We start from the raw sequence: 42917 nt of genomic DNA on the forward strand, positions 1-42917 counted from the left end.
CGACCTGGTGGAGGACGACGCGCAAGGCGTGCGCTGGCGCACGGCGGCGGAGACGAAGCGCCTGCTCTCCATGATGACGCCCCGCCATCTCGCCCGGATCGAGGCGGCGAAGGCCGAGGCCGCCCGCGCCGGGCGCGCCCAGGCCGGCACGCTTTATCGCCGCACCCGACCCGATGGCGCGGGGGGCACGGTGCAGCGGGCGGAAGTGCGCTTCGACCTCGCGGGCTGCCTGCGCACGCCGGCGGGCGGGTCGTCGCGCCAGACGCTGGTGCTGGTCGAGCCTTCGGGACGGGTGCGGATGCGGCTGATCTCGGCGCGCGAGGCGGCGCGGCTGATGGGGCTGCCCGACAGCTACGCTCTGCCCAAGGGCTATACCGACGCCTACAAGCTGGCCGGCGACGGCGTGGCGGTTCCGGTGGCGCGCTGGATCGCCTCGCAGCTGGTGGAGCCGCTGCTCGACGCGATGGACGCGGCCGAAGCGGCATCCGACGTCAGGATCCGGGCGGCCGCGCGCCCCTGAGGTCAGGCGGCGGCGCGCCGCTAAACCCGCGCGCGGCCCCGGCCGAAGCCGGGCCGCGGCCGGCTTCTGACCAGCGCGTCGGGCGCGAAGACGGTGAAGGTGGCGTGGGCCCTGTCGGTCCCGCCCTGCCCGTCAGAGATGCCTTGGGCGAACGAGGTCTGCCGGCTCGCCCCCGACGCGAAGCGGTCGAAATCGCCGTCGCCCACCAGATCGACGAATCTGGGGGAGAGGCCCAAGTCCGACGACACCCGCGAACGGGTCGGCCGCGCCGGTCGGCGCCAGGACTCCCACCTCCGTGCCGGTTCATCAGCTCCAGGCCGGAGGCGTCGGTGACCTCGGTCACCGGATTGCGGTTCGCGGTCGGCGCGTCGCTGGCGGCGACGTTGACGGCGATGGTCAGCGCACCGCCTGGCGAGATCGTCGTCAGGGTCGGTGACGGACATGTCGGCGTCCAGCGGCTGCGGCGCGGCGTCGACCAGGTTTTCGCCGAAGACGACGCGCGGTCCGAAGCCGGTGAACCTGCCTCGCCACGATCAGCGATGACGCGAGCTTCCGGCCGCTCTGGCGCCCCCCCTTCGTCACCGCGCAGGCCGGCGAGGATGGTTTCCTCCTCAACGGCTTGGCGATGGCGACGCCCGCGCGGCCTGTGTCAGCCTGGTGGCGCGGTCCGACATGCCCCGCGGCTGGCGCGACCACCGCGGCGACGACGGCATGGTGCTGAACGTGGCCTCGGCGAGCCGGCGCCGACGGGCCTGTCGAAGCCGCATCCGCCGCGGCTTCATGACAGGCGACCGTGGGTGCTGCATCCGGGCCGGGGCGCGCTCTGCATCCTCGCCCCCCGCACCGGCGCCGCGACCGACGTCGCGCCCTGCCAGGGCCACGCCCGCGGTCCGGGCTTCGTCGGCCGCCACGCCGCCGCCGTCACGCCGGCCATGTGCGGCCTGCAGATCGTGGACATCGACAGCGGCCGGACCCTGCACCGGCTGTGCTGGAAGCGCACCCTCCGCGAGCGCGACGACGTCGCCATCCTGCCCGGGATCCGCCAGGCCGAAACGATCAGCTTTCTCGGCGCGGACATCGAACGCCACGTCACCATGGCGTCGGCCTGAAGTCTCCAGGCGCGATGCCGGCGGGGCCGATCTCGGTTCGCCGCGAGGGGACGTTCCAGATCCGCAGCGCCGGATCGGAAGGGGCGGCGAGCGCGCGCAATGGGAACCGGATCCTGAGGCCGGCACTGCACGCCGAAGGCAACAGCCGGGGTCGGAAGGGCGAGGTGGCGGGCCGAGGCTCGCAGGACCAGAATCCACAGGGCCGGAGCGGGGAACCGGCGTCGGTCGTCGCGATAGCGGAGAGAGACAGCTGGACCCAGGCGAGGAAGACCTCGCCTGGCATCGGGCCGCAGGTCGGCAGCGGCGCGTTCAGGCCCGACAGGCGCAGCGCGGGACGAAGGTCGTCGTCCGCCAATGATCTGGAGGTATGCCCATGCGCGGCGATCGCCGCGCAGGCGGGCCGTCTTCGTATCAGGCCCGGTCTCGTCGAGGAAGATCAGCCGCGCGGGGTGGAGGTCTGGCCGGCCCTCGAACCAGACCGGCCGGACGGCTCCCACGTCTTCGCGGTCCTGTCCGGCGGCATGGCCGTCCTTTTCGAACGCCAGGCCGTGGCGGGCGAAGCCGCGTCCGCGGCGTCCCGGCGGGACGCTCCGGCCTCCATCGGCCTGATCGCCCGGCCCCGAAGGTGATCCGAACAGGCTCGTCCCATCCAGGCCGGCCGTTCTCCTCCCGCGCGCAGGATGAATCGCAAGCCCGATGGGCGGGGAATCCCCTTTCGAGTCAGAGGCATGGGAGAACGCTCTAGGCGGTGTTGACGAAGTGGAGCGCAAAATCGGCCGACCGGCGCCGCGGCACACGAAGATGGCCTTCCGGCGCGCCCTGCCCCCCGGATCGAGCGCCTGCGCACGGGCGTCCCCCCGGCGGAATCGGCGGACCATGATCCTGGCCGCCGGACTGCGTCTGGTGGAAGTGGACGCGTCGAACCCGACCTGCGGCCCGATGACTGACGAGGGCTTCCGCGCCTATGCAGACCGGGTCCTGGTCCCGCCTCCCGGCGATGCGGTGATCCTGGACAAACCTCTCCCGCCGCAACGACGCCGAGGCCGCAGACGCTCGATGCCTTCAGGCCATGCGGATGCGCCAGTCCCTTCGCGGCCGCTCGTCATGAGCCGGAACGGTCGCAAAACCCTCCCGCAGCCGGCATCGCGCCCCAGGTCAGCTCGCCGCCCGCAGGCGGGCCGCCGCGTTGTCGAACGCGAAGAAACCGGTCGACTCGTCGAGACGTCTCACCTGGCCGCCGAGATCATGCGCGGCGGAGGCGCTCTTGTCGGCCAGCGACGAATTCTGCTGCGTGATCTGATCCATCGAGGCGATCGCGGAGGCGATCTCATCGACGCCCGAGGACTGCTCCCGACTGGCGGCAGAGATTTCGGTGATCGTGTTCGAAACGCTGCTGATCGCCTCGACGATATCCTTGAGCGCATCCCCGGTCTCGGTGACCAGCCGCACGCCGTCTTCGACGCTCGCGGCGCTGGACTTGATCAGGTTCTTGATATCGTGCGCCGCGTCGGCGGAACGCTGCGCCAGCATCCGCACCTCCGACGCGACGACGGCGAAGCCCTTGCCGGCCTCGCCGGCGCGCGCCGCCTCCACCGCCGCGTTCAGGGCCAGCAGATTGGTCTGGAAGGCGATGCCGTCGATTACGGTGACGATTTCCGTGATCTTGCTCGATCCCGCCTTGATCTGCCCCATCGCGTTCACCGCCGTGGCGACCACGGCCCCGCCACGGTCGGCGCGCTTGCGCGCGTCGACGGAAAGACTGGCCGCGTCGCTCGCATTCTCCGCGGACCGCTTCACGGTCGCAGCCATCTCCTCCATGGTCGCCGCGATCTCCTCCAGACTCGCGGCCTGGCTCTCGGCGCGCGACGACAGATCCACGGCGCCGTCGGCGATCTCTTCGGTGGCGGATCCGATGGCCGTCGAGGCGGCCTTGATGTCCTGCACGGTCTCGCCCAGACGTTCGATCGTGGCGTTCACGTTCGATTGCAGGTCGGCGAAGGCGCCCCGGTAGGCGCCTGTCATCCGGGCGTTCAGATCGCCGCGCGCCAGCGCCGCCATCACCGTCACCGTCTCGCCCACGCCCTTCGACACGGTCTCCATCAGGCCGTTCATCTGGCGGGCGAACAGGTTGAGCCCGTCATCCTCGAACCGGGGATCCACACGGGCCGAGAAATCGCCCGCATCAGCAGCCGACACGATCCGGGAGACGTCGACCTGCAGCGCCGCGCGCTCCGCCGCGTCGCGCTCGCGCGTCTCCGCCTCCCTGGCCGCGTCGTCGAGGCGCGCCTTCTCGATCGCGTTGAGTTTGAACACCTGCAGCGCCTGCGCCATCCGGCCGACCTCGTCGCGCCGGGACCGGCCGACGACGGCCACGTCGTGATCGCCCTCCGCCAGCCGGCGCATCGCATCGGTGATCCCGAGGATCGGCGAGGCGATCCCGTTCCCCACCCGCCAGGCGGCGCCCAGGCCGAGCGCGATCGCGACGATCATCCCACCGAGGACCAGCAGGTAAGTCTGCGACGCCGTCGAGTCGTTCGCCGCAGTGCGCTGGACGATCAGGGCCTGCTCTTCGGCATGGAAGGCGGCCAAAATCGCGCGGAAACGGTCGAAATATTGTTTGCCTCGGGCTTCGGCGACCATGTCGCGCATGTCGTCCATGCTCTTCGCGCCGACGATGCCGGTCCGCAGCTCGATCATCGGCTGGGCGACCTCGCCGAGCCAGCCGTCGATGATCTGCGCCGCCGCGCCGATCCGGGCGACCTGGGCGGGATTGTCGCCGACCGTCGTCGCGAGCGCCGCGACGAGCTCGGCGAAGCGGGCGCGCCCGGCTTCGAAGGGCTCGAGAAACGCCTCGTCGCCGGCCAGCAGATAGCCGCGCAGACCGGTCTCCATGTCGATCGCCGCGGTCAGGACATCCTTCGCCGCGCCGATGACCGCGTAGGTATGGGTCACCCAATCCATGGCCGCGCGCGTCTGGTCCGGGGTGGACACGCCGCCGTCAAGCTGCGCGTCGAGTTCGGCGCTTCGGTCCGACAACAGCGCGCGTTCGATCTCGATGAATTCGGCGATCTGGGTTCGGAAGCGGTCGAAGAAGACCTTGCCGCGCGCTTCGCCCACGATCCGGGCGACGTCATTCATCGAGGGCGCATCGCCGATCGCGCGGCGCAGGTCGATCTGGACCTCGGCGACCTGAGACTGCCATTCGCGCAGCACTTTCTCGGCTTCCGCCAGTCGGGCGACCTGCGGGGGATTGTCCGAAACCGTCTTCCGAAGATCCGTGATCGCAGCGTAGGCGGCCTTTTCGCCGGCGCGGTAGGGCTCGAGGAACGAGTCCGCGCCGGCGAGGAGGAAGCCGCGCATCCCGGTCTCCATGTTCACGGCCGAGGCGACGATGCTCTCCGCCTCCGACAGCACGACGCGCGTGTGGTCGACCCAGCCGCTGGTGCGCACCAGCTTGTCGACGTTGAACAGCGAGATCAGGCCGAGCCCGACCAGGAGCGCCAGCGTCGGCAGGACGCCCAGCAGGATCTTGGTGCTGGTCTTGAGATTGGCGAACCAGGTGGCGGGCGGCTCGGACGTGGCTTGCGTGTCGGCGACGGTCATCGCTGGGTCGAGGCCCCTGTCTTATCGGCGCGAGGCGGTCGATGACCTCGGCATGGCTGGCGGGCGACCGCCCGGACCGGTCCGAGCGAGTCCGCTCGTCGATCAGAGGGGGTTTTCCAGCAAGAACGTTCACAATGCGTTATCGGCGCGGCGCCGATCCGAACGGGTCACGTCACGCCCCCGCGAAGGAGGCGACCGCCGGCCGGCGGCGGACCGCATGTAGCTGACCAGTTTCGATCCACGCCCCCGCGAAGGGGGGGGACCGCCCAACACTTAACCTTTGGCGCAGGCGCTGAAAATACCGCGCGCTTCGCGAACCCGCAGGTCCGCCCCAGGCGAAGCGAACGGTTTTCGGCACGGTCTTCGCCCAGGACAGGCTTTTCAGGGAGTTGCGTCGCGTGCGAACCTGCCGGGGCGCGTCGGCGCCCTTGGGGTTCGCAGGCGTCACAGGATCAGCGGGCCGTTCAGGTCCAGGCTCGGCTTCGCGCCCACATGCTCGACCCGACGGGTCCAGTTCGATCCGAGGTGATAGTATCGCAGACTATCCACCTCAGGGCGGATGATCGCTTCCAGCCGCGCCTTCAGCCGGGTCCAGCGGGCGGGATCGACCTCGATCTCGAAGACCGAGAACTGGACGCGCTGGCCATGATCCTCGCAGGCGCGCGCCACCTGGCGCAACCGCTTCCTGCCGCTCTCGTCCTGGGAGCTCACATCGTAGGTCACCAGCACCATCATCGCTCAGCTCCAGAACCAGGGCGGATAGCCATCGAGGTCGCCGCGCAGATGGCGGGCGAGCAGCTGCGCCCGCAGATGAGCGACCAGTCCGAAGGGCGCCTTCTCCTGCAGGAACGGGCGCCGGCGCTCCTCCTTCTTCCGCTCCTGCCAGGCGGTCAGGACGGTGCGGCGGGCTTCGTCGGACAGGAGCGTCGCGCCGCCGTCCATCCGGCGGAAATCGCCGACGCGCAGCTGGCGGCGGTTGATCAGGGACAGGGCGAGCCGGTCGGCGAGCGGGGCGCGAAGCTCCTCCATCAGATCCAGCGCCAGACTCGGTCTTCCAGGGCGATCGCGGTGGAGAAAGCCCACGGCCGGGTCCAGGCCCACGCCTTCGCAGGCTGATCTGCAGTCGTGAACCAGAAGCGTGTAGAGAAACGAGAGCAGCGCGTTGACCGGGTCAAGAGGCGGACGCCGCGATCGGCCGATCCAGGCGAACTCGGGATCGGGCGAGCGGACCAGATGGCCGAAGACGGCGAAGTACCGGTTCGCCGCCTCGCCTTCGGAGCCGCGAAGCGTTTCGACGGAGGCGTCGGTGAGCTGCACCCGACGCAGAATGGCGGCCAGACGTGCGGTCGCATCTTCGAGCGCAACGCGCGCGCCATCTTCCATCTCTTGGCCATGGTCGCGCGAGGCGCGGCGCAGCACGGCGCGCTGGTTCGCGATCTTGCCCATCACGAAGGAGCGCACGATCTCCACGCCTGCGCTTTCGTCCGCGGCGCGATACTGGGCGCGGCGCAGCAGGACATTGCCGGTCGCAGGCCCCTCGATGCGGACCTTCTCGGCGCCCTCGATCTCGGCGACCAGGGTCTCGCCATCCTTCCTCAGGACAGCGCCTTCGGTCGTGACGTAGACGGTGTTGAGCAGCTTCTTCACGGCGCGTCGTCCTCGGCGAGCGCGCGGGTCACCATCCGGTCGCGCCAGGCTTGAACGGGGCGGGCGACGACACCGGGCCGGCAAAGGTCGACCAGCGAGCAGGCCCGGCAACGTGAACGGTGGGGCGTGGGCGGCGGCGTCACCCCGCCGGCGAGTATCCCCGCGAGCTCTGTGGCGGCCGCTTCGGTCAGGCTGCGGAGCGCGGCGTCGAAGGGCACGCGCAAGCGCCGCTTCGTCTGGGCATAGTAAAGCGCCCCCTCGGCGACGACGGCGCCCGTCATCTCCTCCAGGCACAGCGCCTGGGCGCAGAGCTGCACCTCGTCCGCGCGGTGCAGCTTGGGTTTGCCGCGCTTGTATTCCACCGGCAGCGGCGACTCGCGACCGTCAGGGTTCGCGGCGAACTCCACCAGATCCGCGATGCCCGCGAGGTTCAGCCGCGCCCTGCCCCGCGGCTCGCCCCCTTGTCCGCCACCGCGTGCAGCACGTCGCCTTCGGCGGTGAAGCGGTTGTCGGCCCAGAGCCGCTCGACATGGATCAACGCCGCCTGCCGCGCGCAATAGACCACATGCTGGAGGGCCGAGATCGGCATCGGCTCCTCCTGCGGATCCTGCGCCGCGGCGGAAGGCATCAGATCATCTCGAGGATCTCGACGCCCGGCGGGAGATCAGCGCGATCAATTTCGACGGCATAGTCGGAAAAACGGCGCGCGGGCGGCAGGTTGTCGAGCCGCGCATCGATTTCGCGGAAGGCTCCGTCCACCTTCCGCCCGATGCGAACCCGCTCGAAGAGCCTGTGCGAAGGGGCGTTCCCCAAGGCGGACTCATGGCGGAACACGATCAGGCCGCGCGTCGTCATTTCCCCGCGCGCGGCCGAACGGTCATGTTCGAACATGTTGGTCAGCGCCTCGAACAGCAATGCGAGGTCGGCGTCGGAGAATCCGGTTCTCTCCGCGAACTTCGCTGACACGAAGCCATGCGCTGCGTAGAGCCCGTAAGGCACGATGTGCTTGCGGCCCATGGTGCGGTTGTCGACCCGGGAGTCGCCATCGTCGCCTTCGGCACGCTGCTTCTTCTCCGCCTCGTTGGTCGCGGCCATGCGCGTGATCGAGATCTCGGCAGGCATGATCGGCTCGATAGAGCTCGCGAAAGTCATTTGCACCGGGCCCTTCACCTGCCCGCAGTTCACGCCGGTGGACATCACGGCGCCGAAGGTGCGCACATCGAAGAAGTTCTTGCACATGAAGTCGCGAAGCTGCTTCGCCTCCGCATCGTCCTTGGGATTGAGCTTGGCCTTCGGGTCCTCGATCTTCGCATCGTCCGGTCGCAGGGCGCGATAGGCCTGGCGATGCTTGTCGTTCAGGATCGCGCCTTCCTCGACATAAATATGGCAGCCATCCTCTCCGTGAGGCGCGAGGTCCACGTAATTGCGGATCTTCCGCTTGAGGCTCACGTCGGTGACGAGGCCCTGGTTCGTCTCGGGATCGAGGCGAGGCAGGTTGCCCGCGTCGGGATCGCCGTTCGGATTGCCGTTGGTCACGTCGAAAAGCAGCACGAAGTCGTGCCGGCGGGCGAGAACGGTCATGCCACGGTCTCCTCAGGCTCGAGCTCGGAGCCGGTTTCGGGGCGCTTGCGGAAGAAGTCGCTGCGCTGGTGGTAGTAACCGAGGCCGAACAGCGCCTGTTCGGCCATGGGAAGCGAGACGGGATAGGGATCCGCGCCGGGGGACATCCGATCCGCGATGGACCCCAGCAGCTTCTCCAGATTCACCGCCCGGCCCGGACTGAGCTTGCGCAGTTTCTGAAGGTGATTGGCCGAGCCGCGGTCGAGCAGGCTGAACACCCTGCGCGGCGTGGCCGACGCGGAACCATAGAACTTGTCCCGGATCGTCGCGTTCACCCGGCCGCCGAGGGCCGAGCGCTGGATCTCCTCGTAAACCGCGAAGAGCCTTCCCAGCATATAGCCCCTGTCTTCGAATTCCGGATCGAGCGCCACGGGGACCTCCCTGTTGAAGTTGCGGACCAGAACCGAGCGCATCATCGCAGCGCGCAGGGCGTCGAGGCGGCCGTCGGCCCGGATGCGGACGAGCGCGAGCGACAGCAGCGTCAGCGGATAGGGCGTGCCGGCGAGGATCGCGCGCGCGTAGTCGCCGGCAAGGTTGGGCGGCACGTTCTCACGCTTGCCCTGCACAGCCAGCTCCGCAAGCCAGCGCCAGAGCGGCGGGAAGCCGTCGCGAGGAGGCGGGTCGATCCGCGTGTCCGCGAGGAACCGTTGGTAGTTGGCGGTCAGCCGGCCGAAATCGCCTTCCCAATGGAAGCGGATCGACAGGCGGGCCGCATTCGGCGCGAAGCCGATCACATGAAAACGCACGCCTTCGAGGTCCGGCGCGACCTGCGTCAGGCGCTGACCCTGGCGGATGCGCTCGAGCTGGACGCCGATCCGCTTCGTCGCCGCGGCATCATCGGCCGCGGGATCGAGAAAGGCCGCGAACAGGGCTTCCGCCTCCTCCGCCGCCCCGGCCTCCGAGGCGTCGGCCCAGAACACGGTCGACGCGTCGCCGATCTGGATGCGGTGGCCGCTGTCGCGGTCGAGAAAGCGGTTCAGGGCGAAGCCGTAGGCGAAGGCGGCGGATTCGCCGACCGGAGCGTTGTCGCCCTGATCGTGGCCGTAAGAGGTGAAAGCGTCGAGGTTGAAGGAGACGAGGCTCGCGCCCGAGGACTGCGCGCCCCAGACGCCCTTCACCGTGGGGTGCAGGCGCGCGACCGGCCCCGCCTCGCCGGTCACCAGGCAGACGAGAGGGGCGGAGGCGCTTTCATCTTTCAGGCGACGCCAGAGGGCTTGGGCGGTGGGGCGATCGTGAAGGAAGCGGTCCCGACGCTCGTCGGCGAGGGCGAAGACGAGGTTCTGGTCCAGCATTTCCGGCGACCAGAGGGGCGGAACGAAGCGCTCCGGCGTCCAGTCGGCGAGGAACCGCAGCAGGGCCAGCAGGCCTTCGTCCTGCGTCTCCGCCAGCCGCTCCTCGTGGCGCCGGCGGAAATCCGCGTGCTCATCGGCCGTCCGCTTGCCCACGCCGGCCGTCACGCCCAGGACATAGGCGGACTTGTCCCACAGAAAATTGGACGCGATGCCGACCGTGCAGTTGACCGCCTGCGGGACCAGCATCGCCCGCGGGCTTCCAGTGGATCGCCTCGAGGATGCCGCGGGCGGCGGACGGAGTCATCACGTCGTAGCTGACGCGTTCCACCTTCATCTCGGGCCGGGTGAAAAGGGCGTGGCGTCCGTGGACGTCCAGGCGAATCCCGTAGGTCATCTGAAATTCCCTTGTCCCAAAGAACGCTCGAGGATGAACGGGCGCAAGCGAAATTATCTCAAATAAACAAATACCCGGATCGATTTTACATGCTGCGCCGCTGCATGGTTCATATCAGGGATTGATCCACCGCCAGATACTCAGCATCCTCCCATTGCAGCCCGCTGTCCGCCCGGTAGAGCGACTGCGCGCGCAAGACGCAGAACTGGTCGCCGCGCAGCCCGGGCGCCTCGAACGCCGCATGGCCGCAGGCCACAAGCCGCGCCCGGGCGAGGGCCGGGACCTGCACCACATGGCGCTGAAGCGCGCGCGCCAGGGCGCCCGAGGGGATGGTCTTCACGCCCAGTTTCTCCACCGTCGCCTCGGCCGCCGTCCCCCAGGGCGTGACGACCGGGACCATGGTGGTCTCGATCATGCGGAACAGCTCCGCGACCTCGCGGAATGCGAAGTCCGGACCCTGGCGGGAAAGCGTGAACCGTCCCAGAATCCCGTGGCGATCCAGAAGCCTGTCCTTGCGCCAGTAGACCTCCTCGAACCAGTCGCGGATCGCGTCGAGCGACAGCAGGTCCTCGTGCCGGCGCGCCACGCTCATCGTCGCCTCGGCCAGCGCGCGGATTTCGGCGGGGCCGGGATGCTCCGGCGCTGCGAAGACCGTGACGAGGCTGTCCTCCGCGGGCCGGCGACCTTCCCGATTGCAGCGGCCCGCCGCCTGCACGATGCCGTCAAGGCCGGTCTCCGCCCGCCACACAAGCGGAAAGTCCAGGTCGACGCCGGCCTCGACCAGGCTCGTCGCGATCACCCGGCAGGGCGCGCCCGCGCGAAGGCGCTCCCGCACCTCCGCCAGGATCTCCTGCCGATGCGCGGCGCACTGGCGGGTGGTGAGGTGAACCAGCCCCTCGAGCCCTGCCCCGCCCGCCGACCGGAACAGGTCCAGCGCATGAGCGCGCGTGTTCACGATCGCCAGCCCCTGATCGGTCGCGGCCAGAGCCTGGATCAGTTCCCCGTCTTCCATCGGCCCCGCCAGGCGCACTCGGGTGCGACGCAGACGGTTCGCGAGGCCCGCCGGATCAGGCGCCAGCTCCCGCCCCGCCAGGTCGAGCCCGCCGACCAGGCGCCGGCTGTCGAAGGCGGGTTGGGTCGCCGTGCAGAGCACGACGGTGCAGCCGTAGTGGCGCGCCAGCACGTCGATCATTTGCAGGGACGGCGCCAGAAGATCCCGCGGAAGCGCCTGCGCCTCGTCCAGAATGATCACCGAGCCGGCGATGTTGTGAAGCTTCCGCACCCGCGACGGACGGGCGGCGAACAGGCTCTCGAAGAGCTGGACATTGGTGGTGACCACGATCGGCGCGGCCCAGTCCTCCATGGCCAGGCGCAGCTTCTCGCGCCCTTCCCGCGCGCCGTGGTCTTCGTCGATTGCGGGACGACGCTTGCGCTCCTCGCGCGCGTAAGGCTCCTCGTCGATGGCGGAATGATGCTCGAGGACCGTCTCGTCGCCGAACATGCCGCGGAAGATCGCGGCGGTCTGGTCGATGATCGACGTGAACGGGATCGCGTAGATGATCCGGCGAAGGCCGTGCGTCCGGGCGTGCTCGAGCGCGAAGCCCAGGGAGGCCAGCGTCTTGCCGCCGCCCGTGGGCACGGTGAGGGTGAAGAGCCCCGGCGCCCGGCCCGCCGCGCCGCGCACATGGGCCAGAACCTCCCGACGAAGCGCATTGACCTCGCGCTCGCCCGAAAGGCTCGCGATCTTTGCGTCGAAGGCGGTGATGAGCCGAGGCGCCAGCGCCTGCAACGTCGGCCAGTCACGTTCGGGCGCCCGCCCCTCCAGGCCGTCGTAAAACGCCTCGGTATCGCGGAAATCGGCGTCGACCAGGCATGAGAACACCATGCGCGACGCGACGGACAGCGCGAAGCCCGCGTGCGGTCCGGGCACGGCCTTCGCCGCCAGTTCGGCCGAGACGCCGGCGAAGTCGACGGCGATCTCGGTCCGCCAGGCCGGGTCGAGCGCGTCGACGAAGCGTTCCAGCCGCCGGTCGAAACAGGCCCCCGTGGCGTCCACGCGGTTGGGGAGGCCCGCATGATGGCCAAGAATGCCGTAGGCCAGCATATCGGCGGCACAGCATTCTTTCCGTCCTGCGATTTCGCGAAGCATCGCCGCGCCGGCCGTCGAGTGGTCGACTTGGACGGCCTCGCCCCTCAGACGTCGGTCGAAGTCGGGAGCGTATTTTCCCAGATCGTGCAGCAGTCCCGCAGCCCTTGCGGCGGCCTCCAGCTTCAGCGGACGCCCGCGCTCCGCCGCCAGCGTGGCGGTCTGCTGCAGGTGATCGGCAAGCGGCTGCCAGTCGCTTCGGTCCGCCATGGCGCCGGAATGTGCAAAACGCATGGTTTCCCCTCCGGAACAGGCCGCCTCGAACCATGAATGGAAAAGAAATAGATTCAAGAGTTCGAGATTCGGTGGGAGCTTCCCACGCGTCTCCGCCGTGCTTCGACACCCTTCGAGCGGCCTCCAGCCGTCGCGCAGGCCCGCTCACGCCGAAGGCGGCCGCCCAGCCCGTTCAGCCCCCGGGGTCCGGGCGGGCGCCATCCCCGGAGCGGCGGCGCGCTTGATCGGGAAGGCGGTCAGCTTGCGCAGACCGATTTCGGGGCCGCGGCCTTGGAGCGCCGCGCCGATATCGGCCGCGCCGTCAGGCGCGATCGCCGGGAACCGACTGGTTCGCACCGACGGCGGCTGAGCCAAGCCCACGCCGCGAAAGACCGCGCACGGGAATACCCGGGGGACAGCCTGAGCGCAGGCTGTTCCTCGAGTTATTCTCGCAAGTCATTGGGAATTATGGTGCACCGGGAGCGATTCGAACGCCCGACCCCCAGATTCGTAGTCTGGTGCTCTATCCAGCTGAGCTACCGGTGCAGTGCTTCGCGGTGTTTTCCGCGTCGCTGGCGGTGTGTAGCGAGCGGGCGGAGGGGTTGCAAGGGGGTAATTTTCACTTGCCTCGCCACGCCACCTCCGCCCCCCGACCCCCACCCTCCCTTACCCAAGGTCGCGCCAGGCGGGGCGCTCGCCGGGGGCGGAAGTCGCCTCGTAGGCCGCACGGGCGACGGCGCGCGCCACGCAGTCGGCCGCCGCCGCCCCCAAGGCCGCCAGCGCGCGCAGGCGGGCACGGCCCTCGCCCAACGGTCGCCGGCCCGTGGCCAGCGCAAAGACCGTGTCGCCGTCCATCGGCGAATGCGACGGACGGATGGCGCGGGCGTAGCCGTCCTGGCCCATCATCGCGAGGCGCAGGCACTCGGCCGTCGTCAGGTCCGCATCGGTCGCCACCACGCCGATGGCGGTCGCCCCGCCCGACGGCGGCGGCGGGCCGGCGAAGCGGCTCTCGACAGGGAACGGCTCGGCGGTGGGGCGCCAGTCGGGGCCGGGGCGCAGGCCGCCGAATTCGGGGCGCCCCTCGAACTCCTGCTCGAACGGCCAGGCCCAGAAGGCGCGCGAGCCCGGCATGGTGACGGCGCCGACCGGGTTGGCGGCGACCAGGGCCGCGACGGCGACCGGCCCGCCATCGGAAGCGAAACCCGGCAGCGCCAGCGAGGCCGAGCCGAGCCCCCCCTTCATCGCCCCGGCATTGGCCCCCCTGCCCGCGCCGACGGAGCCGAGCGCGAAGCGGGACCCGGCGGCGGCCAGCGCCGCGCGGGCGAGGCGGGGATGCGGCGGGCCGCCCTCGGCCGCGAAGGCGGCGGCGGAATGGGGCCCGAGGTCGTAGAGGATCGCGGCGGGCACGATCGGCACGGGCGGATGATCGGGGTGAACCGCAAGCCCCCGGCCCGAAGCCGACAGCGCCGCGGCCACCGCATCCGCCGCGCCGAGGCCCAGCGCCGACCCGCCGGCGAGCACGATGGCATGGACGCCGCCGACCTGATTTTCGGGAGACAGCGCCTCGGTCTCACGGGTGCCGGGCCCGCCGCCGCGCACGTCGACCGCGGCGCGGGCGAAGGCGTCGGGCAGGATGAGTGTGACGCCGGTTCGGGCGGCCGGGTCGTCGGCGTTGCCGACCGAGAGGCCGGCGACGTCGGTGAGCAGATTGAGCGGGCCGGGCGCGGGGCGGGCGGTCATGCGGGATCTCCGGGTCGGGTTGCATTCGGATGGGCGGGAAGGAGGGACGCGGGCGCCCGACGGCCTGGAACTGGCGGCGCGAGGACGACCCCGGGGCGCGCCATTCGGTCGCAAGCGGACCGAGGGCGGCGCGTTTCGCGCGGTGGCGCGAGGCGCGCACGGGGGTCGCATGCCATCGCCTGGGATGCGTGTCGGACCCGGCTTTCGGCCCGGCGCCCGGGCGATACGGACCGGCAACGGAAGGCAGGCGGCGCGGCGCGTTGCGGGCGGGGATCGCGCGGCAAGGGATCGACGGCGATCGGTCGCCGCCCTGCCCGGCCCGGCGGAGCGGACGGGGCGATCCCGGCCCGGAATCGACTCGCGACGCAGGACCGGGAGGCCGGGGATCGAGGGGCGGTCACGGGAAAACGGGAGGACGACGGGCGGGGCTCGGCGCCGCGGATCACGTTTCGTCCTGCGGCCCGGGGCGCGGCGCGGACGCCGGGCGGCGCACGAAGGCGCGGATCACGCCGCGGGCGGACTCGACTTCCGCGCCCTCGGCCTCGGTCGTCGGCGCGGGAGCGGCGCGGGGCGGCGGCGCCCCGGACGACGTGGCCTCGCCGGCGGGAAGGGTCACGCGGAACCAGGCACCCTCGGTGGTCGAGCCCGCCAGTTCCACCGTGCCGCCATGGCTGCGCGCGAGTTCGGCCGCGATGGCGAGGCCGAGGCCCGCGCCGCCCCGCGTCGCCCCCCCCTTGAACGGGGTGAACAGATGTGCGCGCGCGCGCTCGGGCAGCCCCGGTCCCTGGTCGGTGACGTCGATCGCCACCCGCCCCCCGTCGCGGCGCGCGGCGATGCGGACCTCGCCGCCCCGGCCGGCGCTCTCCATCGCCTGACGGGCGTTGCGCGCGAGATTGCCGAGGATCCGGTGCAGCTGGTCGGGGTCGGCGGGGGCGAGCAGCCCCTCGGGCGCGTCGTTCACGAAACGCACTTCGCCCGCCCCCCCGGCGCCGGGATGGTCGCGGTCGGGGAAGACGCTTTCGCCCACCTCCTCGACCAGCGCGCGCAGAGCGACGAGGCGGATCACCGGGGCCGGCTCCTCGGCCTTGCCGTAGTCGAGCGTCGAGGTGCAGAGCGTCGCCGCCCGGTCCAGCGCCCGGATGATCTTGGGCCCGACCCGCGCCACGCCGGCGTCGGCCGAACCCTCCAGCCGGTCGGCGAGCAGCTGCGCCGTGGCCAGCATGTTGCGCAGATCATGGGAGACCTTGGCCAGCGCCTCGCCCATCGCCGCCAGCCGCGCGCGCTGGCGCAGCGCGGCGCGGACGTCCGTCTCCAGCCGGGCCAGCGTCGCCTCCGCCGCCGCGATCTCGGTGATCGAGGACGCAGGGCGGATGACGCGGGACTGATCCTCGGGGTCGTCGGCGAAGGCGCGCATGTTGTCGATCACCCGCGTCATCGGGCGCACAAGAAAGCGACGCAGCGCGAGCGCGATCAGCACTCCGGTGACGGCGGAGATCACCAGCGACACCGCCAGCACCCGCAGCGCGAATTTGGTCATCGCGAGCCGGAGCTGATTCTCCTGCATCGTCGCCTCGATCGCCACGCCGCCGCCATGCACCGGCAGGCCAATCACCCGGATCACCCGCCCCCTGGGGGCCACGAAGGCGGCGAAGGCGTCGCGGATCAGGGTCATCGCGCCGGCGTCGCGCAGGTCGAAGGAGGCGTGCACCGCGTGCACCGGGGCGGGCAGCGCCAGAATCAGTTCGCGCGCCTCATCGCGGCGCAGCACGATGTTGAGCACTTCGGAGGTCTTGAGCAGCTCCGCCTCCAGCTCCGGCGTCACCATGTCGTCGGGGGTGGCGAGCAGGGCCAGCGACGCGATCTGGGCGCGCTCCAGGCGCTCGGTCAGCCAGGCCTCGCGGAAATTGGCGATCGAGGGCACGAAGATCAGCACCTCGGTCACCATCACGAAGACCACGGTCAGCGCGAGCAGGCGGCCTGACAGGCTTCGGAACAGCATTGGGCGGGGTCCCCGCGGCCGGTTCGACGCACGCGCCTCCGGCCGGCGGGGAGGCGGGGGGCTGCGGCCCGGCCCCTGTCGCCGCGTCGGACGCGATTGCCGCGATCCTAGTCATGCGCTACGACCCGCGCCAGTGGCCGTGCGCCTCGACGCGCCGGACAGCGAACGCGCGTCCGGGCTCGTCCCGGGAAAACCGCGCCCTGACGGGGAGGTCGGGACATGCCCACGACGACCATGGACGTCATCCTGGCCGGAAAACGGCTGCGGGTCGCCGCGCGCTCGGACGCCGAGCGGGAATTCTGGGCGAGCCTCGCCCCCGGCGCCACGGGCGCGTGGGAGGACGAGACGCTGGCCTTCGTCGCCGCCCGCGCCCGGCCGGGCGTGGTCTTCGTCGACATCGGCGCCTGGATCGGCCCGGTCAGCCTGCTCGCCGCCAAGCTCGGCGCGCGGGTGGTGGCGCTGGAGCCCGATCCGGTGGCGCGCGCCTCGCTGGAGGACAATTTCGCGCTGAACGGCCTGCGGGCCGAAGTGATCCCGGCGGCGCTGCACAGCGACGGCGCGGGGCTGCTGCTGTTCGGCGGGCGCAAGGGGCTCGGCGCCTCGATGACCTCGGCTCTGGGCGTGCATCGGGGGGAGCCGGTCAACGTCGCCACCGTCACCCCGGCCGAGGTGGCCGACCGCGCGGGTCCGGGGCCGGCGCTGATGAAGGTCGACATCGAGGGGCACGAATACGCGGTGGCCCCGATGCTCGCCGATCTGCGCGCCAAGCTGGGGGGAGAGGGCGGGGCGGCGCTGCATCTGTCGCTGCATCCCCGGCAGCTGTGGAAGAAGCTGCGCCGGGACTGGACGCTTTTCGCCCGGCGCAAGGCCTATGAGGCGACCAGGGGCGCGCTGGAGGCGTTCGGCGACGCGCCGATGCGGATTTCGGGAGAGTCCGAGCCGCTGACGCCCGAACGGCTGCGCGCCCGTTTCGGCCCGATCTATGCGGGCAACCGCAATTTCGCGGTGGAGATCGGGGGCTGAGGGGGGGCTCCCCCCTCGCCTCTACCCCAGTTTCGCCAACAGCCGGACCACGCGCTTCACCCACGGGTTTTTGAACAGCTTGGGTGAATAATGCTGCCCCGCCGCACGTTTGGAGAGTTCGCCCAGCGTCGGATAGGGCGCGATCATGCCCGCCACGGCGCTGAGCTTCACCTTGGCGCCGATGACGAGGGTCCAGAGGCCGATCAGCTCGCCCGCCTGCGCGCCGACGATGCCGACGCCCACCGGCCTGCCGCCCACCACCAGCAGCTTCAACAGGCCCTCGGTCGCGCCCTCCGCCACCGCCCGGTCGGAGCCGGCATAAGGCACGCGGATCACCTCGAGTTTCGCGCCATGGGTCTTGCGGGCCTCGGCCTCGGTCGGGCCGACGCGGGCGAGCTCGGGGTCGGTGTAGACCGCGGAGGGCATCGCCGGCGTCTCGGCCTTGATCGGCAGGCGGAAGAGCGCGTTGCGGATCACCAGCCCCGCCTGCCAGCCGGCGGAATGGGTGAAGGCGGGCAGCCCCGCGGCGGCGTCGCCAATGGCGTAGATCCGCCGGTTCGACGTGCGCAGCCCCTTGTCGACCGTCACCCCGCCCTTGCCGGCCTTGACCCCCGCCGCCTTGAGGTTCAGCCCCGACACGTCCGCCGAGCGCCCGGTGGCGACCAGCAGGTGCGACCCGACCCAGGTCCGCCCGTCCTCCGTCGTCAGGCCAACCCCGTCGGGACCGTCGGAGACGGAGGCGACGCGCGCCCCCTCCACGATCTCGATCCCCTCGCCCCGCAGCGCGGTCAGGGCGATGGCGGCGAGCTCGGGGTCCTCGCGCCCCAGGGCCTTGTCCGCCTCGACCACCACCACGTCGCAGCCGAGCCGGCGATGGGCCTGCGCCATCTCCAGCCCGATGGCGCCGCCGCCGAGGATCAGGAGGCGCGCCGGGCGGTCGCGCAGGGCGAACACCGTTTCGGAGGTCAGATGCGGCGTTTCCGCCAGCCCCGGGATCGGCGGGATCACGGGCCGCCCGCCGGTGGCGATGACGAAACGCCGCGCCCGGATGCGCGCGCCGCCGGCGGAGACCTCGTCCGGCCCCTCGAATTTTGCAAAAGCCTGGATGACGGTGACGCCCAGGCCCTCGAACCGCGCCACCGAATCCATCGGGGCGATTTCGGCGATGGCGGCGGCGACATGGTCCTTGGCGCCGGCGAAGTCGACCTCCACCGGGCCTGAGGTCACCCCGAAGCGCGCCCCGGCGGCGGCATGATGCGCGGCCTTGCCGGCGGCGAGCAGGGCCTTCGAGGGCACGCAGCCGGTGTTGAGGCAGTCGCCCCCCATCGCCCCCGCCTCGATCAGCACCACCGAAGCGCCCATCTGCACCGCGCCGGACGCGACCGAGAGCCCGGCCGAGCCCGCCCCGATCACGCAGAGGTCGGGGGTCAGGGTCTTGCCTGCAGGGTCGGTCATGATGCGTCGTCCTTCTTGATGTCGAGGTTCGGGTCGGCGGCCTCGACCGCTGCGGGGCGCAGGGCGCGCAAAACCATCGGCAGGGCGGCGAGCAGGCCGAGCCCGATCAGAGGCCCCAGCACGGAAGGCGTGAAGATCAGCCCCAGATCCGGCGCCTCGCCCCGGTCGAAGACCTCGCCGAGCCCGGCCCCGACCCAGGTGTAGACCGCCGTCCCCGGCAGGATGCCGACGAAGGTGGTCCATATGTAGGTGCGCACCCGCACGCCGAGAAAGGCGGGCGCGAGATTGGCCAGGAAGAACGGAACCGCCGGCACCAGCCGCATCACGAGCAGGACCGAGACCTGGTTGGTCTCCACCCCCTTGCGCAGCCGCGCCATGAAGCCGCCGCGCCCGGCGAGCCGCGCCTCCAGCCGCGCGCCGAGCGCGGAGCGGGCGGCGAGGAAGATGGCGGCGGCCCCGAGGGTGGCGGCGACGGCGGTCAGCCCGGCGCCGAGGACGAGCCCGAACAGGAAGCCCCCCGACAGCGTCAGGATCAGCGCCCCGGGCAGCGACACCGCCACGGCCCCGGCGTAGACGCAGACGAAGACCAGCGCCGCGCGGAGGGGGGCCGCGTCGCGCCAGGCGATCAGCGCCTCGCGGTTGTCGGCGAGCGTCTGGAACGACAGGCGGTCGCCCAGCGCCCACCAGGCCGCGGCGGCGAGCGCGACCAGCGCCACCGGCCCCGCCCAGCGCCGCCAGGCGGGGCCGCGGGGCGCGGGGCCCGGCTCGGGCTTGTCGGCGGGGGCGCTGGACATCGCGGGGGCTCCTCGGAGACGGATCGGGGGGGCGGATCCGGGGGGGGCGGCACGGGTTTGGCGGGCCCGCCCGGCGGGAATCGGCGCCGGCGGCGCTTGCGCGTCGGACCCGGTCCCCCGATATGCCGCCCGGATCGCCGGCGGGGATAGGGGGCTCACGGCCCGTTGATGTCCGGTGACCTCAATGCTTCAGGACGCGCCCCACCCGTCCGGCGCGCTTTTCGCCGTCCGCAACCGGCGCTTCGGCGGCAGGCGAGCATTGACAGCCGGCGGGCCCCGCTTTATCCGACGCGCTCCGGTTTTCAGACGCCGTGCGCGCGATTTTCCGAGGAGGGCGACCTTCCGGATCGAACGCGGCGCGGCCTGGGGTCGCCAGCACGACCCCGCAAGAGGAGAAAGAGCGATGAAGCGCACGTTCCAGCCGAGCCGGCTCGTCCGCACGCGCCGCCACGGCTTCCGCGCCCGCATGGCGACGAAGAACGGCGCCAAGATCATTTCGCGCCGCCGCGCCAAGGGCCGCAAGAAGCTGAGCGCCTGATCCCGCGCCGCGCCCGGCGCCTCCCGAAGGAGGCCGGGCGCGAAGGCAGGACAGTGCGCGCGGTTTCCGGCGGCTGCGGGGCGAGCGGTTCGTTCGCGAGCCTCCGCGCCATGCCTTGGTCAGCGATGCGACATGGCCCGGCCTTGCGCCGGGCCTTGGGCTATTCCGGACGAGGCTCGGCTTAGCGCGCATGTCCGCGCCGCGCTCCCTGGTCCGGGCCGGGCCGCTCGTGCCCGAGCGGTCCGTTCCTGCTTGGCCGGCTTCCAGGCGGCCGCACCCGGCTCCGGAGGTCCGCGCCCATGTCCGAGCCTGCGCCCGTCTCGACGCCGGCGTCGCCTCGCGACGACCGTCCGGAAACGGCGCGTCCGATCTCCCGGGACTATTCCGCGATCGAGGCGAATGCGCCGCAGCCCACGTCTCCGACGCCTGACGCGGCCGATCAGCCGATGACCGGGTCCGACGACGTCTTGGCGGCCACAGCCGCCGCCCCTCCGCCGAACCTCCCCGCAGACCTGTCCGACCCGGCGCTCCCGGGCCGGTCCGCGCGCGCCGACGACGCCCCCGGCTCGCCTGCGCCCGGCGCTCCTCCCCTGCCCCGCACCGCCTTTTCCACCCTGAAGCGGCGCAAGGAATTCCTCGCCGCCGCGAATCGCGGCCGCAATTGCGCGACCCCGGGGCTGATGCTCCAGGCCCGCCTGCGCGAGACGGGGGAGCCGGCGGAAACCCCGGTCCGCATCGGCTACACCTGCTCCAAGAAAGTCGGCAACGCCGTCGCCCGCAACCGCGCCAAGCGCCGGCTGCGCGCCGCGGCGGCGGCGGTGCTGCCCGGCGCCGCCCGCGCCGGCTGGGACTATGTGCTGGTCGGCCGGTCCGAAGTCACCGCCGGCCGGCCGTTCGAGGACCTGCTCGTCGACCTGCGCGGCGGTCTCGCCCGCCTGCACGCCCGCGAGGACGAGGGCCGGCCCGAACGGCCGCGCGCCCCCTCGGGCAAGCGCCGCGGCAAGGGCGGCGCCAAACCGCCCGCCAAGGCCAAGGGCGGGCCCAAGGGGTGAGCCCGCTCGCCCGGATCCTCGCGGTCCCGATCCATGCCTATCGCCTGCTGATATCGCCCTGGCTCGGCCGCAACTGCCGCTTCGCGCCCACCTGCTCGGCCTATGCGCTGGAGGCGCTGGAGACCCATGGCGCCCTGCGCGGCGGTTGGCTCGCCCTGCGCCGGGTGCTGCGCTGCCATCCCTGGGGCGGCGAGGGGCACGACCCGGTGCCGCCGCGCCGCGACCGCCCCGGGGACGGTCCCCGGGACTGAGCCCTTGGGCGTTCGGGACCGGCCGCCGCCTCAGCCGCTGCTCAGCAGCGCGCGCAGCAGCAGCGCCGGCGCCATGCCGGGCGCGATGCGCCGCGCATCGGCCCGGGCCTCGCCGTCCGCCACATCCGCGCGCAGCGACGGCCCGCCGGAGCCGCTCCGAAACGTCCAGGCGGCGCGGCCCAGATGCATGGCCTCGCCCGCCCCCAGCCGCAGCTCGTCCTCGGCGCCCGAGGCTTCGCCCGCGAGTTCCCCGACCGCGCCCGGCCCGCCCGACAGCGGCGCCACCGCCGCCGGACGCCAGCGGCCCGAGGGCACCAGGCCGTAGGCGAGCGTGCGCCCGGCGCGGATCTCGGCGCAGCCGAGGCGCGCGCGGGCGCCGGTGTCGATCTCCACCAGCTCCAGGGTCACCGGGCGGGGCGAGAGCTCGCCCCAGCGCGCCGCCGTCGCCTCTACGAACACCAGCGCCACACCGCGATCCGCGAGACTGTGCGGGCTGGCGCCGGAGATGACGGGGCCGCAGGTCACCGAGATCTCCGGCGCGTCGGGCCGCGGCGAGGGAGGCGCGGTGCGGTCCTGCCCCTCGGCCCCGCAGGCGGCGCAGAGCAGCGCGAGGATCGCCGCCGCCGCGGCGCGGCGGGCGCCGGCGAGCGCGGCGGGACGGGGCGTGACGGGACGAGCCTTTTCGGGGCGGGGCGTGACCCGACGAAGCGGGCGGCGAGGCGAGCGGGGCGCATGCGACATGGCTCTGGCCTTTGCGGACGGTTCGAGCGGATTGGCGAAACCCTAGTCCCGCAGCGGAACGCTTCGCAACCGGGAGCGCCGCGTCAAGCCGGAGGGGCGGCGGGCGCCTCCTGCGCAGCGGCGGCGCGGGGATGAGCGCCGGTCGCGTCGCGGGCGCCCACCGCCGCGCAGCGCCGGGGGCCCCCACCCGTCGCGCCGTCGCCGCTCGGCCGGAGCCCGCCGCTCTTGACCCTTTCCCATGCGCAGACATCCCCTCGCCGCTTTCCGCCTCCGTGGAACCGACCCCGGCGCCGCATTCCTGACGCACGAACGCGGCGCGGGCGCGCGCGCGCCGCCCTCGGGACGGCTCAGGCGCCGCTCCCCCGCCCGGGGCCGCGCGATTCCGGTTGCGCGGGGCGCGGCGCTGGCCTAGCTCTCGGCCCATGCTCGATACCGAAGACGCCCTGCCGCCGCTCCTCGCCGGCGCCCCGGACTCCACCGAGTTCCGCAAGCTGCGCAAGCGTCTCGTGCGCGAGACCCGCGCGGCCATCGACGCCTACGGCATGGCCCGGCGCGGCGACCGCTGGCTGGTCTGCCTCTCGGGCGGCAAGGACAGCTACGCGCTTCTCGCCGCCCTGACCGAGCTGCGCTGGCGCGGCCTCCTCCCCGTCGACCTCCTGGCCTGCAATCTCGACCAGGGCCAGCCCGGCTTCCCCTCGAGCGTCCTGCCCGAATTCCTCGCCCGCATGGAGATCCCGCACCGGATCGAGTATCGCGACACCTATTCCATCGTCACCTCGAAGGTCCCGGCGGGGCGGACCTATTGCGCGCTCTGCTCGCGGCTCAGACGCGGCAACCTCTACCGCATCGCCCGCGAAGAGGGCTGCCAGGCTGTCGTCCTGGGCCATCACCGCGACGATATCCTGGAGACCTTCTTCATGAACCTCTTCCACGGCGGGCGGCTCGCGACCATGCCGCCGAAGCTGGTGAACGAGGATGGCGACCTCAGCGTGCTGCGCCCGCTCGCCTTCGTATCGGAGGCGGACTGCGCCAAGTATTCCCGGCTGATGGACTACCCTATCATCCCGTGCGACCTCTGCGGGTCCCAGGAGGGGCTGCAGCGCATGCAGGTCAAGGCGATGCTGGACGGGTGGGAGAAGACCACGCCCGGCCGCCGCCAGATCATGTTCAAGGCGCTGACCAACGTGCGGCCCTCGCATCTGGTCGACCCGACGCTCTTCGACTTCGCGGGGCTGTTTCCGGGGCCGGCCCGCGACGGGATCGACGCCGAGGGCGAGACCGTGCCGGACCTGCGCCCCGCCGGACGGGTCTTGGCCCTGGCGGAGATCGACGACGACGCCGAACTCTGACGGCGCGCATCCACCCGAAAACAGGAGACGCTCATGGCCCCGCGCGTGCTGGAAACCTGCCTCTACGCCGAAGACCTCGACGCCGCGGAGGCCTTCTACCGCGACATCGTCGGGCTGGAGCTGATCCTGTCGGAGCCCGGCCGCCACCGCTTCTTCCGGGCCGAGGACGGCATGGTCTTCCTCTTCGATCCCCGCGCCACCCCGATCCCGCCCGCCGAGGGCGCCCTGCCCGTCCCGCCCCATGGCGCGCATGGCCACGGGCATATCTGCTTTTCGGCCGACGGTCCGGGTGTCGAGGGCTGGGCCCAACGCCTGCAAGCGGCCGGCGTCGAGATCGAGAGCCGGGTGACCTGGCCCAACGGCGCGCTGTCGATCTATTGCCGGGACCCGGCGGGGAACTCGGTCGAATTCGCGCAGCCGCGCCTCTGGGGGCTTTGAGGGGCAGCCAACCGGTCCGAGCCGAGCGGCCGGAACGCTTGCTCCGCCTCATACCGCCGCGTATGTGTTGCGGCGCAGCGACGCGCCACCGCGACCACCGCCCGGGGCGCGCCGGCATCGCAGCAAGGGCCGAACCCGCGCCCGCAGCAACGTAAAGGACGCGCCCCTTGAGCGACCCCGCCCCCGCCCCCGAAAAGCCCGCCGCGCAGGCCGAAGAGCCGGTGACCAAGCTGATGCGCCTGCTCGATATCGAGCAGCTGGAGCTGAACCTCTTCCGCGGCGACGGCGGCGGCGGCGACACGGTGATCCGCATCTTCGGCGGCCAGGTCATCGCCCAGGCGCTGGCCGCGGCCTGCCGCACGGTGGAGGGGCGGACCTGCCATTCGCTCCACGCCTATTTCATCCGCCCCGGCGACCCCGCGATCCCGGTGATCTACGAGGTCGACCGCGCCCGCGACGGCGGCAGCTTCACCACGCGCCGGGTGGTGGCGATCCAGCACGGCAAGCAGATCCTCAACCTCGCCGCCTCCTTCCAGGTCGAGGAGGAGGGCTACCACCACCAGCACGAGATCCCCGACGTGCCCGCGCCCGAGGGCCTGCCCTCCCGCGCCGAGTTCCGCGGCGCGCTGGCCGAGGCCTCGGGCAACGCGCGGCTGGCGGAGATGGTGAAGAATTTTCCCATCGAGATCCGCGAAGTGGATCCGGTCAACCCGCTCGATCCCAAGCCCGCCTCGGACGTGAACCATGCCTGGATCCGGCTGTCGCGGCCGATCGAGGCGGAGCCGTGGATGCATCAGTGCATCATGGCCTACGCGTCGGACATGAACCTCCTGAGCTCGGGCAGCCGGCCGCATGGGGTGAGCTGGCTGTCGGGGCACATCATGTCGGCGAGCCTCGACCACGCGATGTGGTTCCACGGGCCGATCAAGGCCGACGAATGGCACCTCTATTCGATGGACAGCCCGTTTTCGGGTGGCGCGCGCAGCTTCAACCGCGGGCGGATCTATGACCGCCGCGGGCGGCTGGTGGCGAGCGTGGCCCAGGAAGGGCTGATGCGGCCGATCAAGAAGAAGGCCTGACGCCGTTTTTTTCGGGGGGGGCGGCGCGGCCCCCCCGGCGGGGAAGCGCCGCGTCCCGGTCGGCGCCCGCGGCGGCGCGGCGGGAGCGCGCTGGGACGGGGGCGCGCTGGAACGGGGGCGCCTGCGTCGACGAGCGCCGCCGACGAGGGGCCGCGCCCGCCTCGGCGCAAGCGGCGCGGGGCGGGATCGGCTTCCCTGCCCTCCGACCTCGCCCCTTGACGCCACGCCGGCGCAGCCGCCGCTCCCCTACGAAAAGAACCCGGAGGATCCCCATGCCCCGCCTGATCCGCGCCATGCGCTGCATGACGCTCGACGGTCCTGACGCTCTGGCGCTGAGCGAGATCGAAAGCCGCCCCCCCGGCCCCGGCGAAGTGCGGCTCAGGCTCGGCGCTTCGGGCGTCAATTTCCCCGATCTGCTGATGACCCGCGGCCTTTACCAGCACAAGGCCGAGCCGCCCTTCATTCCCGGGCTGGAGGCGGCGGGGACCGTGATCGACGTGGGCGAGGGCGTGACCGGCTGGGCCCCGGGCGACCGCGCCGTGGCGATGACCGGCGCCGGCGGCGACGGCTTCGCCGAAGAGACCACGGTCCCCGCCGCCGCCCTGCTGCCCGTCCCCGAGGGAATGAGCGACGTCGACGCCGCCTGCCTCTTCGTCGGTCATTACACCGCCTGGAACGGCGTGGTGGACCGCGGCCGCCTGCAGCCCGGCGAGACGCTGGTGGTGACCGGGGCCGCGGGCGGCGTCGGCCTCGCCGCGGTGCAGATCGGGCGGGCGATGGGCGCGCAGGTGATCGCGGTGGCCTCGTCCGAGGCGAAGCGCGCCGTGACGCTGGAGGAGGGCGCGCACCACGCGCTCGACCCCGCCGACCCCGCCCTGCGCGACAAGGTGCGCGCACTGACCGGCGGCGCGGGCGCGGATGTGGTCTACGACCCGGTGGGCGGGCCGATGTTCGAGGCGGGCGTGCGGATGCTGCGGCCCGAGGGCCGGCTCGCCATCATCGGCTTCGCGGGCGGCGAGATCGCGAAATTCGGCTCCAACATCGTGCTGATCAAGGAGATCGAGCTGATCGGCGTGCGCGCCGGCCAGTACGGGCGCCGCCACCCCGAACATCGGCTCGCCGCCTGGAAACGGATGAGCGCCTGGGTGGCCGACGGCACGTTCCGCCCGCGGGTCTCGCGCACCTTTCCGCTGGCCGAGGGCGCGGCGGCGCTGAAAGCGCTGGAGGACCGGTCGGTCATCGGCAAGATCGCGGTGACGATGGATTGACGGCGACGCGCGCCGGCGGGCGCGGGCCGGGCGGCGCGCGGGTCTCGCCCTTGCCCCGCCCCTCCGCCCCGACTAGTTGAGAAGCCTCAGGGATCGGGCCCGAAGGGAGAGGCGCATGTTCACCGGGATCGTCACGGATATCGGCGAGATCGCCACGCTGGAGCAGGCGGGCGACCTGCGCGCGCGCATCCTCTGCGCGCCGGCCACGGCGCGGGCGGAGATCGGGGCCTCCATCGCCTGCGACGGCGTCTGCCTCACGGTGGTCGGCGCGGGCGAGGCCGACGGCCGCGGCTGGTTCGACGTCGACGTGTCGGCCGAGACCGTCTCGAAATCCAACCTCGCGACCTGGACCAGGGGCGCGCGGATCAACCTCGAGCGCGCGCTGAAGGTCGGCGACGAGCTGGGCGGCCATATCGTGACCGGCCATGCCGACGGGGTGGCCGAGATCCTGTCGGAGACCGACGAGGGCGACAGCACCCGCATCCGCTTCCGGGCGCCGGCGCCGCTGGCGAAGTTCATCGCCTCCAAGGGCTCGGTGGCGCTGAACGGCACCTCGCTGACGGTGAACGAGGTCGAGGGCGACGTGTTCGGGGTGAACCTGATCCCGCACACCAAGACCGTGACCACCTGGGGCGACCGCAAGCCGGGCGACCATGTGAACCTCGAGATCGACACGCTCGCCCGCTACGTGGCGCGGCTGGCGGAGGCGGGGTGAGGCGAAGGCGTTCTGAGACGGAGGGCGGGGGCCGCGAAGCCCCCGCCCCGCCGGTTCACTCGGTCGCCGCATCCTCGGTCAGGGCGCCGTAGACCATGCTTTTCAGCATCGGCCGCATCTCGGAGCCTTTGGGCCGGGACTGCACCATGAACACCACCTGCAGGTCGTTGACCGGGTCGTTCCACCAGGCGGTGCCCGCGGCCCCGCCCCAGTTGTATTCGCCCGCGCGGCCCATATTGGCCGAGACGCCGTCCTCGAGCCGCACCGCGACGCCGAGGCCGAATCCGTAGCCGTCGCCCGGCAGGTAGTACTTGCCCGGCTTGATCTTGTCGCCGAGATGGTCGGAGGTCATGTAGGCCACCGTCTGCGGCGACAGCAGCCGGGCGCCGTCCAGTTCGCCGCCGTTCAGCAGCATCTGGGCGAAGCGCGAATAGTCGTCCAGCGTGCTGACCAGCCCGCCGCCGCCGGACTCGAAAGCGGTCTTCTCACGCGGATTCGAGAAGTCGTAGGGCCCGACCTTGCCGAATTGGGGATAGGGCTCGGCGATCCGGTCGAACTTGGCCGCGTCCTCGACATGGAACGCGGTGTCGTCCATGCCGAGCGGCGTGAAGATCATCTCGTCCAGCGCCACGCCCAGGGTCTTGCCGGTCACCGCCTCGATCACCGCGCCCAGCACGTCGGTCGCCCGGGAATATTCCCAATACTCGCCCGGCTGATGCTCCAGCGGCAGACCCGAAAGCTGCGTGACCATCTCCATGTTGGTCAGGGCGGCGTCGCCGGCCCGCGCTTTCAGATAGGCCTCGCGCGCCGGGCCCGAGCCGAAGAAGCCGTAGGTGAGGCCGGAGGTGTGGCGCATCAGGTCCTGGATGGTGATCGCCCGCTTGGCCGGCTCGGTCGTGATCTCGCCATTGGCGTCCTTGCCGGTGGCGACGGTCAGTTTTTCGAGCTCGGGGAGATAGGCCGAGACCTTGTCGGACATCGAGATCCGGCCCTGCTCGGCCAGCATCAGCACCGCAACGGAAGTGATCGGCTTGGTCATCGAGTAGATGCGGAAGATGGCGTCGCGGCCCATCGCCGGGCCGTCGGGCGCCACATCGCCCAGCGTCGCGACATGGGCGATCTGGCCATGACGCGCGATCAGGATCGAGGCGCCGGGCATGTCGCCGGCCTCGATCGCCGCCTTGAGGCGCGAGTCGATGGCCTGAAGCCGTTCGGCGGAAAAGCCCAGCGCGGCCGCGTCGCCCTGGGGCAACGGCTCGGCGACGACGGGCGTGGTTGCGGCCAGCGCAAGGGACAGCGCAGCCGTGAAGGCTGCGACGGCAAGGGGTTTCATGGTGTTCCTCCCGGTCTTTTCATTAGCCGCATGGGGTCGCGGCCCGGAAACGCTACGGGAGGCCCCCCGCCCGATCAACCGCGGATCGCGGGCGCGGAGCGGCGAAGCTCGCCCGGAGGTTGCGCGATGCGGCGCGGCCCTTGCGTCCGCCCTCTGGAACTCCGCGCGCAGGCGCCATAAGTCCGACGCAAACCATATCGGGAGGAGACGAGGGACTCATGGCCGAAACCGACTTCACCGACGCCATATCCTCGGTCGAGGACATCATCGACGACGCGCGCAACGGGCGCATGTTCATCCTCGTCGACCACGAGGACCGGGAGAACGAGGGCGATCTCGTCATTCCCGCCCAGATGGCCACGCCCGACGCGATCAACTTCATGGCCACCCATGGCCGCGGCCTGATCTGCCTCGCGCTGACCGGCGAGCGGCTGGACCAGCTCGACCTGCCGCTGATGGCCTCCAACAACCAGAGCCGGCACGAGACCGCCTTCACCACCTCGATCGAGGCGCGCGAGGGCGTGACCACCGGCATCTCCGCCCATGACCGGGCGCGGACCGTGTCGGTCGCCATCGACCCGCGCACCGGCGCGGCCGACATCGCGACGCCGGGACACGTGTTCCCGCTGCGCGCCAAGGACGGCGGCGTGCTGGTGCGCGCCGGCCATACCGAGGCGGCGGTGGACATCTCGCGCCTCGCCGGCCTCAACCCCGCCGGCGTGATCTGCGAGATCATGAAGGAGGACGGGACCATGGCCCGCCTTCCCGACCTGGTCGGCTTCGCGCAGAAGCACGGGCTCAGGATCGGCACCATCTCCGACCTGATCGCCTACCGCCGCCGCAACGACAACCTGGTGCGGGAGACGGCGGCGAAGGCGATCCATTCCCCTCATGGCGGCGAGTGGCTGCTGCGGGTCTTCGCCGACGCGCCGGGCGGCGGCGAGCATCTGGCGCTCAGCAAGGGCGATCTGAGCGCGCCCGGGCCGGTGCTGGCGCGGATGCATGTGCTCAACCCGCTCGACGACATTCTCGGGGCCAACCCGGAGCGCGCGGGCCATCTGCCCGCCGCGATGAAGGCCATCGCCGAGGAAGGCCGCGGCGTGGTGGTGATCCTGCGCGATCTGTCGCCGGGCATGCTGACCGCGGCGCTGGGCGGCGCGACCCCGGGCGTGTCGCCGCAGACGCTGCGCCAGTATGGCATCGGCGCCCAGATCCTCGCCGCGCTCGGCGTGCATGAGCTGACCCTGCTGACCAATTCCAAGGTGCCCAAGGTAGTCGGGCTGGAGGGCTACGGCCTCTCCATCGCCGGAACCCGCGCCATCGACACGGAGGCCTGAGCCATGGCCAGCACCGACCAGGACGGAACCCTGCCCCCGCCCCGCTTCGAGGGGCGGGGGCCGCATGTGCTGCTGATCGCCGCGCCCTTCTACCGCAAGATCGCCGACGACATGATCGCCGGCGCCCGGGCGGCGCTGGATGCGGCCGGCGCGACGCATGAGCTGATCGAGGTCCCCGGCGCGCTGGAGATCCCGGCCGCCATCCGCCTCGCCCATGCCCGGGGCGGGTTCGAGGGCTTCGTCGCGCTCGGCTGCGTGATCCGGGGCGAGACCTACCATTTCGAGCTGGTGTGCAACGAAAGCGGCCGCGGCCTGACCCTGCTGGGGCTGGAGGGCATCGCCATCGGCAACGGCGTGCTGACCACCGAGGACCTGGAACAGGCCGAAATCCGCGCCGATCCCGCCCGGATGAACAAGGGCGGCGGCGCCGCCGAGGCCGCCCTGCACCTGATCGCGCTGGCCCGCCGCTTCGCCGCCTGATAAGTCCGGCGCCCACCCTTCGGGAATCGGCCCCTCCGGCCGGCGCCCTTCCGTCCGCACCGCCCCCGGAACCTCCGCCCATGGCTCGCCCCCCGATCTCTCCCGCCCGGGAGGAACGCCGCCTCAAACGGTCCGCCGCCCGGCTCGCCGCCGTGCAGGCGCTGTTCCAGATGGAGGCCACGGGCGAGGACTGGCGTGAGATCGCCACGGAGTTCGAAACCCACCGCTTCGGTCAGACGGTGGAGGGGGACGAGTATCGGGAGGCCGATTCCGCCCTGTTCCGCGCGTTGCTGGAGGGCGCCGTGGACCGGCAGGCGGAGATCGACCAGTCGACCCATCGCGCCCTGGTCGCGACCTGGCCCATCGCCCGCATCGACCCGACGCTGCGCGCGCTCTTCCGCGCGGCCGGGGCCGAGTTCTGGACCCAGAAGGACACGCCCCCCAAGGTCGCGATCACCGAATTCGTCGACGTGGCCCGCGCCTTCTTTCCCGAAGGCAAGGAGACCGGATTCGTCAACGCCGTGCTCGACCGCATGGCCCGCGACGCCCGGCCCGAGGCGTTCCGCTGAGCGACGGACCCGCGCGCCGGCCGCTCTGCCCTTCCCGTCTCGGCGCGCATCCTCATCCTTTCTTCACCGCTGGGCCCCTAGACCCGACCGACGGCCACGCGCCGCGGATCCGGCATAGGCCCCCCCGGGTGGGACATGAGCGCACGACTGGCACTGGCGACGATTCTGGGCGTGTTCGCGCTCTACGCGGCGACATGCGGCGCAATTCTGCTGCGCCAGGCGGACGTCATGCGACGCGCCGACCTGGCGGTCCACGAAGTGCAGGCCCAGGCCGCGGCGGCCGATGCGCTCGCCCACCAGGCGCTTCATCTGCTCGATCCCGTCCCGAACCGGCGTGAGAGGCTGCTGCGGTTCTCCATGATGCTGCAACGCCTGCGCGCCGATCAGCTCGCGCAGGTCGATCCCGCCGCGGCGGAAGCCATGCGGCGGCTGCTGACCCGCGCGTCGGTCATCGCCGCGCAGGCGGAGGACGCGCATGCGGCTCTGGCGGAGACCGGCGGGCTCCGCGGCGAGGCCGCGTCAGCCGGCGCGCAGGACCGGACCGCTGACGCGGATGCGACGCCAGCGCCGCCCGGCCACGCTCCGGCGCGGGTCGAGGCGATCGCGCTGGAGACCGCGGCCCAGGCGCTCGCCCGCGCTTATGAGCGCCGCCTGCAGCGCAACCGGATGACGGCGTCGCGCGAAGCGGCGCGGCTGCGGCATCAAGCGCTTGCGGCCCTCGGCGGCGGGGTGGTCCTGCTGCTCGCGCTCGGTCGGTTCGGGGTGGCGCCCCTGGCGCGGAGCCTCACCCGGCAGGTCGCGGCGCTGAACACCCAGCTGGCGCGGGAGCGGGACGAGGCGATGCGCGACGCCGCCACCGGCCTGCCCAACCTGCGCGGCGCGCGCGAGCATCTGGGCCAGGCGATGGCGTCGCAGGGCGCCAGCCCCGCCGCGCTGCATATCGCGCTCGATCAGGCCGGGTTCGGCCGCGGTCCGCTCGCCTCGGAACGCGCCGACCCGGCCCTGCGCGCCGCCGCGCGCCGCCTGCGCGCCCTGCTGAGGCCGGGGGAGCGGCTGTCGCGCATCGGGCTCGGCGAATTCGTGGCGATCCTCGAGCATGCGGAGACGCCCGGCCAGGCCGAGGCGACGGCCAAGCGCCTGATCGACGGCATGAACGAGACCATCGTCGAGGACGGCGAGGTGCTGCACCTGCCGATCCGCGTCGGCGTGGCGGTGTCGCGCGAGGACGACCGCGACCCTGACGCACTTCTGTCGGACGCGGAGCTGGCGCTCGGCGAGGCGACGCGCATCGGCGGCCCGCGCTGCATGCTCTACGCGCCGTGCATCCGCCGCGCGCAGGAGGCGCGGGCGCTGACGGCGGTGGAGCTCGCCGGCGCCCTGTCGCGGGGCGAGATCATCCCCTATTTCCAGCCGCAGGTGAATCTGTGCAGCGGCGCGCTGATCGGCTTCGAAAGCCTGGTGCGCTGGCGCCATCCCGAGCGCGGGGTGCTGGGCCCGGCCGAATTCGTGCCCATCGCCGAGGAAACCGGCCAGGTCGAGCGAATGGGCGACGTGTGCATGCGCGCCTCGCTCGCGGCTCTGGCGGAATGGCGCAATCTGGGGCTGGGGGTGCACCACGTGGCGCTCAACGTCTCGGCGCGGGAGCTGCGGGACCCCGCGCTCGCCGACAAGCTCGCCTGGGACGTGGACGCCGCCGGCCTCAGCCCGCGCAACGTGGCGCTTGAGGTGCTGGAAAGCGTGCTGGTCGAACATGACGAGGATCCCGCCATCCGCACCGTGGCGGCGCTGGCGGCGGCGGGGTTCTCGGTGGAGCTGGACGATTTCGGCACCGGCCACGCCTCGATCGCCAACCTGCAGAAGATGCAGGTGCATCGGATCAAGATCGACCGCAGCTTCATCACCGGGCTGGAGCGGCGCCCGGAAAGCCGGAAGATCGTGAGCGGCATCGTCGGGCTCGCCTCGAGCCTCGCCATCCAGACCCTGGCCGAAGGGGTGGAGACGACGGCGGAAGCCGCCACAGCCTGTGATCTCGGCTGCGAGCTGGCGCAGGGCTTTCTCATCGGGCGCCCGATGTCCAAGGACGCGGCGGAGCGCTGGATCCGCAGCTGGAACGCCGAAGCCTTCATGGACTCGCTGCGAGGCGGGCGGGAGGGCGAGCGCCCCGCCCCGCCGCATGGTCCCGGCGCCGCCGGTCACCTCGCCTCGGGACCGGTCCGCCTGCGGCACGGCTGAGGACGCGCGTCGCCCTGCCCTGCCCTGCCGTTCCGGCCGCCGGACCGGCCGCGACTTCGCCCCCTCCCGAACCGCGCCCCGCGCCGAAACGCAGAGAGGCGCGCCGAGCCGGCGCGCCTCTCCCCTCGTCCATAGTCCCCGCCTCCGCAACGGCGCAGGCGAGTTTCAGCAGATCAGAAGACCCCGATCAGAAGACCCCGATCAGAGCGCCTTGTCGGTGATCGCATGGGTCCAGGCGCCCGTGGGCGCCTTGGTGATCACCGGGTCCGAGCCGCCCGCCAGCAGCGACTTCACGGTGCGCTCGTAGTCGGCCTCGTCCAGCGCGCCGTTCGAGCCCTCGGTCAGCTTGGCGATCTCGCCCATCATCCGCTTCTGGTGCTTCTCGGTCTGGGCGCCCGAGGCGTCGTTCTCCAGCACGATCTCGGCGGCCTCGTCCGGGTTCGCCTCGGCGTATTTCCAGCCCTTCATCGAGGCGCGCACGAACTTCACCATCTTCTCGACGAAGGCGGGATCGGCTAGATTGTCCTCGAGCGCGTAGAGCCCGTCCTCCAGCGTGGCGACCCCCTGGTCCTCGTATTTGAAGGTGATCAGGTCGGCCTCGGCGATGCCGGCGTCGATCACCTGCCAATATTCGTTATAGGTCATGGTGGAGATGCAGGCCGCCTGCTTCTGCAGCAGCGGGTCGACGTTGAAGCCCTGCTTGAGCACGGTCACGCCCTTGTCGCCGCCCTCGGTCGGGATGCCGAGATGGCCCATCCACGACAGGAACGGATATTCGTTGCCGTAGAACCAGACGCCGAGCGTCTTGCCCGCGAAGTCGGCCGGCGTGGCGACGCCGCTTTCCTTCAGGCAGGTGAGCATCATGCCGGAATGCTTGAAGGGCTGGGCGATGTTGACCACCGGCACGCCCTTTTCGCGGGCCGCCAGAGCCGACGGCATCCAGTCGACCATCACGTCGGCGCCGCCGCCGGCGAGCACCTGCACCGGCGCCACGTCCGGCCCTCCGGGGAGGATCTCGACGTCGAGCCCCTCCTCCTCATAGAACCCCTTGTCCTTGGCGACGTAGTAGCCGGCGAACTGGGCCTGGGTGACCCATTTGAGCTGCAGGGTCACTTCGTCCGCGGCCTGGGCGGCCGGGGCCGCGAGGCCAAGGGCGAGCGCCATCGCGGCGCCGAGTTTGATCGGATGGGTCATCGGTCTCTCCTGTTGCTGTCGGCGCGCTTGCGGCGCCTGTTCGCTTGTCAAATCGCTACCGCGACGCGGAAGCGTGGTCAAACATCGTTCACGTCCCGCCCGGGCGCCTTGGCGGCAGGCGCCCGGGTCAGGCGCGGCTCAGCTCCGAATGCGCCTTGAGCACCTCGCCGCCATTTTCCAATCGCAGCAGATAGGCGGGGTTTTCGGGGGTGGCGTTGCGCACCACGCGGGTCCCCTTGATCACCCGTTCCACCCGCTCGACGAACACCGCCTCCACCCGGCCGACGCCCGCGCCGCGGCCCCAGGCCCAGGTCACCCGCTCCTCCATCTCGAAAGGCGTCACGCCCGGTCGCCGCGTTGGGAGGGGTGCCAGAAGGTCGCCGCCCGCTCGATCAGCGCGATGCCGAAATAGAAGGCGGAGCCGGCCAGCGCCGCCAGCGCGATCTCGGCCCAGACCATGTCGATGTTCATCCGCCCGACCTCGGTCGAGATCCGGAACCCCATGCCGACGGTGGGCGTGCCGAAGAACTCGGCGACGATGGCGCCGATCAGGGCGAGGGTGGAGGAGATTTTCAACCCGTTGAAGATGAAGGGCGCGGCCATCGGCAGGCGCAGGCGCAGCAGGGTCTGGCGATGGCTCGCGGCCCAGGTGCGCATCAGGTCGAGCTGCATGCGCTCGGCCGCCTTCAGCCCCTCCACCGTGTTCACCAGCATGGGGAAGAACACCATGACCACCACCACCGCGGCCTTGGACGGCCAATCGAAGCCGAACCACATCACCATGATCGGGGCGATGCCGACGATGGGCAGCGCGGCGACGAAATTGCCGATGGGGAGCAGGCCCCGCTGAAGAAAGGGGGAGCGGTCGATGAGCAGCGCGCAGAGGAAGGCGGCGGCGCAGCCGAGGCCGTAGCCGATCAGAACCGCATGCAGGAAGGTCTGCGCGAAATCGGCGGCGAGGATGGGGAGGGATCCGGCGAAACGCAGGGCGATGGCGGAAGGGGGCGGCAGCAGCACCGGGGAGATCTGGGCGCCGACGGCGAGCGTCTCCCACAGGAACAGCAGCGTCGCCCCGAAGATCATCGGGATGGCGAGGCGCAGGGCGCGGTCGCCTTCGCCTCCGACCCGGGCGGACAGCGCCGCGACCAGCGCCCAGGCGCAGATCCAGGCGGCGAAGACCGCCCCCCAGCCCCAGGCGGGCATGCCGCCCTGCGCGAGGATCAGCGACACCACCGCGAGGCTCAGCGCCGCGGGGGCGAGCAGGACCGGCTGTCGCGCGTAGCTCATCGCGCCCCCCCGCCCCGGCGGGCCAGGGTGATCCGGCCCGCGAGGCCCACCAGCGCCACCAACGCGGCCGCGAGCGCCGCGGCGGCGAAGAGCGCCGACCAGATCTGCACCGTCTGCCCGTAATAGCTCCCCGCCAGCAGCCGCGCGCCGAGCCCCGCGACGGCGCCGGTCGGCAGCTCGCCCACGATGGCGCCAAGGAGGCTGGCGGCCACCGCCACTTTCAGCGAGGCGAACAGATACGGCGTCGCCGCCGGCCAGCGCAGTTTTGAGAACACCTGTCGCCGGTCCGCCGACCAGGTCCGCATCAGGTCAAGCTGGATCGCGTCGGGCGACCGGAACCCCTTCACCATGCCGACCGCGACCGGAAAGAAGCTGAGATAGGTGGAGATCAGCGCCTTGGGGATCAGCCCCGACAGCCCGACCGCGTTCAGCACCACGATGATCATCGGCGCGATGGCCAGGATCGGCACGGTCTGCGAGGCGATGACCCAGGGCATCACCGACAGGTCCATCGCCCGGTTGTGGACGATCCCCACCGCCAGCGCCATGCCGAGCGCGGTCCCGAACACGAAACCCAGCAGCGTCGCCGAAAGCGTCACCCAGCCGTGATAGACGAGGCTGCGCTTGGACGTGACGTTCTTCTCGACCGTCGTCTCCCAGATCTCGACCATCACCTGATGGGGGGCGGGCAGCACGGGACGCTCCTGCGCCATGGTGTTGGCGAGCATCTCCATGAGCGCCGGCTCGGTCTTGGCGCGCGCCGCCTGGTCGCGCTCCCATTGCAGGTTCAGGCCGGCGGCGGCGACGTACCAGATCGCGACGATGGCGACGATCACGGTCAGGACCGGAAGGGCGGCGCGCAGGGCGTTCATGCCGGACGCTCAGAGGTCATAGCTGTGCCCGGTCCTGAGCCCGTCCCGCACCCGATGGGCGACGGCGAGGAATTCGGGGCTCTCGCGGATGTCGAGCGGGCGTTCGCGGGGCAGCGGGCTTTCGATGATCTCGGTGATCCGCCCCGGCCGCGGGCTCATCACCACGATGCGGGTCGAGAGATAGACCGCCTCGGGGATCGAGTGGGTGACGAAGCAGATGGTCTTGCCGGTCTCGGCCCAGAGTTTCAGCAGCTGTTCGTTGAGATGGTCGCGCACGATCTCGTCCAGCGCGCCGAAGGGTTCGTCCATCAGCAGGATATCGGCGTCGAAGGCCAGCGCCCGGGCGATGGAGGCGCGCTGCTGCATCCCCCCCGACAGCTGCCAGGGGAATTTCCGCTCGAATCCGGTCAGTTCGACCAGTTCCAGAACCCGGGCGACGCGGGCGGCCTGTTCGGCCTGCGAAAACCCCATGATCTCCAGCGGCAGGCGGATGTTGCCGCCGATGGTCCGCCAGGGATAGAGCGCGGCGGCCTGGAAAACGTAGCCGTAGGCGCGGGCGAGCCGCGCCTCTTCCGGCGTCATGCCGTTGACGGTCAGGCTCCCCGAGGACTGGCGCTCGAGATCGGCGATCACCCGCAGGAACGTGGTCTTGCCGCAGCCGGACGGGCCGATGAAGGAGACGAAATCGCCCTTGCGCACCGAGAGGTCGATGTCCGAGAGCGCATGCACCGGGCCGTCGCCGGTCTGGAAGGTCAGGTTGAGGTCCCGCGCCTCGATCACGGCGCGGGATGGGTTCGGCTGGGACGCGGCCTGGCTCACGCGGCTCAGACCCCCGACGGGATGTTGAGCGGGTCGCGGTCGATGCGGCGGGGCGCGGTGAGGCCCTTCCAGGTCGACAGCGCCTTGGCGGGGGCCGGGAAGGCCGGGCGCGCGACGAATTTTCCGCGGCCGGGCTTCGGCGAGACGTTGGAGCCGGCGGACCACACCACCTCGCCGCGGCTGAGCGTGTAGCGCGGCAGGCCGTTGACCTCGAACCCCTCGAACACGTTGTAATCGATGATGGATTTTTGCGTGGCCGCCTGGATGGTCTTGGACGCCTTGGGGTCCCACACCACCAGATCGGCGTCCGCGCCCACAGCCACCGCGCCCTTGCGGGGATAGATGTTGAGGATCTTGGCGATATTCGTGGACGTCACCGCCACGAACTCCTCGGGCGTCAGGCGCCCCGTCTCCACGCCCCGCGACCACAGGACCGAGAGCCGGTCCTCCAGCCCGCCGGTGCCGTTGGGGATCTGGGTGAAGTCGTTGAGGCCGAAGCGCTTCTGCTCGGTCGAGAAGGCGCAATGGTCGGTGGCGACGACCTGCAGGGACCCCGCGGTCAGCCCGTTCCACAGCCCGTCCTGGTGGGACTTGGAGCGGAACGGCGGCGACATCACCCGGCGCGCGGCATAGTCCCAGTCCTTGTCGAAATACTCGGACTCATCAAGCGTCAGGTGCTGGACCAGCGGCTCGCCATAGACCCGCATCCCCTTCTGCCGGGCGCGGCGGATGGCTTCGTGGGCCTGCTCGCAGGAGACATGGACGATGTAGAGCGGCACGCCGGCGGCGTCGGCGATCATGATGGCGCGGTTGGCGGCCTCGCCCTCCACTTCCGGCGGGCGGGAATAGGCGTGGCCCTCGGGCCCGGTGACGCCCTCCGCAAGATATTTCTGCTGGAGCTCGGCGACGATGTCCCCGTTCTCGGCATGGACGAGCGGCATGGCGCCCAGCTCGGCGCAGCGCTTGAACGACGCGAACATCTCGTCGTCCTGCACCATCAGCGCGCCCTTGTAGGCCATGAAGTGCTTGAAGGTGTTGACCCCGCGATCAACGACCCACTTCATCTCCTCCCAGATCTTCTCGTTCCAGCCGGTGATGGCCATGTGATAGGAGATGTCGACGCAGATCTGGTCCTTTGACTTGCGGTCCCAGGCCTCGATGGCGGTTTTGAGCGAGCCGTCCTCGCCCGGCAGGCAGAAATCCACCAGCATCGTGGTCCCGCCCGCGGCGGCGGCGTAGGTGCCGGATTCGAAGGTCTCCGCCGCCGTGGTGCCCATGAAGGGCATTTCGAGATGGGTATGCGGGTCGATGCCGCCGGGAATGACGAAGGCGTCGGAGGCGTCGAGCGTCTCGTCGCCCTTCAGGTTCGGCCCGATCTCGATGATCTTTTCGCCGTCCACCAGCACGTCGGCTTTGTACGAACGGTCGGCGGTGACGACGGTGCCGCCTTTGATCACTGTGGTCATTACATCGCGCCCTTGTTCTCGAGGAGAGGTAGTTGAGATAGACTCAATAAAGCGAAAAAGAGGGAGCCAGATCCAACAAAGAAAAACTTGATAGCCGCCCCGTAAATTCGGGCCATACGAACCCGTATTTTTTCGTTATCCTTAAAGTTTTCGTCATGATTAGCGGACAGCGCGATCAGAACTTCATCGATATGCCGCTGCTCTTCAATCACGGCCATCATGGAAGAAAAGCTACTCCCCACCGAGTGCATTCCGTGCGGAGCAGCAGATGAAATTGCAAAAAGAGCAGATGCTATAAAGGCACCAGAACTTATCTGTAAGAGCACACTCTCAGCCCAGGCATGCATGTCGGCAACAAATGCGCATGCGGCAACTGCAGCACCGCAGAGAACCAAGGAACGTTGATCCGCAGCTAATGCAAAAGTCTGCTGGGTCTCCACTCGTTTCTCGCTGCTCCTGAAGGCTTCCGCCAATACCGGATTAGCGGTACGATTGGAGTCTGTGATGTTCATAGGCGCACCATGACACGAGACAGGCCAACCCCGAATTCGCAGGGGAGCGAAAAGCCTCCCGCTAGGATCCCCCGCGACGAGACCGTCATGAAAGGTCCAACTCCGTCGCCGGTAACGAACGGCGACAAAACGGGTGGGCGCGAGACAAAGTAGCTCGTTCTATCACCCCACGATCTCCGCGGTTTCCAATACCGCGTGCATCAGCACCGCGGTGCCGGCCGCCGCCCATTCCTTGGTGATTTCCTCGTCCTCGTTGTGGCTCAGACCGTCCACGCAGGGGCACATGATCATCGAGGTGGGGGCCACCCGGTTGATCCAGCAGGCGTCGTGGCCGGCGCCCGAGATCAGGTCCATCGAAGAATACCCCAGCCGGTCCGCCGCCCGCTGCACCGCGGCCACGCAGCCCGGATCGAAGGTCACGGGGTCGAAATGGCCGGTGGGCTCGATCTCGATGCCGAGGCCCAGTTCCTCGGCGATCTTCGGGGCCTCGGCCTCCAGCTCGGCCTTCATCGCGTCGAGCGTCTCGAGGTCGGGGGAGCGGAAATCCACCGTGAACACCGTCTTGCCGGGGATCACGTTGCGCGAGTTGGGGTAGACCTCGACATGGCCGATGGCGCCGACGGCGCGGGGCTGGTGGCGCATGGCGATGGCGTGGACCAGCTCGGTGATCCGGGCCATGCCGAGCCCGGCATTGACCCGCATCGGCATGGGGGTGGAGCCGGTATGCGCGTCCTTCCCCGTCAGCGTCACCTGCAGCCACCACAGGCCCTGGCCGTGGGTGACGACGCCGATATCTTTGCCTTCGGCCTCCAGGATCGGGCCCTGCTCGATATGCAGCTCGAACATCGCCTTCATCTTGCGGGCGCCGACCTCCTCCGCCCCGATCCAGCCGATGCGCTGGAGTTCCGTATGGAAGGAGTGGCCCTCGGCATCCACCCGGTCATAGGCCCATTCGAGCGTGTGGACGCCGGCGAAGACGCCCGAGGCCATCATCGCGGGGGCGAAGCGGGTCCCCTCCTCATTGGTCCAGTTGACCAGCACGATGGGGTGCTTCGTCTTTATCCCCAGGTCGTTCAGCGTCCGGATCGCCTCCAGCCCGCCCAGCACGCCGAGGATGCCGTCATAGCGCCCGCCGGTGGGCTGGGTGTCGAGATGCGAGCCCATGTAGACGGGGGGCAGCTCCGGGTCCTCGCCTTCGCGGCGGAAGAACATGGTGCCCATGCGGTCCACGCCCATGGTCATGCCGGCGGCCTCGGCCCATTTCTGGAACAGGCGCCGCCCCTCCGCATCCGCGTCGGTCAGCGTCTGGCGGTTGGAGCCGCCGCGCACGCCCGGCCCGATCTCGGCCAGTTCATGGATCGAGTCCCAGAGCCGGTCGGCGTTGATCTGCAGGTTGGAGCTGAGGTCCGTCATGTCGTGGCCGTCCTTCCGCCGCCGGAAAGCGGCATGGTTCTGGGTCTTGCGGGGCGCGCGGGCGAAGGCATGGGCGGGCCTCCGGCGCGAGGGGCGTGCATGGGGTCGTCAGGCGTCGTCGGAGAGGGCCTCCGGCGAAAGCGCTTGCGATGCGTTAACCGTCTGGTCAAACTTCACGCTAGCAGGACCGCAGGTCCGGTCAACACGAAAAACCGGGAGGAACCCAGGCCATGACGGCGACCGTCGCGCGCAGCCCATCCGACCCGCCGGAGGGCCCGCGGCGTTGACCGATCCCGCCTCCGAAGGCCCCCCCGACGCGCCGCGCGCCGCGCGCACCAAGCGGCGCACCCGCATCCAGGCGGAGAACGAGGAAAAGATCCTCGATTCGGCGCTGGAGGCGTTTTCCCAGCACGGGTTCCGGGGCGCGACGCTGGACCGGATCGCCGAGGGGGCGGGCATGTCGAAGCCCAACCTGCTCTATTACTTCCGCCGCAAGGAGGACATCCACGCCGCCCTGATGACCCGGTTGCTGGAGGAATGGCTGGAGCCGCTGGAGAGCTTCTCGGCCGACGGCGACCCGATGCGCGAGATCCGCGCCTATATCCGCCGCAAGCTGGAGATGGCGCGCGAGAAGCCGCGCGAAAGCCGGCTTTTCGCCTCGGAGATCATGTCGGGCGCGCCGCGGATCGAGGACTATCTGACCGGCCGGCTGAAGGGCCTGGTGGACGAGAAGGCCCGCGTGATCCGGGCCTGGATCGCCGACGGCAAGATCCGGCGGGTGGATCCGCATCACCTGATCTTCTCGATCTGGGCCACGACCCAGCATTACGCGGATTTCGACGTGCAGGTCCGGCTGCTGCTCGACGCGCGCGGCGACGGGCATCTGGACGACGCGGCGCGGTTCCTCGAACAGCTTTTCCTGCGCGGCCTGGCGCCCGATTCCGGCTGAACGCCCCCCAAGCCGACCGCCGCGAGCCTGAACGACAACGCCCCCCGCCCGGGGTTCGGGCGGGGGGCGCGGCTCAGGTCTTCGGCTGCGGATCAGCGCGAGAGGATTTCGCGCAGCTCCACCATGTTGGCCCGCGCGCGCAGCACCTTCTCGCCCATCACCGACAGATGGGCGGGGGAGACCGCGCCGTCCTCGCGCCCGTTGGAGACAACCAGCGGTGTCAGCGCCGCGCCTTCGGCGATATGCGCCTCCATCCGGTCCCAGACCTGGCCGAGATCGGACTGCTCGACCGACCTGCCGAAGTCCATCCGCACCGCCTGCATCAGCCCGTGCAGGGCGAAGAGCTGGCCGCGGGCCTGGTGGAACAGGTTGTCGGCATGGAAATCGAACCAGCCGCGGTTGTTGCCGTCGGCGGCGATGAACTCCTTGCGCTCCACCGACCATTGCGTGGCGGCTGCGCGCTGGGAGAGCTGGGAGGCCATGGAGCCGAGATCGGCCGCGACCCGGTCGATCAGGGTGCGCAGGTTGTCGCGCCGCACGTCGTAGAGCGCGTCGCACGCGGCGAGACGCTCGTTGTAGCGACGGTAAAGCGGGATGGCCCCGCGATAGGAAGTGGACGCCGCCTCCATCACCGTCTGCAGCTGGGAGTCGAACGGGTTGTTGATCACCCAGGCCCGCTCGTTGGTGCGCAGGCGGGACTGAGCGGCCTGCAGGTCGCTGTCGGCCTGCGAGGTGCCGCGGACCCGGCCCAGCGTGTCGGCGAGGTCGAGCGAGACCCGGCGGACCATCGACAGCATCCCGATCTCGAACGAGGCCTTGTTGTCGAACCAGGGCGTGTCGGCGAAATCGATCAGGCCGAAGAAACCGAGATTGTATTGCGGCGCGCCGGGGATCCAGTCGTTGCGGTTCACCATAAGGTCGATGAGCGCGATCTGCATGTCGACCAGGCGCGACGGTCTGCAGGTGCGGGTGTCGGCGTTGCCCGATGCGCTGGCGTCGCCGCCGTCGACCGATGCGCCGGCGTCGCCGCCGTTGACCGCAGCCGGGGCCGGCACCGCGCCGCCGGCGACCTCGCCCTGCGAGCCGGGCGGGGGCAGGACGGTCTGCGGGAAGTCGAGGTCCATGCCGGCATAACTCGAGGTGCGCCAGGTCAGCACGCCCAGATAGGCGATGCAGAACAGGATCAGCAGCACCGGCAGCACGGCCACCAGCCGGCGCATGTAGCCGCGGCGTCGCGGCGCGAAGGGGTCCGCGGGGTCGGGCTTGCGTCGGCCGATGCCGAAGAGCAGGCCGATCCGCTCGATGAGTTCGACGAGGAAGTCGATGATGCGGGTCATGGGCCTCTCCGTTGCTGCGCCGAATGTTAACTAGCCTCTTCGCGGCGGGCTTCCAAGGCGCAAGGGCGGCGCGCAAGGAATAGGGGGCGCCGCGACCGCCGGCCCGAGGGTCGGGACGCGGCGCCCGCGGC

41 protein-coding genes and 1 tRNA gene are annotated in these 42917 nt (G+C 70.9%); 17 read left to right on the forward strand and 25 right to left on the reverse strand.

The genetic code is table 11. The features are described 5' to 3' along the window. From ACTB72_RS05530 to ACTB72_RS05540, 3 genes are all read left to right on the forward strand, one after another. Positions 1-520 (forward strand): DNA cytosine methyltransferase (locus ACTB72_RS05530; protein ID WP_463035987.1); only part of this gene is annotated, 520 nt, incomplete at its 5' end. Positions 521-1052: 532 nt separating this feature from the next. Then, the gene (locus ACTB72_RS05535; RefSeq protein WP_463036023.1) at positions 1053-1241 is read left to right on the forward strand and encodes a hypothetical protein; all 189 of its coding nucleotides are present in this window, start codon (positions 1053-1055) and stop codon (positions 1239-1241) included. A gap of 31 nt (positions 1242-1272) precedes the next feature. Further along, on the forward strand, positions 1273-1629 hold the full coding sequence (locus ACTB72_RS05540; protein ID WP_463036024.1) for a DUF4915 domain-containing protein: 357 nt from the start codon (positions 1273-1275) through the stop codon (positions 1627-1629). Positions 1630-2784: 1155 nt separating this feature from the next. Here the strand turns inward: ACTB72_RS05540 and ACTB72_RS05545 are convergent. The 12 genes from ACTB72_RS05545 to ACTB72_RS05600 form a co-directional block, all read right to left on the reverse strand. Beyond that, the gene (locus ACTB72_RS05545) at positions 2785-5232 is read right to left on the reverse strand and encodes a CHASE3 domain-containing protein (protein ID WP_463035988.1); all 2448 of its coding nucleotides are present in this window, start codon (positions 5230-5232) and stop codon (positions 2785-2787) included. A 444-nt stretch (positions 5233-5676) separates the two neighbouring features. Next, positions 5677-5967, reverse strand: coding sequence for a CRISPR-associated endonuclease Cas2 (gene cas2, locus ACTB72_RS05550; protein ID WP_463035989.1), 291 nt, complete (start codon positions 5965-5967; stop codon positions 5677-5679). Between the two features lie 3 nt (positions 5968-5970). Further along, entirely contained in the window at positions 5971-6879 is a 909-nt protein-coding gene (cas1c, locus tag ACTB72_RS05555) for a type I-C CRISPR-associated endonuclease Cas1c (protein WP_463035990.1), read from the reverse strand. Continuing rightward, entirely contained in the window at positions 6876-7286 is a 411-nt protein-coding gene (cas4, locus tag ACTB72_RS05560) for a CRISPR-associated protein Cas4 (protein ID WP_463035991.1), read from the reverse strand. Before cas4 ends, cas1c begins: the two co-directional genes overlap by 4 nt. Positions 7287-7309: 23 nt before the next feature. Beyond that, positions 7310-7507 carry a CRISPR-associated protein Cas4 gene (locus ACTB72_RS05565; protein ID WP_463035992.1) on the reverse strand — a complete coding sequence of 66 codons (198 nt, stop codon included), beginning with the start codon at positions 7505-7507 and terminating at the stop codon, positions 7310-7312. Beyond that, the gene (gene cas7c, locus ACTB72_RS05570) at positions 7507-8460 is read right to left on the reverse strand and encodes a type I-C CRISPR-associated protein Cas7/Csd2 (protein WP_463035993.1); all 954 of its coding nucleotides are present in this window, start codon (positions 8458-8460) and stop codon (positions 7507-7509) included. Before cas7c ends, ACTB72_RS05565 begins: the two co-directional genes overlap by 1 nt. Beyond that, a complete protein-coding gene (gene cas8c / locus ACTB72_RS05575) occupies positions 8457-10037 on the reverse strand; it encodes a type I-C CRISPR-associated protein Cas8c/Csd1 (protein WP_463035994.1) in 1581 nt (526 codons plus the stop codon). Before cas8c ends, cas7c begins: the two co-directional genes overlap by 4 nt. Continuing rightward, the gene (gene cas5, locus ACTB72_RS05580; RefSeq protein WP_463035995.1) at positions 9922-10185 is read right to left on the reverse strand and encodes a CRISPR-associated protein Cas5; all 264 of its coding nucleotides are present in this window, start codon (positions 10183-10185) and stop codon (positions 9922-9924) included. The genes cas8c and cas5 overlap by 116 nt, the downstream gene beginning before the upstream one ends. A gap of 109 nt (positions 10186-10294) precedes the next feature. Continuing rightward, positions 10295-12565, reverse strand: a complete 2271-nt coding sequence (cas3, locus tag ACTB72_RS05585) for a CRISPR-associated helicase Cas3' (RefSeq protein ID WP_463035996.1) — start codon at positions 12563-12565, stop codon at positions 10295-10297. A gap of 448 nt (positions 12566-13013) precedes the next feature. Continuing rightward, positions 13014-13090: transfer RNA gene (locus ACTB72_RS05590), tRNA-Arg, on the reverse strand. Between the two features lie 120 nt (positions 13091-13210). Continuing rightward, entirely contained in the window at positions 13211-14284 is a 1074-nt protein-coding gene (locus ACTB72_RS05595) for a P1 family peptidase (protein WP_463035997.1), read from the reverse strand. Between the two features lie 442 nt (positions 14285-14726). Beyond that, entirely contained in the window at positions 14727-16283 is a 1557-nt protein-coding gene (locus ACTB72_RS05600) for a sensor histidine kinase (RefSeq protein WP_463035998.1), read from the reverse strand. Between the two features lie 219 nt (positions 16284-16502). Between ACTB72_RS05600 and ACTB72_RS05605 the strand changes: the two genes are divergently transcribed. Further along, the gene (locus tag ACTB72_RS05605) at positions 16503-17306 is read left to right on the forward strand and encodes an FkbM family methyltransferase (RefSeq protein ID WP_463035999.1); all 804 of its coding nucleotides are present in this window, start codon (positions 16503-16505) and stop codon (positions 17304-17306) included. Positions 17307-17327: 21 nt separating this feature from the next. Here ACTB72_RS05605 and ACTB72_RS05610 read toward each other — a convergent pair whose 3' ends face one another. After that, a complete protein-coding gene (locus tag ACTB72_RS05610; protein WP_463036000.1) occupies positions 17328-18761 on the reverse strand; it encodes a dihydrolipoyl dehydrogenase family protein in 1434 nt (477 codons plus the stop codon). Next, positions 18758-19555 (reverse strand): TVP38/TMEM64 family protein, encoded by a 798-nt coding sequence (locus ACTB72_RS05615; RefSeq protein WP_463036001.1) that lies wholly within the window; start codon positions 19553-19555, stop codon positions 18758-18760. The genes ACTB72_RS05610 and ACTB72_RS05615 overlap by 4 nt, the downstream gene beginning before the upstream one ends. 403 nt (positions 19556-19958) lie before the next feature. Between ACTB72_RS05615 and rpmH the strand changes: the two genes are divergently transcribed. The 3 genes from rpmH (at position 19959) to yidD (ending at position 21396) form a co-directional block, all read left to right on the forward strand. After that, the gene (rpmH, locus tag ACTB72_RS05620) at positions 19959-20093 is read left to right on the forward strand and encodes a 50S ribosomal protein L34 (protein WP_463036002.1); all 135 of its coding nucleotides are present in this window, start codon (positions 19959-19961) and stop codon (positions 20091-20093) included. A 446-nt stretch (positions 20094-20539) separates the two neighbouring features. Next, entirely contained in the window at positions 20540-21145 is a 606-nt protein-coding gene (gene rnpA / locus ACTB72_RS05625) for a ribonuclease P protein component (protein WP_463036003.1), read from the forward strand. Further along, on the forward strand, positions 21142-21396 hold the full coding sequence (gene yidD / locus ACTB72_RS05630; protein ID WP_463036004.1) for a membrane protein insertion efficiency factor YidD: 255 nt from the start codon (positions 21142-21144) through the stop codon (positions 21394-21396). The genes rnpA and yidD overlap by 4 nt, the downstream gene beginning before the upstream one ends. Positions 21397-21426: 30 nt before the next feature. On the opposite strand, the gene ACTB72_RS05635 is transcribed toward yidD, so the two are convergent. Further along, positions 21427-22137: a hypothetical protein gene (locus ACTB72_RS05635; protein ID WP_463036005.1), complete on the reverse strand. Its 711-nt coding sequence runs from the start codon at positions 22135-22137 to the stop codon at positions 21427-21429. A 422-nt stretch (positions 22138-22559) separates the two neighbouring features. Between ACTB72_RS05635 and ttcA the strand changes: the two genes are divergently transcribed. From ttcA to ACTB72_RS05660, 5 genes are all read left to right on the forward strand, one after another. Beyond that, a complete protein-coding gene (gene ttcA, locus ACTB72_RS05640; protein WP_463036006.1) occupies positions 22560-23486 on the forward strand; it encodes a tRNA 2-thiocytidine(32) synthetase TtcA in 927 nt (308 codons plus the stop codon). A gap of 33 nt (positions 23487-23519) precedes the next feature. Then, complete coding sequence (locus tag ACTB72_RS05645; protein ID WP_463036007.1) at positions 23520-23924, forward strand: VOC family protein; 405 nt, start codon at positions 23520-23522, stop codon at positions 23922-23924. Between the two features lie 233 nt (positions 23925-24157). After that, positions 24158-25003 carry an acyl-CoA thioesterase gene (locus ACTB72_RS05650; RefSeq protein WP_463036025.1) on the forward strand — a complete coding sequence of 282 codons (846 nt, stop codon included), beginning with the start codon at positions 24158-24160 and terminating at the stop codon, positions 25001-25003. A 272-nt stretch (positions 25004-25275) separates the two neighbouring features. Next, on the forward strand, positions 25276-26271 hold the full coding sequence (locus tag ACTB72_RS05655; protein ID WP_463036008.1) for an NADPH:quinone oxidoreductase family protein: 996 nt from the start codon (positions 25276-25278) through the stop codon (positions 26269-26271). A 115-nt stretch (positions 26272-26386) separates the two neighbouring features. Beyond that, positions 26387-26986 (forward strand): riboflavin synthase, encoded by a 600-nt coding sequence (locus ACTB72_RS05660; protein ID WP_463036009.1) that lies wholly within the window; start codon positions 26387-26389, stop codon positions 26984-26986. A 55-nt stretch (positions 26987-27041) separates the two neighbouring features. On the opposite strand, the gene ACTB72_RS05665 is transcribed toward ACTB72_RS05660, so the two are convergent. Next, the gene (locus tag ACTB72_RS05665) at positions 27042-28319 is read right to left on the reverse strand and encodes a serine hydrolase domain-containing protein (protein ID WP_463036010.1); all 1278 of its coding nucleotides are present in this window, start codon (positions 28317-28319) and stop codon (positions 27042-27044) included. 218 nt (positions 28320-28537) lie between these two features. On the opposite strand from ACTB72_RS05665, the gene ribB reads away from it, so the two are divergent. The 4 genes from ribB (at position 28538) to ACTB72_RS05685 (ending at position 32937) form a co-directional block, all read left to right on the forward strand. Continuing rightward, positions 28538-29656 (forward strand): 3,4-dihydroxy-2-butanone-4-phosphate synthase, encoded by a 1119-nt coding sequence (ribB, locus tag ACTB72_RS05670; protein WP_463036011.1) that lies wholly within the window; start codon positions 28538-28540, stop codon positions 29654-29656. A 3-nt stretch (positions 29657-29659) separates the two neighbouring features. Continuing rightward, entirely contained in the window at positions 29660-30136 is a 477-nt protein-coding gene (locus tag ACTB72_RS05675) for a 6,7-dimethyl-8-ribityllumazine synthase (protein ID WP_463036012.1), read from the forward strand. A gap of 80 nt (positions 30137-30216) precedes the next feature. Next, entirely contained in the window at positions 30217-30705 is a 489-nt protein-coding gene (gene nusB / locus ACTB72_RS05680) for a transcription antitermination factor NusB (RefSeq protein ID WP_463036013.1), read from the forward strand. A gap of 135 nt (positions 30706-30840) precedes the next feature. After that, positions 30841-32937, forward strand: a complete 2097-nt coding sequence (locus tag ACTB72_RS05685; RefSeq protein WP_463036014.1) for a putative bifunctional diguanylate cyclase/phosphodiesterase — start codon at positions 30841-30843, stop codon at positions 32935-32937. Positions 32938-33138: 201 nt separating this feature from the next. Here ACTB72_RS05685 and ACTB72_RS05690 read toward each other — a convergent pair whose 3' ends face one another. From ACTB72_RS05690 to ACTB72_RS05725, 8 genes are all read right to left on the reverse strand, one after another. Next, positions 33139-34131 carry an ABC transporter substrate-binding protein gene (locus tag ACTB72_RS05690; RefSeq protein WP_463036015.1) on the reverse strand — a complete coding sequence of 331 codons (993 nt, stop codon included), beginning with the start codon at positions 34129-34131 and terminating at the stop codon, positions 33139-33141. 127 nt (positions 34132-34258) lie between these two features. Continuing rightward, the gene (locus ACTB72_RS05695; RefSeq protein ID WP_463036016.1) at positions 34259-34474 is read right to left on the reverse strand and encodes a hypervirulence associated TUDOR domain-containing protein; all 216 of its coding nucleotides are present in this window, start codon (positions 34472-34474) and stop codon (positions 34259-34261) included. After that, positions 34471-35334 carry an ABC transporter permease gene (locus ACTB72_RS05700; RefSeq protein ID WP_463036026.1) on the reverse strand — a complete coding sequence of 288 codons (864 nt, stop codon included), beginning with the start codon at positions 35332-35334 and terminating at the stop codon, positions 34471-34473. Before ACTB72_RS05700 ends, ACTB72_RS05695 begins: the two co-directional genes overlap by 4 nt. Positions 35335-35414: 80 nt before the next feature. Then, positions 35415-36281: an ABC transporter permease gene (locus ACTB72_RS05705; RefSeq protein WP_463036027.1), complete on the reverse strand. Its 867-nt coding sequence runs from the start codon at positions 36279-36281 to the stop codon at positions 35415-35417. Between the two features lie 18 nt (positions 36282-36299). Further along, positions 36300-37109, reverse strand: a complete 810-nt coding sequence (locus ACTB72_RS05710) for an ABC transporter ATP-binding protein (protein WP_463036017.1) — start codon at positions 37107-37109, stop codon at positions 36300-36302. A 5-nt stretch (positions 37110-37114) separates the two neighbouring features. Then, positions 37115-38575: a dihydropyrimidinase gene (hydA, locus tag ACTB72_RS05715; protein ID WP_463036018.1), complete on the reverse strand. Its 1461-nt coding sequence runs from the start codon at positions 38573-38575 to the stop codon at positions 37115-37117. Beyond that, complete coding sequence (locus ACTB72_RS05720) at positions 38575-39087, reverse strand: hypothetical protein (RefSeq protein ID WP_463036019.1); 513 nt, start codon at positions 39085-39087, stop codon at positions 38575-38577. The genes hydA and ACTB72_RS05720 overlap by 1 nt, the downstream gene beginning before the upstream one ends. 162 nt (positions 39088-39249) lie before the next feature. Further along, positions 39250-40500 carry a Zn-dependent hydrolase gene (locus ACTB72_RS05725; protein ID WP_463036020.1) on the reverse strand — a complete coding sequence of 417 codons (1251 nt, stop codon included), beginning with the start codon at positions 40498-40500 and terminating at the stop codon, positions 39250-39252. Positions 40501-40783: 283 nt separating this feature from the next. Between ACTB72_RS05725 and ACTB72_RS05730 the strand changes: the two genes are divergently transcribed. Beyond that, complete coding sequence (locus ACTB72_RS05730; RefSeq protein WP_463036021.1) at positions 40784-41449, forward strand: TetR family transcriptional regulator C-terminal domain-containing protein; 666 nt, start codon at positions 40784-40786, stop codon at positions 41447-41449. 92 nt (positions 41450-41541) lie between these two features. Here the strand turns inward: ACTB72_RS05730 and ACTB72_RS05735 are convergent, their stop codons facing one another. Continuing rightward, positions 41542-42786 (reverse strand): DUF2333 family protein, encoded by a 1245-nt coding sequence (locus ACTB72_RS05735; RefSeq protein ID WP_463036022.1) that lies wholly within the window; start codon positions 42784-42786, stop codon positions 41542-41544. Positions 42787-42917: the final 131 nt, after the last annotated feature.

The organism is Albimonas sp. (genome assembly GCF_055129145.1).

Bases quoted from the DNA above. Each gene is read 5' to 3' on its own strand.
- ACTB72_RS05595 (WP_463035997.1), bottom strand. From the start codon at position 14,284: ATGACCGCCCGCCCCGCGCCCGGCCCGCTCAATCTGCTCACCGACGTC.
- ACTB72_RS05690 (WP_463036015.1), bottom strand. From the start codon at position 34,131: ATGACCCATCCGATCAAACTCGGCGCCGCGATGGCGCTCGCCCTTGGC.
- ACTB72_RS05660 (WP_463036009.1), top strand. From the start codon at position 26,387: ATGTTCACCGGGATCGTCACGGATATCGGCGAGATCGCCACGCTGGAG.
- cas8c (WP_463035994.1), bottom strand. From the start codon at position 10,037: ATGCTGGTCCCGCAGGCGGTCAACTGCACGGTCGGCATCGCGTCCAAT.
- ACTB72_RS05675 (WP_463036012.1), top strand. From the start codon at position 29,660: ATGGCCAGCACCGACCAGGACGGAACCCTGCCCCCGCCCCGCTTCGAG.
- nusB (WP_463036013.1), top strand. From the start codon at position 30,217: ATGGCTCGCCCCCCGATCTCTCCCGCCCGGGAGGAACGCCGCCTCAAA.
- ACTB72_RS05685 (WP_463036014.1), top strand. From the start codon at position 30,841: ATGAGCGCACGACTGGCACTGGCGACGATTCTGGGCGTGTTCGCGCTC.
- ACTB72_RS05725 (WP_463036020.1), bottom strand. From the start codon at position 40,500: ATGACGGACCTCAGCTCCAACCTGCAGATCAACGCCGACCGGCTCTGG.
- ACTB72_RS05615 (WP_463036001.1), bottom strand. From the start codon at position 19,555: ATGTCCAGCGCCCCCGCCGACAAGCCCGAGCCGGGCCCCGCGCCCCGC.
- ttcA (WP_463036006.1), top strand. From the start codon at position 22,560: ATGCTCGATACCGAAGACGCCCTGCCGCCGCTCCTCGCCGGCGCCCCG.
- ACTB72_RS05605 (WP_463035999.1), top strand. From the start codon at position 16,503: ATGCCCACGACGACCATGGACGTCATCCTGGCCGGAAAACGGCTGCGG.
- cas5 (WP_463035995.1), bottom strand. From the start codon at position 10,185: ATGACCTACGGGATTCGCCTGGACGTCCACGGACGCCACGCCCTTTTC.
- cas7c (WP_463035993.1), bottom strand. From the start codon at position 8,460: ATGACCGTTCTCGCCCGCCGGCACGACTTCGTGCTGCTTTTCGACGTG.
- ACTB72_RS05655 (WP_463036008.1), top strand. From the start codon at position 25,276: ATGCCCCGCCTGATCCGCGCCATGCGCTGCATGACGCTCGACGGTCCT.
- ACTB72_RS05545 (WP_463035988.1), bottom strand. From the start codon at position 5,232: ATGACCGTCGCCGACACGCAAGCCACGTCCGAGCCGCCCGCCACCTGG.
- ACTB72_RS05610 (WP_463036000.1), bottom strand. From the start codon at position 18,761: ATGACCGACCCTGCAGGCAAGACCCTGACCCCCGACCTCTGCGTGATC.
- rpmH (WP_463036002.1), top strand. From the start codon at position 19,959: ATGAAGCGCACGTTCCAGCCGAGCCGGCTCGTCCGCACGCGCCGCCAC.
- cas3 (WP_463035996.1), bottom strand. From the start codon at position 12,565: ATGCGTTTTGCACATTCCGGCGCCATGGCGGACCGAAGCGACTGGCAG.
- cas2 (WP_463035989.1), bottom strand. From the start codon at position 5,967: ATGATGGTGCTGGTGACCTACGATGTGAGCTCCCAGGACGAGAGCGGC.
- ACTB72_RS05635 (WP_463036005.1), bottom strand. From the start codon at position 22,137: ATGTCGCATGCGCCCCGCTCGCCTCGCCGCCCGCTTCGTCGGGTCACG.
- ACTB72_RS05650 (WP_463036025.1), top strand. From the start codon at position 24,158: ATGCGCCTGCTCGATATCGAGCAGCTGGAGCTGAACCTCTTCCGCGGC.
- ACTB72_RS05645 (WP_463036007.1), top strand. From the start codon at position 23,520: ATGGCCCCGCGCGTGCTGGAAACCTGCCTCTACGCCGAAGACCTCGAC.
- ACTB72_RS05600 (WP_463035998.1), bottom strand. From the start codon at position 16,283: ATGCTGTTCCGAAGCCTGTCAGGCCGCCTGCTCGCGCTGACCGTGGTC.
- ACTB72_RS05735 (WP_463036022.1), bottom strand. From the start codon at position 42,786: ATGACCCGCATCATCGACTTCCTCGTCGAACTCATCGAGCGGATCGGC.
- ACTB72_RS05720 (WP_463036019.1), bottom strand. From the start codon at position 39,087: ATGAACATCACAGACTCCAATCGTACCGCTAATCCGGTATTGGCGGAA.
- ACTB72_RS05565 (WP_463035992.1), bottom strand. From the start codon at position 7,507: ATGCCTTCCGCCGCGGCGCAGGATCCGCAGGAGGAGCCGATGCCGATC.
- rnpA (WP_463036003.1), top strand. From the start codon at position 20,540: ATGACCGGGTCCGACGACGTCTTGGCGGCCACAGCCGCCGCCCCTCCG.
- hydA (WP_463036018.1), bottom strand. From the start codon at position 38,575: ATGACCACAGTGATCAAAGGCGGCACCGTCGTCACCGCCGACCGTTCG.
- ACTB72_RS05700 (WP_463036026.1), bottom strand. From the start codon at position 35,334: ATGCCCGCCTGGGGCTGGGGGGCGGTCTTCGCCGCCTGGATCTGCGCC.
- ACTB72_RS05665 (WP_463036010.1), bottom strand. From the start codon at position 28,319: ATGAAACCCCTTGCCGTCGCAGCCTTCACGGCTGCGCTGTCCCTTGCG.
- ribB (WP_463036011.1), top strand. From the start codon at position 28,538: ATGGCCGAAACCGACTTCACCGACGCCATATCCTCGGTCGAGGACATC.